The sequence below is a fragment of the Vibrio inusitatus genome (assembly GCA_024346935.1).
Taxonomy (GTDB): Bacteria; Pseudomonadota; Gammaproteobacteria; order Enterobacterales; family Vibrionaceae; genus Vibrio; species Vibrio inusitatus.
The window spans coordinates 2,479,556-2,537,226 of the sequence record AP024878.1 but is presented as its reverse complement, the minus strand read 5'-3'; the positions used below and the strand labels follow the sequence as shown (position 1 = coordinate 2,537,226).

The 57,671-nt window shown below is 42.9% G+C and carries 51 protein-coding genes and 1 tRNA gene (2 of these 52 running past the window's edge); 29 read left to right on the top strand and 23 right to left on the bottom strand.

Going from position 1 to position 57,671, the window contains the following annotated elements; translation table 11 throughout:
• The 5 genes from OCU48_RS11620 to ilvN form a co-directional block, all read left to right on the top strand.
• Positions 1-149, top strand: partial view of an MJ1255/VC2487 family glycosyltransferase gene (locus OCU48_RS11620; protein ID WP_141344870.1) — the final stretch only. It extends 910 nt beyond the left edge of the window; 149 of the gene's 1,059 nt are visible here — the last part of the coding sequence; the start codon falls outside the window, past its left edge; the stop codon is at positions 147-149.
• A 378-nt stretch (positions 150-527) separates the two neighbouring features.
• Entirely contained in the window at positions 528-1,496 is a 969-nt protein-coding gene (leuO, locus tag OCU48_RS11615; protein ID WP_141344871.1) for a transcriptional regulator LeuO, read from the top strand.
• A gap of 229 nt (positions 1,497-1,725) precedes the next feature.
• Positions 1,726-3,564: an AMP-dependent synthetase/ligase gene (locus OCU48_RS11610; RefSeq protein ID WP_141344872.1), complete on the top strand. Its 1,839-nt coding sequence runs from the start codon at positions 1,726-1,728 to the stop codon at positions 3,562-3,564.
• 353 nt (positions 3,565-3,917) lie between these two features.
• Positions 3,918-5,639, top strand: a complete 1,722-nt coding sequence (locus tag OCU48_RS11605; RefSeq protein WP_141344873.1) for an acetolactate synthase 3 large subunit — start codon at positions 3,918-3,920, stop codon at positions 5,637-5,639.
• A gap of 1 nt (position 5,640) precedes the next feature.
• Positions 5,641-6,135 (top strand): acetolactate synthase small subunit, encoded by a 495-nt coding sequence (gene ilvN, locus OCU48_RS11600; protein ID WP_141344874.1) that lies wholly within the window; start codon positions 5,641-5,643, stop codon positions 6,133-6,135.
• Between the two features lie 482 nt (positions 6,136-6,617).
• Here the strand turns inward: ilvN and pykF are convergent, their stop codons facing one another.
• A complete protein-coding gene (pykF, locus tag OCU48_RS11595) occupies positions 6,618-8,030 on the bottom strand; it encodes a pyruvate kinase PykF (RefSeq protein WP_141344875.1) in 1,413 nt (470 codons plus the stop codon).
• A 505-nt stretch (positions 8,031-8,535) separates the two neighbouring features.
• On the opposite strand from pykF, the gene OCU48_RS11590 reads away from it, so the two are divergent.
• The 5 genes from OCU48_RS11590 to OCU48_RS11570 all read left to right on the top strand — a co-directional run bounded on the left by OCU48_RS11590 (position 8,536) and on the right by OCU48_RS11570 (position 13,434).
• On the top strand, positions 8,536-9,510 hold the full coding sequence (locus OCU48_RS11590; RefSeq protein WP_141344876.1) for a Gfo/Idh/MocA family protein: 975 nt from the start codon (positions 8,536-8,538) through the stop codon (positions 9,508-9,510).
• 116 nt (positions 9,511-9,626) lie between these two features.
• Complete coding sequence (locus OCU48_RS11585) at positions 9,627-10,535, top strand: LysR family transcriptional regulator (protein ID WP_141344877.1); 909 nt, start codon at positions 9,627-9,629, stop codon at positions 10,533-10,535.
• 829 nt (positions 10,536-11,364) lie between these two features.
• A complete protein-coding gene (locus OCU48_RS11580) occupies positions 11,365-11,781 on the top strand; it encodes a glycine zipper domain-containing protein (protein WP_141344878.1) in 417 nt (138 codons plus the stop codon).
• A gap of 110 nt (positions 11,782-11,891) precedes the next feature.
• Positions 11,892-12,485, top strand: a complete 594-nt coding sequence (locus OCU48_RS11575; protein WP_141344879.1) for an alpha-ketoglutarate-dependent dioxygenase AlkB family protein — start codon at positions 11,892-11,894, stop codon at positions 12,483-12,485.
• 31 nt (positions 12,486-12,516) lie between these two features.
• On the top strand, positions 12,517-13,434 hold the full coding sequence (locus OCU48_RS11570; RefSeq protein WP_141344880.1) for a M14 family metallopeptidase: 918 nt from the start codon (positions 12,517-12,519) through the stop codon (positions 13,432-13,434).
• 173 nt (positions 13,435-13,607) lie between these two features.
• Here the strand turns inward: OCU48_RS11570 and OCU48_RS11565 are convergent, their stop codons facing one another.
• Positions 13,608-14,975, bottom strand: a complete 1,368-nt coding sequence (locus tag OCU48_RS11565; RefSeq protein ID WP_141344881.1) for an MATE family efflux transporter — start codon at positions 14,973-14,975, stop codon at positions 13,608-13,610.
• A gap of 94 nt (positions 14,976-15,069) precedes the next feature.
• Between OCU48_RS11565 and OCU48_RS11560 the strand changes: the two genes are divergently transcribed.
• Positions 15,070-15,960 carry a LysR family transcriptional regulator gene (locus tag OCU48_RS11560; RefSeq protein WP_141344882.1) on the top strand — a complete coding sequence of 297 codons (891 nt, stop codon included), beginning with the start codon at positions 15,070-15,072 and terminating at the stop codon, positions 15,958-15,960.
• Positions 15,961-15,983: 23 nt separating this feature from the next.
• Here the strand turns inward: OCU48_RS11560 and OCU48_RS11555 are convergent, their stop codons facing one another.
• A complete protein-coding gene (locus tag OCU48_RS11555; protein WP_141344883.1) occupies positions 15,984-16,364 on the bottom strand; it encodes a hypothetical protein in 381 nt (126 codons plus the stop codon).
• Between the two features lie 568 nt (positions 16,365-16,932).
• Between OCU48_RS11555 and focA the strand changes: the two genes are divergently transcribed.
• Complete coding sequence (gene focA, locus OCU48_RS11550) at positions 16,933-17,784, top strand: formate transporter FocA (RefSeq protein ID WP_141344884.1); 852 nt, start codon at positions 16,933-16,935, stop codon at positions 17,782-17,784.
• 115 nt (positions 17,785-17,899) lie between these two features.
• Entirely contained in the window at positions 17,900-18,907 is a 1,008-nt protein-coding gene (locus OCU48_RS11545; protein ID WP_141344885.1) for a LacI family DNA-binding transcriptional regulator, read from the top strand.
• Positions 18,908-18,968: 61 nt separating this feature from the next.
• Here the strand turns inward: OCU48_RS11545 and edd are convergent, their stop codons facing one another.
• The 3 genes from edd to OCU48_RS11530 all read right to left on the bottom strand — a co-directional run bounded on the left by edd (position 18,969) and on the right by OCU48_RS11530 (position 22,522).
• The gene (gene edd, locus OCU48_RS11540) at positions 18,969-20,765 is read right to left on the bottom strand and encodes a phosphogluconate dehydratase (protein WP_141344886.1); all 1,797 of its coding nucleotides are present in this window, start codon (positions 20,763-20,765) and stop codon (positions 18,969-18,971) included.
• Positions 20,762-21,283: a gluconokinase gene (locus OCU48_RS11535; RefSeq protein WP_141344887.1), complete on the bottom strand. Its 522-nt coding sequence runs from the start codon at positions 21,281-21,283 to the stop codon at positions 20,762-20,764. Before OCU48_RS11535 ends, edd begins: the two co-directional genes overlap by 4 nt.
• A 234-nt stretch (positions 21,284-21,517) precedes the next feature.
• Positions 21,518-22,522 (bottom strand): substrate-binding domain-containing protein, encoded by a 1,005-nt coding sequence (locus tag OCU48_RS11530; RefSeq protein ID WP_141344888.1) that lies wholly within the window; start codon positions 22,520-22,522, stop codon positions 21,518-21,520.
• A gap of 399 nt (positions 22,523-22,921) precedes the next feature.
• Here OCU48_RS11530 and OCU48_RS11525 point away from each other — a divergent pair, with 399 nt between their 5' ends.
• The 5 genes from OCU48_RS11525 to OCU48_RS11505 all read left to right on the top strand — a co-directional run bounded on the left by OCU48_RS11525 (position 22,922) and on the right by OCU48_RS11505 (position 27,013).
• On the top strand, positions 22,922-23,434 hold the full coding sequence (locus OCU48_RS11525) for a TRAP transporter small permease (RefSeq protein WP_244312252.1): 513 nt from the start codon (positions 22,922-22,924) through the stop codon (positions 23,432-23,434).
• A 63-nt stretch (positions 23,435-23,497) separates the two neighbouring features.
• Positions 23,498-24,799 (top strand): TRAP transporter large permease, encoded by a 1,302-nt coding sequence (locus OCU48_RS11520; RefSeq protein WP_244312254.1) that lies wholly within the window; start codon positions 23,498-23,500, stop codon positions 24,797-24,799.
• Between the two features lie 15 nt (positions 24,800-24,814).
• Positions 24,815-25,777 carry a TRAP transporter substrate-binding protein gene (locus tag OCU48_RS11515; RefSeq protein ID WP_141344890.1) on the top strand — a complete coding sequence of 321 codons (963 nt, stop codon included), beginning with the start codon at positions 24,815-24,817 and terminating at the stop codon, positions 25,775-25,777.
• Between the two features lie 12 nt (positions 25,778-25,789).
• Positions 25,790-26,554, top strand: a complete 765-nt coding sequence (locus OCU48_RS11510; protein ID WP_141344891.1) for an SDR family NAD(P)-dependent oxidoreductase — start codon at positions 25,790-25,792, stop codon at positions 26,552-26,554.
• A gap of 45 nt (positions 26,555-26,599) precedes the next feature.
• Positions 26,600-27,013, top strand: a complete 414-nt coding sequence (locus OCU48_RS11505) for an RbsD/FucU domain-containing protein (RefSeq protein ID WP_141344892.1) — start codon at positions 26,600-26,602, stop codon at positions 27,011-27,013.
• Between the two features lie 309 nt (positions 27,014-27,322).
• Here the strand turns inward: OCU48_RS11505 and OCU48_RS11500 are convergent, their stop codons facing one another.
• A complete protein-coding gene (locus tag OCU48_RS11500; protein ID WP_141344893.1) occupies positions 27,323-27,559 on the bottom strand; it encodes a hypothetical protein in 237 nt (78 codons plus the stop codon).
• A gap of 251 nt (positions 27,560-27,810) precedes the next feature.
• Positions 27,811-29,004, bottom strand: a complete 1,194-nt coding sequence (locus OCU48_RS11495; RefSeq protein ID WP_141344894.1) for an MFS transporter — start codon at positions 29,002-29,004, stop codon at positions 27,811-27,813.
• 112 nt (positions 29,005-29,116) lie between these two features.
• On the opposite strand from OCU48_RS11495, the gene OCU48_RS11490 reads away from it, so the two are divergent.
• Positions 29,117-30,040 carry a LysR family transcriptional regulator gene (locus OCU48_RS11490; RefSeq protein ID WP_141344895.1) on the top strand — a complete coding sequence of 308 codons (924 nt, stop codon included), beginning with the start codon at positions 29,117-29,119 and terminating at the stop codon, positions 30,038-30,040.
• Between the two features lie 44 nt (positions 30,041-30,084).
• Here OCU48_RS11490 and OCU48_RS11485 read toward each other — a convergent pair whose 3' ends face one another.
• The 9 genes from OCU48_RS11485 to rpsU form a co-directional block, all read right to left on the bottom strand.
• The gene (locus OCU48_RS11485) at positions 30,085-31,302 is read right to left on the bottom strand and encodes a quaternary amine ABC transporter ATP-binding protein (RefSeq protein WP_141344896.1); all 1,218 of its coding nucleotides are present in this window, start codon (positions 31,300-31,302) and stop codon (positions 30,085-30,087) included.
• Positions 31,295-32,194, bottom strand: a complete 900-nt coding sequence (locus OCU48_RS11480; protein ID WP_141344897.1) for an ABC transporter permease — start codon at positions 32,192-32,194, stop codon at positions 31,295-31,297. Before OCU48_RS11480 ends, OCU48_RS11485 begins: the two co-directional genes overlap by 8 nt.
• A gap of 66 nt (positions 32,195-32,260) precedes the next feature.
• Complete coding sequence (locus tag OCU48_RS11475; RefSeq protein WP_141344898.1) at positions 32,261-33,250, bottom strand: ABC transporter substrate-binding protein; 990 nt, start codon at positions 33,248-33,250, stop codon at positions 32,261-32,263.
• 451 nt (positions 33,251-33,701) lie between these two features.
• Positions 33,702-34,205, bottom strand: coding sequence for a tetratricopeptide repeat protein (locus OCU48_RS11470; RefSeq protein WP_141344899.1), 504 nt, complete (start codon positions 34,203-34,205; stop codon positions 33,702-33,704).
• Between the two features lie 180 nt (positions 34,206-34,385).
• Positions 34,386-34,462: transfer RNA gene (locus OCU48_RS11465), tRNA-Ile, on the bottom strand.
• Between the two features lie 151 nt (positions 34,463-34,613).
• Positions 34,614-36,458, bottom strand: coding sequence for an RNA polymerase sigma factor RpoD (rpoD, locus tag OCU48_RS11460; RefSeq protein ID WP_141344900.1), 1,845 nt, complete (start codon positions 36,456-36,458; stop codon positions 34,614-34,616).
• A gap of 96 nt (positions 36,459-36,554) precedes the next feature.
• Entirely contained in the window at positions 36,555-38,318 is a 1,764-nt protein-coding gene (gene dnaG / locus OCU48_RS11455) for a DNA primase (RefSeq protein WP_141344901.1), read from the bottom strand.
• 86 nt (positions 38,319-38,404) lie between these two features.
• On the bottom strand, positions 38,405-38,848 hold the full coding sequence (locus tag OCU48_RS11450; protein ID WP_141344902.1) for a GatB/YqeY domain-containing protein: 444 nt from the start codon (positions 38,846-38,848) through the stop codon (positions 38,405-38,407).
• 25 nt (positions 38,849-38,873) lie between these two features.
• A complete protein-coding gene (rpsU, locus tag OCU48_RS11445; RefSeq protein WP_001145625.1) occupies positions 38,874-39,089 on the bottom strand; it encodes a 30S ribosomal protein S21 in 216 nt (71 codons plus the stop codon).
• A 221-nt stretch (positions 39,090-39,310) separates the two neighbouring features.
• Between rpsU and tsaD the strand changes: the two genes are divergently transcribed.
• Together tsaD and OCU48_RS11435 are read left to right on the top strand one after the other, a co-directional pair.
• A complete protein-coding gene (gene tsaD, locus OCU48_RS11440) occupies positions 39,311-40,330 on the top strand; it encodes a tRNA (adenosine(37)-N6)-threonylcarbamoyltransferase complex transferase subunit TsaD (protein WP_141344903.1) in 1,020 nt (339 codons plus the stop codon).
• 172 nt (positions 40,331-40,502) lie between these two features.
• The gene (locus OCU48_RS11435; protein WP_141344904.1) at positions 40,503-41,138 is read left to right on the top strand and encodes an alternative oxidase; all 636 of its coding nucleotides are present in this window, start codon (positions 40,503-40,505) and stop codon (positions 41,136-41,138) included.
• 55 nt (positions 41,139-41,193) lie between these two features.
• On the opposite strand, the gene plsY is transcribed toward OCU48_RS11435, so the two are convergent.
• A complete protein-coding gene (gene plsY, locus OCU48_RS11430; protein WP_141344905.1) occupies positions 41,194-41,787 on the bottom strand; it encodes a glycerol-3-phosphate 1-O-acyltransferase PlsY in 594 nt (197 codons plus the stop codon).
• 173 nt (positions 41,788-41,960) lie between these two features.
• Between plsY and folB the strand changes: the two genes are divergently transcribed.
• Genes folB through OCU48_RS11415 form a run of 3 tightly spaced genes read left to right on the top strand, consistent with a single transcriptional unit; the run spans position 41,961 to position 43,626 of the window.
• Positions 41,961-42,320, top strand: a complete 360-nt coding sequence (folB, locus tag OCU48_RS11425) for a dihydroneopterin aldolase (RefSeq protein WP_141344906.1) — start codon at positions 41,961-41,963, stop codon at positions 42,318-42,320.
• Positions 42,317-42,826, top strand: a complete 510-nt coding sequence (gene folK, locus OCU48_RS11420) for a 2-amino-4-hydroxy-6-hydroxymethyldihydropteridine diphosphokinase (protein ID WP_141344907.1) — start codon at positions 42,317-42,319, stop codon at positions 42,824-42,826. Before folB ends, folK begins: the two co-directional genes overlap by 4 nt.
• Positions 42,823-43,626: an undecaprenyl-diphosphate phosphatase gene (locus OCU48_RS11415; protein ID WP_141344908.1), complete on the top strand. Its 804-nt coding sequence runs from the start codon at positions 42,823-42,825 to the stop codon at positions 43,624-43,626. Before folK ends, OCU48_RS11415 begins: the two co-directional genes overlap by 4 nt.
• 68 nt (positions 43,627-43,694) lie before the next feature.
• Here OCU48_RS11415 and OCU48_RS11410 read toward each other — a convergent pair whose 3' ends face one another.
• On the bottom strand, positions 43,695-44,927 hold the full coding sequence (locus OCU48_RS11410; RefSeq protein ID WP_141344909.1) for a multifunctional CCA addition/repair protein: 1,233 nt from the start codon (positions 44,925-44,927) through the stop codon (positions 43,695-43,697).
• Positions 44,928-45,090: 163 nt separating this feature from the next.
• On the opposite strand from OCU48_RS11410, the gene OCU48_RS11405 reads away from it, so the two are divergent.
• Both OCU48_RS11405 and OCU48_RS11400 read left to right on the top strand, forming a co-directional pair.
• On the top strand, positions 45,091-46,722 hold the full coding sequence (locus tag OCU48_RS11405) for an ExeA family protein (protein WP_141344910.1): 1,632 nt from the start codon (positions 45,091-45,093) through the stop codon (positions 46,720-46,722).
• Positions 46,722-47,543: a general secretion pathway protein GspB gene (locus OCU48_RS11400; protein WP_141344911.1), complete on the top strand. Its 822-nt coding sequence runs from the start codon at positions 46,722-46,724 to the stop codon at positions 47,541-47,543. The genes OCU48_RS11405 and OCU48_RS11400 overlap by 1 nt, the downstream gene beginning before the upstream one ends.
• A gap of 47 nt (positions 47,544-47,590) precedes the next feature.
• Here OCU48_RS11400 and OCU48_RS11395 read toward each other — a convergent pair whose 3' ends face one another.
• The 3 genes from OCU48_RS11395 to OCU48_RS11385 form a co-directional block, all read right to left on the bottom strand.
• Positions 47,591-48,202: a TIGR04211 family SH3 domain-containing protein gene (locus OCU48_RS11395; RefSeq protein WP_141344912.1), complete on the bottom strand. Its 612-nt coding sequence runs from the start codon at positions 48,200-48,202 to the stop codon at positions 47,591-47,593.
• A gap of 156 nt (positions 48,203-48,358) precedes the next feature.
• Positions 48,359-49,624, bottom strand: a complete 1,266-nt coding sequence (locus tag OCU48_RS11390; RefSeq protein ID WP_141344913.1) for an inorganic phosphate transporter — start codon at positions 49,622-49,624, stop codon at positions 48,359-48,361.
• A gap of 44 nt (positions 49,625-49,668) precedes the next feature.
• Complete coding sequence (locus OCU48_RS11385; RefSeq protein ID WP_141344914.1) at positions 49,669-50,349, bottom strand: TIGR00153 family protein; 681 nt, start codon at positions 50,347-50,349, stop codon at positions 49,669-49,671.
• Between the two features lie 187 nt (positions 50,350-50,536).
• On the opposite strand from OCU48_RS11385, the gene OCU48_RS11380 reads away from it, so the two are divergent.
• The 3 genes from OCU48_RS11380 to hldE all read left to right on the top strand — a co-directional run bounded on the left by OCU48_RS11380 (position 50,537) and on the right by hldE (position 56,543).
• Positions 50,537-52,054, top strand: coding sequence for a CYTH and CHAD domain-containing protein (locus OCU48_RS11380; protein WP_141344915.1), 1,518 nt, complete (start codon positions 50,537-50,539; stop codon positions 52,052-52,054).
• Between the two features lie 113 nt (positions 52,055-52,167).
• Positions 52,168-55,032 (top strand): bifunctional [glutamate--ammonia ligase]-adenylyl-L-tyrosine phosphorylase/[glutamate--ammonia-ligase] adenylyltransferase, encoded by a 2,865-nt coding sequence (gene glnE, locus OCU48_RS11375; protein ID WP_141344916.1) that lies wholly within the window; start codon positions 52,168-52,170, stop codon positions 55,030-55,032.
• A gap of 80 nt (positions 55,033-55,112) precedes the next feature.
• Complete coding sequence (gene hldE, locus OCU48_RS11370; RefSeq protein WP_141344917.1) at positions 55,113-56,543, top strand: bifunctional D-glycero-beta-D-manno-heptose-7-phosphate kinase/D-glycero-beta-D-manno-heptose 1-phosphate adenylyltransferase HldE; 1,431 nt, start codon at positions 55,113-55,115, stop codon at positions 56,541-56,543.
• A gap of 104 nt (positions 56,544-56,647) precedes the next feature.
• Here hldE and tolC read toward each other — a convergent pair whose 3' ends face one another.
• Positions 56,648-57,671, bottom strand: the 3' portion of a protein-coding gene (gene tolC, locus OCU48_RS11365; protein WP_141344918.1) for an outer membrane channel protein TolC. The gene runs 293 nt beyond the window's last position; the window shows 1,024 of its 1,317 coding nt (coding positions 294-1,317); its start codon lies off the right edge, out of view; its stop codon occupies positions 56,648-56,650.

The following is a 57,671-nucleotide window of genomic DNA, read 5'->3' as shown; positions in this document are numbered from 1 at the left end:
AAAAACCGGACCCAATTCGTTATCCTGATGTTGCAGGGGCTATTTCTGATTGGGTGATAGAAGGAGACTGGCATCAGCAGGAAGCATTGAGCCAAAAACTGTGGAAGCAAGTCGATTTCCCTAGTCATATAACACATCTATTGGATTGAATAATTCTCATCATCTGTTCTCACTTCTTTAATGGTAAATGGCCATTTTTTGATAGTCGCTTACCATTTTTATCGCATGCTGCTTTCACCAATGGCTGTTTTTTGTCTAATTATTCATCACAAAATCTGATTTAGATTTTTTTATGATTACATTAAGTTATTGTTATTTATGTTGAATTCGTTTTTGTTGATAAAATGTACTCATTCTTTATCAATTTACTTGTTCAGTGGTGATGATTTGAAACATATTAGCGCTATTGAATATTCACCCCGTTGATGATTCGCAGGTCAGTAAGTAGTTTAGTAATTGTTTTTTTGATACGAGCTATACAGTAAAACTGACTCGCGGTTGGCTAAATAGAATAAAGAGAAGAGTATATGTTAACTAGCAATTCACATGATTGGCAGCAAGGATTAGCTCACCAAGGAACAACCTTACGTGGAGTCGATTTAAATCTGCTGACAGTGTTTGATGCAGTTATGCGAGAGCAAAATATCACTCGTGCAGCGAAAAATCTGAACATGTCTCAACCTGCGGTAAGTAATGCAGTAGCGCGCTTAAAGGTAATGTTTAAAGACGATCTATTTATGCGTCAAGGCCGTGGTATTTCTCCAACTCTTCGTGCTCGTCAATTGTTTGTTCCTGTTCGTCAGGCACTACAGTTGGTTAAGAATGAATTGCCTGGTGCTGTATTTGATCCAGCAACATCGACAAATACATTCTCTATTGCAATCGGAACACCTAATGACGTTCGCTTTGCACCTCAACTTATTAAAAACACGACTGAGAAAGCACCTAACGTTAAGTTAAACCTAGACTCGCTGGGTGGTGTTTCGTTACACGAGAAGCTCAAGCAACAAGAGCTAGATTTTGTGATTGATTATACTTGTTTCGAACAACCTGGTTTTGTGAGTACAGAACTTTACAGCGATGAGCTTGTGGTCATTTGTGCAAAGGATCATCCTCGCCTAGGCAATAATCAGCAGATCTCTATAGAACAGCTTCAAGCTGAACAACATGCATGTTTGTCTCCAACTAGCGATGTGATGGGTTTGAGTAATCGAATCTATAAGAACTTAGAAGTGACCTCTTCATACCGAGGTGCGACATTAGGCAACTTGATCGCTGTCTCTGCGCAATCTGAACTTATTTGTGTTGTGCCGCGTTGGGTTAAAGACTTTTTTCCTACCAGTCTTGGTATTCATGCATTGCCATTCCCTAGTGAACTGGCTGAGATTAAGGCTTACCTGACATGGCATGAATCACGTGAAAATGATGAAGCACATGTGTGGATGAAAGAACAATTAATGACGGTTTGCACAGAAGTAGTTGCAAAAGATCGTTAGGGATCTTTAGCCAAAAATAGCGCATAAAATCATCAAGCATCAAAAAGTCGGTTTTTTGGTGCTTTTTTATTATCCATTTCCAAATACTGACTACTCTTACCAGTGAGTAAAAACCGGATTTATGTCCAAATTTGTATGATGAGAAAGCTATTAGAATTGCGTTTTATTTACCCGACTGTAAACTATGCGCTCACTCAGCTTACACTTGTAAGCCAAAAGGTAGAGGTTTATGACCAGTTCAGAGTTTCACATTGTAAAAAAGGTTCGCCAACAGGTTGTAGATGGAGGAGATCGCGCTGCACTCAAACATAAGGTTGATGGTGCTTGGTGCGATATTTCTTGGTCGCAATTTGGACAGCAAATGGACGCTGTTTCTATGGCACTTTTGGCTCAAGGATTGAGTGTTCAGGATAAGGTCGGTATCTATTCCAACAACATGCCAAAATGGACAATGGCAGATATAGGTGCATTACAAGCGCGTGTTGTAACCGTTCCTATTTATCCTACTAATACCGCAGAACAATCTGCTTACGTTATTCAAAATGCAGACGTTAAGGTGTTGTTCGTTGGTGAACAAGAACAATATGACGCATCTGTAGGTATCTTCGAGCAATGCGAACAGCTAGAGCTGATTGTTGCGATGTGCGACAACATCAAACTTGAAGATAATAGCTTCAGCCTTTCTTGGGATGACTTCCTTCAATGCTCAGAGCAGAAGAGCGATATTGATACGCTCAACAATGAATTTGAGCAGCGTCTTGCTGATGCAAATCTAGACGATCTTGTGACATTGATTTACACCTCAGGTACTACAGGTCAACCAAAGGGCGTGATGCTAGATTACGCAAACTTTGCCTCTCAATTAGAAGGGCATGTTGAGCGTTTGAATCTAACTAAAGATGATGTGTCTTTGTGCTTCTTACCTCTTTCGCATGTATTTGAGCGCGCCTGGACTATGTTTGTTCTTTATACGGGCGCAACCAATGCCTATTTGGTTGATACCATGCAGGTTAAAGATGCGTTGGGTGAGGTTAAGCCTACAGTGATGTGTGCTGTGCCTCGCTTCTATGAGAAGATTTTCTCTGCGATACATGAAAAAGTGTCTCGCTCTTCTTTTGTCAAAAAGGCGATGTTTACATGGGCTGTTAACATGGGTGCACGTATTGCGCTGTGTAAGCAGGAGGAACGTGAACCTTCTTATTTGCTTAAGCGTAGCCATGCTCTAGCGGATAAAATAGTACTGAGCAAGCTCAGAGCTCTACTAGGTGGCAACATTACGATGATGCCATGTGGCGGCGCAAAGCTTGATGAAACCATCGGTCGATTTTTCCATGCGCTAGGTTTGAACGTGAAGCTAGGCTACGGCATGACAGAAACAACGGCGACCGTTTCTTGTTGGGATGAGCCTGCATTTAACCCAGACTCTATCGGCACCTCAATGCCGGGAGCTCAAGTTAAGATCGGTGAAAACAACGAGATCTTAGTGCGTGGTCCTATGGTTATGCGTGGTTACTACAAGTTGCCAGAAGAGACAGCTAAAACCTTTGACGAACATGGCTTTTTGAAGACAGGAGATGCGGGTCATTTCGATGACAATGGAAACCTATTTATTACTGACCGAATCAAAGAGTTGATGAAGACCTCTGGTGGTAAGTACATCGCACCTCAAGTAGTAGAAGGTACTATTGGTAAAGACCACTTTATCGAACAAATTGCCGTTATCGCTGATACCCGTAAGTTTGTTTCGGCTTTGATCGTACCAAGCTTTGAAGCGCTAGAAGAACACGCCAAAGAGCTTAATATCAAATACCATGACAAGGTAGAACTACTAAAGCATAGCCAAATCGTTGAGATGCTTGAAGCTAGAGTCGCTGAACTACAGCAAAACTTAGCCAAATTTGAGCAAGTGAAAAAGTTCAAACTGCTACCTAAAGCTTTCTCTATGGAGAAGGGCGAACTGACTCCAACTCAGAAGCTTCGTCGCAAGGTTATCAATGATCGTTACCAAGACGAAATTGATGAAATGTACGATGAAAAGGGCAAGAGTAAATCAAAGCCTAAAAAGTAGTGAGTTAACTTGAGCAATTAGAGCCCGTCACTTTATTAAGTTGACGGGCTTTTTTTATTTAATGCGATTAAAAACAGTCAGTTAAGAATCATGAGTCATATCGATAAGCTTTTTTGTGATTTTTGTTAATGAAATGTGGTTTTTGCGTGGACAGCTACAGGTCAAAAACGGTATGGTGGGCAGGTTATCCCACGCCAGCTATGGCTGGTATGGGGACATAGTTGAGTTGTTGCTGAGAGCCTCAAACACTCAGCAATGATTAGGATACTTTTAGGCTACGAATAAGCCCTAGCTATGTAAAACCTAGCGGATAAGTGGACCAAACCTATTCGCAATTGGTAAGGAGAGATTTAATGGAAATGTTATCTGGCGCAGAAATGATCGTCCAATCATTGATCGAAGAAGAGGTAGAGCAGATCTTTGGCTACCCAGGCGGTTCGGTTCTCGATATCTACGACGCCCTTCATGCAAAGACTGACAAGATTAAGCATGTATTAGTACGCCATGAGCAAGCAGCAACTCACATGGCCGATGGCTATGCTCGCTCAACGGGTAAACCTGGCGTAGTGCTAGTGTGTTCTGGCCCTGGTGCAACGAATACCGTTACTGGTATAGCAACGGCTTATATGGACTCGATTCCAATGATTGTCATTTCAGGAAATGTGCCAAATAGCCTAATAGGTAATGATGCATTTCAAGAATGTGACATTGTAGGTGTATCGCGTCCTATCGTTAAACATAGCTTTTTAGTTAAGCGTGCAGAAGATATTGCCGAAACGGTTAAAAAAGCATTTTTCATCGCCTCTACAGGTCGTCCTGGACCTGTGGTTATTGATGTGCCAAAAGATGTCATGAATCCTCAAATAAAACTCCCTTACGAGTATCCTGAAACCATTAAAATGCGTTCTTATAATCCAACTACATCTGGACATAAAGGGCAGATCAAAAAGGCTTTGAAGGCCCTTTTAGCGGCGAAAAAGCCAGTGCTCTATGTTGGTGGTGGTGCAGTTATCTCAGAATCAGATAGATACCTAATTAGTTTGGCTGAGAAGCTGAACTTACCTGTGGTAAGCACCCTTATGGGCTTAGGGGCTTTCCCTGGGATGCATAGCAATTCTTTAGGTATGCTTGGCATGCACGGTACTTATGAAGCCAACATGGCGATGCACAATGCTGACCTTATCTTTGGTGTGGGGGTTCGGTTTGATGACCGTACCACCAATAATCTAGAAAAGTACTGTCCTAACGCCAAAGTTATTCATGTTGATATTGACCCTTCTTCTGTCTCTAAGAATGTTCGAGCAGACCTGCCGATCGTGGGCTCTGCGGACAAGGTTCTTGAGTGCATGGTGTCACTGCTGGAAAATCAAAATAGTGACAACGACAAAGAAGCCTTAGATCGCTGGTGGAGTGAGATTGCGACTTGGCGTGAACGTCAGTGCTTAGCTTACGAGACGTCGCCAGATAAAATTAAACCGCAACAGGTTATTGAAACACTACACAAACTGACTGATGGCGATGCATATGTTGCCTCTGATGTAGGTCAGCACCAGATGTTTGCAGCTCTCTACTATCCATTTAAACAGTCTCGTCGTTGGATTAACTCGGGCGGTCTTGGCACTATGGGCTTTGGCCTTCCTGCGGGAATGGGCGTTAAGTTTGCACACCCGGAAGAAGAGGTTGTTGTTGTGACTGGCGATGGCAGTATTCAAATGAATATCCAAGAGCTATCTACGGCGCTTCAATACGGCATTCCAGTAAAAATTATAAACCTAAATAACCGTTTCTTAGGAATGGTCAAGCAGTGGCAGGATATCATCTACGAAGGACGTCACTCAAATTCCTATATGACTTCAGTGCCTGATTTCGCGGCGATTGCCGAGGCCTATGGGCATGTGGGTATTCGTATTTCTTCCCCAGACGAACTCGAATCAGGTCTGCAAAAAGCATTGGACATGAAAGATCGCTTGGTATTTGTCGATATCAGCGTAGATGAAACAGAGCATGTGTATCCAATGCAGGTCAAAGGAGAAGGCATGGACAGTATGTGGTTAAGTAAAACGGAGAGAACCTAATATGAGACATATCATTTCCCTACTAATGGAAAACCAACCAGGTTCGCTGTCTCGAGTAGTGGGTCTGTTCTCACAACGTGGCTACAACATTGAATCCTTAACGGTATCACCGACAGATGATGAAACTCTTTCACGTTTAAATATCACAACAGAAACCAATGAACTGCAATTGGAGCAAATACAGAAACAACTGCATAAGTTGATTGACGTACTCAAAGTGCAAGAAGTTACCGAGTTTGAACATATTGAGCGCGAGCTTATGATGGTGAAGCTAAAGGCATCTGGATTTGCTCGAGCTGAAGTGAAGCGTACCGCTGATATCTTTCGTGGTCAGATTGTTGATGTCACAGCCTCTCAGTACACAGTACAACTGGCGGGTACTAGTGAGAAACTCGATGCCTTCATTAAAGCAGTATCTGAAATTACCGACGTCATAGAAGTTGCTCGAAGCGGAATCGTGGGTATTGCTCGTGGTGAAAGAGCATTGAAAGTATAGTTTTCATTTAAGAAGTGTTGAAAAGCGAGTACTTGCTAACTTAATGTATATCTAGCTTAACTTACTGAAAAATTAAACGTTTTATTTGTTTTTTAAGTCATCTCTATCACAGGGATGGCTTTTTTAATGCCTAGAACTTTGAGTTAGTGCAAGTAGTATGATTATTGTGATTGCATGGTGCTTTTTTGAACGATACACTGCGCTCAGTTTGAATGAACACAGTATCGCTGAGTGAGATAGGGATAGCGCAACTTTGTGATCATATCGAGGCGAAGTATGTTAAAAAATGCATTTGTAAGGTTAGTCGTTGGTGGGTTGTTGATGATGGCAGTAACGTTTAATGCTGTTTATTTTTTACCACTAGTGTTATTGATGAACACGCATCGAAGAGAGCTATTCTCTTACTAAGAACTGACTAACGATAGACATAAAAAAAAGAGAGCCAATTGGCTCTCTTTTTTGTATCTGTATCGAACTAAAAATTATAGTACGTGTACAGATGCAGTGTTAGTAGTACCTGAAGCAACTAGAGCGCCAGAAACCATAACTACGATGTCGCCTTTCTTACCAAAACCAGACTCAAGAGCGTACTCTTTACCGTTTTTGTAGAACTCATCAGTGCTGTCGATAGAATTAACAAGAACTGGACGAACACCCTTAGTAAGAACTAGCTGTGCAGCAGTCTTAGGGTTAGTAGTTAGAGCAACGATGCTTGCAGTTGGGAAGTACTTACGTACAGAACGTGCAGACTTGCCGCCTTCAGTAGCAACGATGATAAGTGGAGCAGCTAGTTTCTCAGCTGTGTCTACTGCACCTTTACATACTGCTTCAGTGATGCGTAGGCGTGGGCTGTCTAGACGAGAACCTAGTTCAGCTTTAAGCGCGCCGTCAGTACGGTTAGCGATTTGAGCCATGATAGCTACTGATTCAACTGGGTACTTACCTTTAGCAGTTTCACCAGAAAGCATTACTGCGTCAGTACCATCCATGATTGCGTTTGCAACGTCACCCGCTTCTGCGCGAGTTGGACGTGGGTTGCTGATCATAGAATCAAGCATTTGAGTTGCAGTGATAACAACTTTACGAGCGCGGTTACACTTCTCGATCATCATCTTCTGAGCGAAGATTACTTCTTCAGCTGGGATTTCAACACCTAGGTCGCCACGAGCAACCATGATGCCGTCAGAAGCTTCAAGGATAGCGTCAAAGTTATCAACACCTTCTTGGTTCTCGATCTTAGAAATGATGTGGATGTTTTCGCCACCGTTAGCGTTTAGAAGCTCGCGGATTTCTTTAACGTCTTCTTCTTTACGGATGAAAGAAGCAGCAACGAAATCAACGCCTTGCTCACAACCAAATTTAAGGTCAGCTTTGTCTTTTTCAGAAAGAGCAGGAAGCTGAACAGAAACGCCAGGAAGGTTAACACCTTTGTTTTCGCCTAGTGCGCCGTTGTTAAGAACTTTACACTTAACTTCAGTTTCAGAAGTAGAGATTACTTCCATTTCGATTAGACCGTCGTCTACTAGGATAGTGTTACCAGCAGTTAGGTCGTTTGCGAAACCAAGGTAAGTTACAGCAACGATGTCTTTGTTACCAACTACAGAAGCATCTGTAGTGAAAGTGAATTCTTGACCAGCTACTAGATCAACGTCATTGCCGTCTTCTAGTTTGATTGTACGGATTTCTGGACCTTTAGTGTCTAGAAGGATAGCTAGTTGCTTGCCTACGTTAGACATAACTTCGCGGTAGTTTTCGATACGCGCAGCGTGCTCTTCAAAGTTACCGTGAGAGAAGTTCAGGCGCATTACGTTCATGCCTGCATTTACTAGTTCAGTTAGCTTCTCTACAGATTCAGTTTTAGGGCCAATCGTACATACGATTTTGGTCTTTTTCATGGAAAATACTCTCCGGTAAGTATTACGTAAGTTTAAATAGGGTATTGGCGGCCATATTACTTCATTTGTAATTAAATTACAAAATTTACAGCGAGTCGTTATTTTGAGACTCAAAAAGTGTTTATTGGCAACCATGACGAAAAATTACGCATTATCGGTCGATTTCAGACCGACAATTGGATTTTTTTTCGTCTAATTCGCCATTAAAACCTGAATGAATTCTTTAGTCAGTCAGGCATTATCGGCAAAAATTCTGTAATAAAGTTTCTTTCTGGTGTCGGATTCTAACACCGAACTTAATGAAGTTCACGATTTAGAATTGTCTTAGGACAAGGTTTTAGCGCAAAATTATTATTTTTAACATTGAAATAAATCACAGGAGTTAAAACTAGGCCAGATCAGGGCTCAGCGGTCTTATCGTTATCCAAATTTGACCTTTGATAACGTGTTATATTCTACAAATGTCGATTGATAGATTATCTGAAACATTCAAAGAGGAATTGAAGTGTTGAAACTGGGTGTTATAGGTTCAAATTGGATTACAGAGCGTTTTATTGACGCTGTAAAGACAAGTGGCTCATTCATGTTGCAGGCTGTTTATTCAAGAAATATTGAAAACGCGAAGCGATTTGCCCAAAAACACCAAGCAAGTGATTATTTTGACTCATTGGAGGCTTTAGCCAGCAGTGATGTTGACGCAGTCTATATCGCTAGCCCAAATTCATTACACGCACCGCAAGCGATGCAAATAATGAAGGCGGGTAAACATGTTATTGTCGAGAAACCTATTGCTTCAAACTTCACACTGGCACAACAAATGTATCAGATAGCCGAAGAGCAAGGCGTGATCCTCTTTGAAGCCTATATGTCCAGTTACCTCCCCAACTTTGATATTGTTAGGCAGTCTATCCCTAAGCTAGGAAAACTTCGCAAGGCGAATATTAATTACTGTCAGTATTCTTCTCGCTACCAAAAATACCTGGATGGCGAAAACCCTAATACTTTCAATCCGATGTTCTCCAATGGTTCGATTATGGATATTGGCTTCTATTGTATTGCCGCCTGTGTCGAGTTGTTCGGTGAGCCTAAATCAATAAAAGCACATGCCGCTTTACTTAAATCGGGTGTTGATGGTCATGGCAGTGTCATTCTTAGCTATGGTGACTTTGATGCAGTCGTCACTCATTCAAAGGTAAACGATTCCTACCTACCGTGTGAAATACAAGGAGAGGATGCGGCGCTACGAATCGACATGATTTCTTTGTGCCAAAGTGTGGAATTGCATCAAAGGGGACACTCTCCTTTATCTATTGGAATAGAGCAGCATACTAATCCAATGTATTACGAAGCCAAAGCCTTTGCTAACGCCATAGAGACTGGTCAAATTCACTCTACAGATAAGCATAGAGCTTTGATAACCTCAAAAGTCATTACTGAAATTCGAGCACAAATTGGAGTCCACTTTCCTGTTGATACCTAAATTCAATAAGTTGATATATCAATAAATATCAGAGTTTTACACTTAGATGACTGCTGGAAACAGTATCTTGGTTTATTCTTAAACTTGAACAACCTCCCGTGGAGACAGCATCTTATATGCGAACCAAAAATAAACGCTTCGATCTCAATTTGTTAAGGGTTTTTGTCATTGCTTATCGAAGTCAATCGGTGACCAAGGCTGCGGATGAGCTGGATATGACTCAATCAGCAGTAAGTAATGCGTTGGCACGTTTAAAAGAGAATGCAGGGCAAGAGTTGTTCGCTAGAACGGGTAGGGGGATTAAGCCGACTCGATTCGCTCAGGATCTTTACGATAGGTTAGTTAATCCACTACTAGATATAGAGGCTTGCTTATCAGGCCTAGAGAGCTTTGAGCCCACACAAAGTCAGCGAACATTTGTGATTTATGTGCATGAAGGACTGATTTATACCTTACAGCGTGCACTAGTGAATTCCGCAATGCCACCAGGTATTGATGTGGTAACCAAAGAGTTGCCGGCAACAGAAGAAGAGATCTATGACGATCTTAGTAATGAAAAGGTCGATTTAGTTATCGATGTGGTGAAATCCACATCTAAAATATATGTCAGTCAAGCATTAACAGAAAGTAAACTGTGTTGTGTAGTGCGGAAAGGGCATCCAAGGTTTTCCAGTAATTCGATCAGTAAAGATCAATACCTTAATGAAAAACACGCCATACTCAATTTGCGAAGAAGAAGCTTAGCGTTCGTAGGGTGGTTTGTTGATGAAGTTTTGCCACAACGAAGAGTACACTCCCAGCACTCTTCTTTGATGGGGCTGATGAGTGCAGTGTCCTTCAGTGACGCGATCGCGACGGTTCCCTATCATCTTGCCTTGCAGTACCAAGATACTTTTGGCCTTGAAGTATTGGATTTTCCTTTTGATGTGGATACTTACCAGTCGTATTTAGTTTGGAACAGCCGAATGAATCAAAACAAAGCTAATCTATGGCTACGTGAGTGGTTATCTACTCTACTTGCATAAGGTGAGATGATAGTAAGTACTAACTGATTAATAAGCTCTTAGTATTACTGGTCAGATGTTGTTAATACCAGCATGGCGCATGCTTTGGTCATTGAGTCATGCAGAAGACAAAAGCATAACAATGGTTTGCAAGGGTAAGTCTATTGAACGCCAATTATTAAAGATATTATGCACTTCCGTGTGCCTGAGCTTATCATGATAAGCATGCCTCCTAGGACTTTAGCCAACGATTGTTGTTGTTATTTTATTTTCGATTAATTGGTGACTCAGTAATTGCTGAGCTACCTTTGCTGTATTTTAATTCTCTTGTGGTTCAATCACATTTCAACGCTATCAAGATAACCCGTTAATTCACCGAATGTACCGAGATTATTTACCATAGATTTTGGTCTATTTAGGCGAGTACTCATATAGTTTAGGCGTTTGCTTTTGGCATATTCTAAACCATTTAAATAGAGACTGTTTTGGTTGAGGCCTTTCGAATATACCTTAGCGAAGGTCATCAGGACCCCTTAAAAAGACGTTGGAAAAAGGAAGGACATTCGCTTTCACAATGCCTCTTATTTGCGGACTAGTGTCGATGTGGATAACCTTATAAGAACTTAGGATATCAATCATTATGGATAACCTGCGATCAGGTATTTTTCAAATAAATATCTATGCAGTAAATAGATTTAATCCTGAGAGTAATGCCTTAATACTATTGTGATTTTAAGATGCATAGATATTTTTTATGCAAATATCAGGTTTAGTGTTCCTGCTGTTTTTTGAATGCATTTTTTTAGTTAAATTATCAGTGTTCCAAACAATACTGACTATTGAGGCTGCCATGACAATGCGTACTAAATCGACTCTACTACTTCTAATTGCTTCTCTGTTTACTGTTACAGGTTGTGCATCAAATGAGGCAATGGATGCTGAAAACAAGAATGCTGGCCGCAACCGCGGTGCTATTGGTGGTGCATTAATTGGTGTCGCTGCTGGTGCATTAACTGGCGATGCTAGCATGGCGGCTAAAGGCGCGGCAGCGGGTGCTGTTGCAGGTGGTGTAGCGGGCTCAATGAAAGATGTCGATGATGCACGAGCAAAAGACAGACAAGAGATCCAAGCCGATGGTTTAAAGCAAGACAATCGTTCAGATGCAGAGAAGCGCCTTGCAGAGTTGGAAGCTGAAGTAAAAATCAAAGAACTAGAAGCTAAACTGGCAGAAATGGAAAAGGAAAAAGATGGCTCTAAACAGAGCTAATTGTTGAGGCAATTTTTGTTTCATATTAACGCCAAGCAATGCTTGGCGTTTTTGCGTCAGTAGAAGATTTATTGCTAATCTAAAATTATGTTTCTTGTGTGAGCAAATCCATGACGCTATTTTTAGAACCGCCGCAATGGTTGGAGGTTGAGCAGGGTCGGCTCTACTATGACCCACAATTTATGTTATCCGAAGAGACTAACGGACTATTTCTGCATCTACTAGATCAGCTCCCTTGGGAGCAGCGAGCAATTAAAATATACGGACGTTCGATTTTGCAACCAAGACAGCATGTATTGTGTGGCACTCATGCCTATCGATATTCGGGTATTACTCTTGAGCCATTGCCTTGGCCTGAACGGGTGCTTCCTATCAAGAAAAGAGTGGAAAGCATTGCTTCTCAAAGCTTTAATACTGCATTGATTAACCTTTATCGATATGGTCAGGATCATATGGGGTGGCATAGTGATAATGAAAAATCATTAGGAAATACCCCTGTGATTGCTTCCATAAGCTTGGGTGCCAGTCGACGTTTTGTTCTTAGACATAAACACACGAAGCAAAAACTAGAGTACATCCTTGAAGATGGCGCTTTACTGATTATGTCAGGGGATATGCAAGCACATTGGCAGCACTGTATTCCGAAAACTACAAAAGTCTTACAACCGCGTATTAATCTTACCTTTCGGAGTGTGATAGGCTAGCTCGCACACTCATCTAGAATGGAACACGAGTATGCAACAAATACACATTTATCCAATTGGGACACCCGGTCAAAAGTGGACTCAAAAAGAAGTTCAGCAATGGCATGAGAGTCGTAATATACAGCGCTCTTATAAAGATGAAGTGCTTTCTAAGATGGATGAAATCAATGATAGCTTTGAGCGTGTTCAATATGGAGAGTTAGATTACTCATCAGGGCCTTATCCGCTGTTTGGCTTTAAATCTAAGCAATGGAATAGCAAGAACCCCACTGTTCTTGTCACCGGTGGCGTACATGGCTACGAGACCAGTGGTGTGCAAGGCGCGTTATTATTTTTGAAAGAGACGGCTTCTCAATATCAGAGTGACTTCAATTTCATCATTGCACCGTGTGTTTCTCCATGGGGTTATGAGATTATTAATCGCTGGAATCCAAAGGCGATAGACCCAAATCGCTCATTTGTTGAGAATAGTCCTGCTCCTGAATCTGCATTGGTGATGCAGTTTGTAAAAGATCTAGGCGTTGAAATCTTTGCTCATATTGATCTGCATGAAACGACAGATAGTGATGAGGAAGAATTCAGACCAGCCTTAGCTGCACGTGACGGACTAGAGTGCTTTGAGGGCTCAATTCCTGATGGTTTCTACACTGTGGGTGATACTGAAAATCCATGTGAAGAGATGCAGACTGCCATTATTGCTTCAGTGGAAAAAGTCACTCATATCGCACCTGCAGACCCCGATGGCACCATTATTGGTTCTAAAGTGGTGCAGCACGGCGTAATTAATTATCCGCTAGAAAAGCTTGGCCTATGTGCTGGTTTTAGCAAGGCTAAATACACCACAACAACCGAAGTGTATCCAGACAGCGCCAAAGCAACAGTAGAAGAGTGTAACCGCGCCCAAGTAGCTGCAATTACCGGAATGTTGGATTACTTGAAAGAGCTTTAATCTATAAATACCAATCGTACTAAATAACTGGTCATCCTAGCTTGTTAAAATGCTCTATGGTTGCGTTAGATTTTTTGATTGTAGAATAACTACTTATCGAAAAATTCTGCCTTGTCCTAGAGCATTTTTCCTACGCTAATTCTGAACACTTACTTAGTGTGATTGGTATAACGTTAAGAGGTGGCGACGACCGCATCGGAAATAACTATCTCTTTATTGGTTAGGGCTTGGATATCTTTCCACAGCATAGGGGCGACTATCACTGTCAAAGCAAGGTTTGACAATGGTACTGCCACCCAGACTCCTTCTACACCAAACCATTGTGGAACAAAGAAAAGAAACGGCAATTGTACTAGCATGTTGCCTACCGAAACGAACATCGCCTTTCCTGCTTTCCCTACTGCCATAAAGTACACTGAAGCTAAGAATAAGAACCCATCTAGAAATAGAGCCGCTAGGTGTAGTCGCATCCCCGCAACTGTAGTTGCTATCAATTCTGCATTTGAATCCGAGAACCAAGATATAAAGAACTCCGGAAATAGGTTCAAAAATACAACCGTTGTGACACCTGATATCAATACAACTTTAAGCGCTAAAGCAACCGTCCCTTTGATGCGGCTATAACGTTTTTCGCCAAAGTCGTAGCTCACAGGAGGCTGCATACCAGATGCGATCCCCTCCGCAAACAAATAATACATAGTGGCGATATAGCCAATAATGGCAAAGGCACCGACATGTATTTCAGTGCCGTATTGCATTAACAAGCGGTTATGCAGTGCAATGACAAACGAGAAATAAGCAAACATCAACATGCTAGATGCCCCCAACTGACAAATACGAAATGCGTTTTGCAGGTTAAAGGCAAGGCTTGTTAAGCGAATCTCTGCTTTATTAGAGATGAAATACACAAGCCCAAGTGCAGTAACTGTCATTTGTGATAATGCTGTAGCAATAGCCGCCCCTTGTAGTCCTTGATTAAGGACGCCTATGTATAAGTAATCCAAGACAATATTGAGAACAGCACCAATTATGGTTAGTACTGTAGCCACTTTTGGGCTGTTATCGTTGCGGACAAGCATAGGAATAACGGTGGCTGAAATTGCCATAGGCGCGCTGTACACAAAGATACTGATGTAATTGAAACCGTGAGTGAGCGATTCGCCTGCAGCACCTTGCAGTATCAATAAGTCCCGTCCCCAAACGCCAATAATTGGCATGGAGATGAAAGAAAATAAGATAGTTAGGCCAATAGCGGTTTGTAAAACACTGGTCGCTTGTTGAGGCTGTTTCTCGCCGCGATACATTGAAACAAGGCTTCCAGCCCCCATACCCACGAGGATGCCAAACCCCATGATGGTGGCGATGATAGGCCACGCCATATTGATACCAGCAAGACCTGAATAGCCGATATAGTGGCCGACAAAAATACCGTCGATGATTTGATATAAGCCACTGATCAGCATTGCCGCTACAGAGGGTATGGCAAAGCGCCAGAATACTTGGCTTACAGATTCATCTTGTTTTATTGTTTCGGTGGTCATGCTTTTTTATCAGGCTTAACAATTTGGCCCTATTATCTAGTAAAATATGATATATAAAAGTTAGTTACTATCCGTTTAGCGTATAGGTGAGACCGTGAACTGGACACTAGATCAACTGCAGTCATTTGTATATTCCGCTCAATTGGGTTCATTCTCGGCAGCGGCCCGTAAGTTAGGCAAAGCGCAATCTCGAGTCAGTACGGCCGTAGCAAATTTAGAGGCGGATCTAGGGTTTGATCTATTTGATCGTTCTCGAAAATTACCGCAGCTTACTCCTCTAGGCAAAGAAATGCTGGTGGAGGCGAAAGGTGTGCTTGAGCAAGCACAGCGACTGCAGTCACGTGCGTTAAGCGCGTCTAAAAAAGAAGAGATTGAGCTGGTTTTAGCTGTGGATGAGGCTATTCAGGTCATGGCATTTGCTCCGATATTTGTTGAACTAGGCGATGCTTTTCCAAACCTAAAGCTCACTATTATCAATGGATCTAGAGAAGATATTGCTCTGTATATAGAACAAGGGAAAGCGGATCTTGGGGTATTATTTAAGTCCCGTCAGATTGATGAAGAGTTAGAGTTTACTTCTATTGGCCAATATCGATTGCGACTCATTGCAGGGCAAAATCATCCTCTTACCCATTTAAAATCACCGACCATAGTGGATCTTCAACAATATCGGCAATTTGTTATATGCGATCGTAACGGAGAAGGTCGTGATGAACCCTTAGTCGCTCACCATTGGTATATAGACAGCTATTTTGTTATCGGTGATTTAGTGGGAAATGGAATGGGTTGGGCCCTTATTCCTGATCATATTGCTTCTGCCCAGTGGTATCGTGACAGTTTAGTGCAACTATCCGCAGACAACCTCCCTGTTAGCCTTACTGCTGAAGTTGGGTTGATTCGCCGACGAGAAAATGGAATCGGTGTGGTGAGTGAATGGCTACATCACTCACTAAAAAATATATTTATTCAACCATTTAGCAGTTAGACCACTCAAAGTGGCAGTCAAACTTACTGCTTCTCCGGCATACCTTGCACGGTAATGCAGTCGTCATGGGTATAATAAGCCACAGTGATAGCCATAAGCGCAAGTATTCCTGTCGGTATCAAATAGAATGGGGTTTGATAGTTGTAAAAATAAAAGCTCATGCCCGCAAAGATAACGTTCATACCCACCGCAGACATAGAGGCGACATTCTTTTTAAGAATCCCTACTGCCATGGACATTTCCAGTACTGCAATAAAGTAACCATACCAAGTGGATAGACACATTTCTTTAAATGGTAGATGGAGCAATTCCATTCCTGAAAACTTGGCGATACTCGAAATGCCAAAAACGAGAGACAATGTGATGCTGAATATCCTTGTCAGCACTTTTTCTTTATGGTCCATAAATTTCCCTAGATAGCTTTCACATTTAACGACCACAGGACTCAACCTTAGGGAGCAGAAAAAGACATATACAACTGAGTGCGTAGTGATTATTTTGAATTGAAACAAATTGTGAGCGGGAATTATACCGTATGGCTCACAGAATAGTAACGTTATGATCTAAAAAGAGTTTGTATATTGCTTGTGTCAAACATTGCCTGTTTATTGTTACCTTCTATTGGTTGATTGGTTGATTGGTTGATTGGATCTTGTTCGTGAATAGGAGCGCTTGGTACTCTCACAGTAAATTAAAACTTTGCAAGCAATGCCCTTACACAATGAAGAAGCTCTGGAATGGGCCTGCAATATGGGATGAAAGAGGTGAATTGCACCACTATTTTTTAGGGTATTTTACCTATGGTGATCAAATAGATCATCATAGGTAAAATACCCTTTAAGCTGTACGAAGATTAAATTGCTGCTTGTCATAAAATCAATATAAAGTTGCATAAACACACCTATGCAATTGTGGTGATGAGGAGTAGATTCTGCGTACTCTTTAACCCTTACTTATGTGTGAAATTGCGCAATGGCCGATACAACCCCCACTCCTTTTGAATCTCTTCTTCCACCAGAAATGGCAGTACGTGCCGCTGATGTAGGAGAAAGCAAAGCCACCAAGAAGCCAATAAAATCATTCATGTTAGCGATTGCTGCCGGCATGCATATTGGGATTGCATTTGTTTTTTATACTGTGGTGACGACAGGTGCTGCGGAAATGCCTTATGGTATGGCGAAGTTGATGGGCGGGTTGGCGTTCAGCCTAGGATTGATACTTGTCGTTATCACCGGTGGTGAACTATTTACCAGTACAGTACTGACTCTTGTAGCTAAAGTGAGTGGTCGTATAACCTGGAGTCAGCTGGCTAAAAACTGGTGTGTGGTTTACTTCGGAAATTTTGTCGGGGCTATGATGCTTGTAGGCATCATGATGGTCACCAAAGAATATATGAGCGATGGCGGGCTGATGGGGCTCAATGCTATGGCGATTTCACAGCACAAGCTTCACCATACTTTCTGGCAAGCCGTTGCGTTAGGTTTAATGTGTAACCTGTTGGTTTGTCTCGCTATCTGGATGACATACAGTGCGCGCTCTCTTACTGATAAGGTTGTTATCTTGATCTTACCTGTGGCGATGTTTGTGGCATCAGGTTTTGAGCACAGCATTGCAAACATGTTCCAAGTGCCTATGGCGATTGCTATTAAAAATTTCGCACCGGCAGAGTTTTGGCAAATGACAGGCGCAAACATTGTTAACTATGCCGATCTCAACGTAGCGGATTTTGTGATTAATAACCTAATACCCGTGACAATTGGCAATATTATTGGTGGTGGCTTGTTTGTGGGTATTTACTTTTGGATGATTTATCTAAAAGACTAAGCAGCTATTTTCCTTCTAATACTGTGTCAGTTGCCTTTCCGTAGGCGCAATATGTTGTATGCATTAAAGTGATTGGTCATAATGATGAGAGCATTATTAGGACCCATCGCTTTTTATGACGCAAACCTCAAAAAAGAACAGACCGACGCTACAGGACGTAGCCGATCTGGTTGGCATAACCAAGATGACGGTATCTCGTTATTTACGTAATCCAGATTCAGTCGCCGAAAAAACACGCCACAAGATATCTGCTGTATTAGAAGAGGTCGGTTATATTGAAAACCGAGCTCCTGCGATGCTTTCAAAATCGTCCAGTAAGGCAATCGGGGTGTTGCTTCCATCATTATCCAACCAAATCTTTGCCTCATTTGTTCAAGGAATAGAAGCGATCACTAAGGCGCAAGGTTATGAAATCTTGATAGCCCACTTTAGCTATGATGAAGAGGAAGAAGAGCGCAAGATTGCGTCTTTACTTGCCTATCAAGTTGACGGTTTAATTCTAACCGAAAGCCATCACACCAAGCGTACTTTGCAGATGATAAAGAACGCTAACGTGCCAGTCGTTGAAACTATGGAGCTTCCCGAGAACCCAATTGATATTGCCGTTGGCCTAGATCATGTTGAGGCTTCTTACGTTGCAGTTAAAAAACTGATCGCAGCGGGTAAAACCTCTATTGCCTATTTTGGTGCTCGTCTTGATACACGTACTAAATTGCGCATGCAGGGCTATGATAAGGCGCTGTTAGAAGCTGGATTGGAACCTAAACACATACTGACGTCGGAGCATTCAAGCTCGTCGCTAGGGCATGCTTTGTTAGACAAGGCTTTGCAAATCTATCCTGACTTAGACGGTGTGTTTTGCACCAATGATGATATCGCAATAGGTACCGTATTATGTGCTCAGCAGCGCGGTATAGAAGTGCCGAAGCAGATTTCGGTAATTGGCTATAATGCCTTGGAAATGGGACAAACGATCCGCCCAATACTGACTAGTATTGATACTCCAAGATATGAAATTGGCGCTAAAAGTGCAGAGCTTCTTATTGGGCGTCTGCAAGGTAAGCTGACTACTAGTCCACAAGTCGACATGGGTTATAGCTTTACTCAAGGCGAGAGTGTATAGCGATAAAAAAGGTCAACGAATATTCGTTGACCTTACGATCACTACACCAATTTATTCAACGTTAGATGATAAAGCTAGCGCCTTCTTCTGCGCTGGTTACCGTTTGTCGGATTGTCTTAAATAAGTTACGTCCCCAGGTTATTTGATCCGCTTCTGTATCTATATCTAACATTGCACGACCGCTAGTGTCAGTAAGGTTGTTGAGCTCTGATGTCTGACAGTCCAGACGAATTATATCGCCGTCTTTTATCAAACCAATTGCGCCACCTCGAATTGCTTCAGGAGAAATATGGATCGCTGATGGGATCTTGCCTGATGCACCAGATAGGCGACCATCAGTGACCAATGCAATCTTATGACCCGCCTTTTGAATATTGCCAAGAATTGGCATTAGCTTGTGAAGCTCAGGCATGCCGTTTGCTGCCGGACCATTATGAGTGACTACAACAACACAGTCCTTGTTCAGTTCACCACGTTGGTAAGCCACTTCAACATCATGTTGAGACTGAAAGACGATAGCCGGAGCTTCAATCACGCGTTGATCTTCTTTTACTGCAGATACCTTCACTACTGAACGGCCTAAGTTGCCATTCAGCACGCGAGTGCCACCAGTAGCTTGGAATACTTCATCTGTTGCAGAGATAACACTAGCATCGGCACTGCCTTGGCAGTGACTCCATACTAAGTCTCCATCGCTCAAACTCGGCAGTGTCATCTGCTCTTCGAAGCTACCAAAGGTTGGGGTTACATCGCGATGCAGTAGGTTAGCTTGATCCAATCTATGCAGAAGGGCCGGAACGCCTCCCGCTTCTTGGAATGCATTCATGTCTGCAGGGCCGTTTGGATAGACTCGAGCTAGCAACGGAACGGTATTAGAAAGATCGCTGATGTCTTGCCATGTTAGTTGTATACCTGCCGCGCGAGCCACAGCCAACATATGGATAGTGTGGTTAGTACTGCCACCAGAAGCCAGCAGAGCAATCACACCGTTGATAAGACTCTTCTCAGTGATGACATCAGAAAGAGGGCGGAAATGGCTTGAGCCAGCGGTCATTGACGCAATCTTCTTGGAAGCAAAGTCTGTCAGTGCATAGCGAAGATCAGAGTTTGGCTGGATAAATGCAGAGCCTGGTAGCATTAAGCCCATTGCTTCAAACACCAGTTGATTGGTGTTTGCTGTGCCATAGAAAGTACAAGTACCGGGTGAATGGTATGCCTGACATTCCATTTCCAGAAGGGCATCTTTGCCTACTTCACCTGCGGCGTATTGCTGACGAACACTGACTTTCTCTTCATTGCTGATACCCGTTGGCATAAGGCCTGCTGGTACGAATGCTGTTGGCAGGTGCGCATAAGCGAGCGCACCCATAAGCTGGCCTGGAGCAATTTTGTCACAGATACCCAACAATAAAGTGGCATCAAACATATTGTGACTTAAAGATAGTGCTGTCGATTGCGCGATTAAATCACGAGAAAACAACGACATATCCATGCCAGCCTGACCTTGAGTCACACCATCACACATTGCTGGCACGCCACCCGCTACTTGAGCGGTATGGCCAAGCTCAGCAAGAGACTTCTTAATTTGCTCAGGATAATGTTGATAAGGCTGATGGGCACTTAGCATGTCATTGTAAGAGGTAATTAGCGCCACATTTGAGCGAGTAAAATCTAGAATTTGGCTTTTTTCAGATGAGCATGACGCGGCTACAGCATGAGCGAGATTGCCACAAGATAAGTGAGCTCGCACCTTGCCTTGTTCGGCTTGTTTCTGTGTTTGAGCAACAAAAGCAGTACGAGTTTCATGGCTACGTTCAATCAAGCGTTCTGTTACAGCTTGGACAGTTGGATGAATCATGCAAGGCTCTCACTTTTCTCAGAGATGGCAATGGCTGAACGCTCAACAACTTCTGCGATAGAGCAATCAATGTCGATGACGATGGTCTTTGGTTCAGCGTCTGGTCTTTCTAAGGCATCAAATTGACTAGTGACCATATTCAGTTTCATAAAGTGGCCTTTACGTTGCTTCATACGCTCCATGATTAGGTCTATGCTTCCGTCCAAGAATAAGAAGGTAACGTTGCTATTGCCTTCACGAATTTGCTCGCGATATTTCTTTTTTAGAGCAGAGCAGACGATAACACCATGTTCATTTTTTTTCTCTAGGCTATAAGCTGCATCACGAATTCGTTCTAGCCAAGGCATTCGGTCGTTGTCATTTAGGGGGACACCAGAAGCCATCTTATCGATATTAGCTTTAGGGTGAAGATCATCCCCATCGATGAATTTTCGATTGAGTCTTTTTGCAATGAGCTCGCCAATGGTGCTTTTACCACTTCCACTTACTCCCATCACAATGACACTACTACCAGCCATATACTGCTCCTTTTGCGTACAAATTTGATGCTTGAAGTCTATTTTTGAGTTCAAACTGAAATTATCTTCACCTTAATCATGTTACGCATAACATGTTACCAGTAACTGTGAGTAATGCGAATACAATCACAAAATTTAATGCTAATTGAAAGGATTATTTGATGTAAGTATGAGAACTAGGGCCGAACTAGCAGCCCTGAGGTGATGATATTACTAGGAAAAAATAGCTAGCAACTATTTGATAAAACTCTCACCTGTAGTGATAGTGTAGCCGAGGTCGTAGATATTTTTTCTATTTGATTTTCCCTCAATCTTGTCGAGTAAGATTGAAGCGCTTTTTTCTCCGATCTCATACCTTGGAGTGTAAACACTTGAGAGTTTTGGTGTAATTGCTTGGCCAATATCTAGAGCATTGTAACCAATAATAGCAATGTCTTCTGGCACTCGAATCCCTCGTTCTCCACACGCGAGAATAGTACCTATAGCGATATCATCATTGGTGCAAAATATACCATCAAGTTCTGGACACTCAAGCAAAGCTCTATCAAGTAACTCCCTACCTAAAGTGAAACAAGAGCGCTTGTGGGTCAAAAAATGATATTTGTGCTCTCCAGCACTTATCATGGCACGATCATACCCTTGCATACGTAACTTGGTGCGATTATCTAGCCTAGCCCCAAAATACCCAATATTATTTCGACCGCTATCTAGCATTGCTTTTACCGCAGTGTAAGATGCCAGTTCATGATCTAGGCCCACCACCATATCAATTGGGTCATCAGTGAGTTCCATAGCTTCAACAACAGGGATATTTGCTGTCTTCAGCATTTGAAGTGTTTTAGAAGTATGTGAAGTTCCCGTAAGAATGATCCCATCAACGTGATATGAGAGTAATGAAGCGACTTTCTTTTCTTCGATTTCATCACTATAGCCATAGTGTGCAATTAGCACCTCATAACCCCGATCGTTAGTTACATATTCAATTCCTTGGGTAAAGTTGGCAAAGACTTGATTTGATAATGAAGGAAGTAAGATACCAATAGACTTGCTTGAAGACTTTGACAGCATGGCTGGTGCTCTATTGTGAATATATCCAATCTCTTCAATTGATTTTGATATTTTTGAACGTGTTTGCTCAGAAACAAGTTCGGGGTTACGCAAAAAACGGCTAACCGTCATTTTAGTAACACCGACTCGGTCTGCAACGTCTTTAAGTGAAGGGCGGCTCTTTTTGTCCATTAGCGTACTCAAACTTACATGTAACAGTAAATGATACTGTTACAGTAACATGGAGATGGTATGGCGTAAATGCCCTAAAGAGGCCAAAACTCACGCATAGTCGGATAAATATCAATGTTACATATTTGTAGTACAAATTACATTCATCAATGTGCATAAGTATGATAGCTTGAATAAATCGACTGTAGAATCAGATATTAAGAAGATGATTGGTACGTTTACACTTCACACTTTCGAGGTCATATGCGACTGTCATCACAAATCAAGTCTATGGACTAATGATCTAACACGCACTTTTAAATCTATCCATTTGTGTTGTTAGGAGAACTGGATAGACTCCTAAATCAAGAGTTACTGGTAATATTTTACTGGTAACATATTCGAAGAGGAGCTGTTCTTGTGAATGTGTTTTTTAAGGGCGTGGAGCTAACCACAAAGTTACTTGAAAAATTACTCGTGTTTATCATGTGGGCTATGGTTTTTACCGTTGTTTGGCAGGTATTCACTAGATTTGTCATTAACTCCCCATCAACTTTTACCGATGAACTGTCGCGTTACCTATTGATATGGATAGGCATATTGGGCGGAGCGTATGTTTTTGCTCTAAAGAAGCATCTAGCCATTGAAATCTTATCTGCCAAGTTGAACCAGAAGCAGCAAAGAGGCATGTCTGTATTCATCAATATTTTAGTTATTGCGTTCTCTAGCATTGTTTTTATTTATGGTGGCTGGAACGTAGTAACTACAACACTTAGCTTCAATCAGATATCCCCAAGTTTATCGCTTTTCGGAAATAACCTACCTATGGGATACGTCTACATGGTCGCACCAATATCGGGAATATTGATAGTAGTGTGTGCAATTGCAGACATCATCCAGACGATTCAATTAAAGGCCAGTGTGAGCGAGTAACATAAGATGACTTTATTAGATTTACTGTTTACCGATAATTATTTGGCAACTATGCCTGATCTCATGTACGACATGATCCCTGTAATCATGTTGTTCGGATGCTTGTTTATTTTCCTAATGCTTGGCGTGCCTATCGCATTCTCTATTGGTTTTTCTGCATTGATGACAATCTTCATCAGTTTTCCAATAGATAAAGCCGCAATCCTGAGCACGCAACATATGCTTCGAGGGCTCGATAACTTTGGCTTGCTTGCGTTGCCATTCTTTATATTCGCAGGAAACCTGATGAACTCGGGTGGCATTGCTAAGCGTTTGATTAACTTTGCCATGGTTATCGGTGGCAAATTACCTGGCTCTCTGTGCCATGTAAACGTTATTGCAAATATGCTGTTTGGATCTTTATCTGGTTCGGCGACCGCCTCAGCGGCTGCAGTTGGCGGGCTCATGGGGCCTTTGCAGGAAGAGAAAAAATATCCACGTTCATTCTCAAGCGCTGTAAATATTGCTTCGTGTCCAGCGGGTGTTCTTATTCCACCATCAAATGTACTGATTCTATACGCGTTGGTGAGCACAAGTTCGGTGCAGTACTTATTCCTAGCAGGTTATGTACCGGGCATCATTTTCGGCTTGGCTGTTATGGCTGGTGTGCTGATCTTTGGACGTAAATTTGGTGTACCAAGAGAAACTATCAAGTTAGAGCAATCTGTCGGCAAAACTATTTTAGATGCAGTCCCAAGCCTATTCATGATTGTAATCATTATGGGGGGCATTGTTGGTGGTGTATTCACTGCTACTGAAGCATCAGCTATTGCGGTTGTATACAGCTTAATTCTAGGCTTTGCTTATCGTGAAATTCGAGTTAAGGACCTTTCTGGTATTGTCTCCAATAGTGTGGTGATTACTGCCATTGTTCTATTCATGATTGCTGCGTCAAGTGTGATGTCGTGGGCTATGGCTTATGCTGATATTCCAACTCATATAGCGAACTTTGTGCTGGGTTTCTCTGATAACCCAATTGCAATTCTTATTTTGATTAACGTCATCTTCTTAATTGTTGGCACCTTTATGGATATGTCACCAGCAATTTTGATCTTTACACCGATTATGTTGCCTATCGCGGTTCTGATGGGAATGGACCCAATTCACTTCGGTGTAATGATGGTGTTCAATCTATCGATTGGTATCTGTACCCCTCCAGTAGGCACAGCCCTATTTGTAGGTTGCAGCGTTTCAGGCACTAAGCTCGGTGAAGTAGTACCAAAACTACTACCTCTGTATGCCCTAATTATAGTTGGACTGGCGATAGTCGTTGCCTTTCCTGAGTTAACAATGTGGTTGCCAAAATTGGCTGGTTATAACGGATAAAAAGAGAATATTATTATGAAAAAAAGTTTCTTAGTTGCATCAATAGCCCTACTATCTACATCACTTGCTTTTAGTGCACATGCTCGTAACTTAAAGTTGGCACATGCAATGCCACTAGATCATCCGGTACACAAGTCAATGACTTGGTTTGCAGATGAAATCACAGACCGAACTAAACTTCGAGTGCGCGTTTACCCAAATGCAACCTTAGGCAGTGAAGAAGCGAGCTTGCAAATGCTTCAAAACGGTACTCTAGCCTTCACTAAGGTCGGTGGTGGCTTAGTGTCATCGTTCTCTGAGCAATACAATGTTCTTTCTCTTCCATTTTTGTACAAAGATGAAGATGATTCAAAACGTATTCTACGTAGTGAAATAGGCCAAGGCATCCTTGAATCATCAGAGAATGATGGTTTCATCGGTCTAGCATTCTTAGCTAGCGGCTCTCGAGGCTTTTATTCAAACACTAAGATCCAAACTCCTGATGATCTAAAGGGCTTGAAGATCCGTGTGCAAAACTCACCAATTGATATCGATACAATGAAAAGCTTAGGAGCAAGTCCTGTTCCTATTTCCTCTACAGAGGTTTATTCAGCTCTACAGCAAGGGGTTGTAGATGGTGCGGAGAATAACATTCCTACTTACTTTGCTAACCGTCACTATGAGGTAGCGAGATATTACTCTGAAGATCACCACTCAATGATCCCAGATATCTTGGCTGTTTCTACTGAAGTGTGGAACCGTCTATCTGTTGAAGACCAAGCAACTATCAAGCAAATCTCCGTAGAGGTTTTGGATGTTCAGGATAAGTACTGGGATGAGTATGTAGCTCAATCTCGCGCTGACATTATCACCGCTGGCGGCGAAATCGTAGAGGCTGATGTTCAGGCATTCCAAGACAGGGTACAGCCCGTTTACCAAAAATTTGTTCAAAACAACCCACAACTTGCAAATCTGCTAGAAAGCATGCAGAACTACTAAGGAGTAAAATCAATGGGAAAGTTAACAGGAAAAAAAGTATTTATTACTGGCGCTGAGCAAGGTATTGGCTATTACTCAGCCAAAAATCTCATTGAGTCAGGTTGTGATGTTTATATTCACTACTTCAGTGGTAGTGAAGGTCCAGAGAAGCTAGTAGCATTAGCTGAATCTCTGGGTCAAAGAGCTTCGTTTGGTTATGCAAACCTGACAGATAAAGATGAGACTCAAAAGTGCATCGAAAATGCAGTCGAATTTTTAGGTGGTATAGATATTTTAGTTAACAATGTTGGCGGTATTATTGCTCGTAAGTGGTTAGGTGAAATTGATTCTGATTATTGGAAAACAGTTATCGATGTAAATATGACCACTATGATGCACGTAACTCAGTCTGCACTGCCATTCCTTAAGAATGCTAATGAGGGGGCTAGTATAGTTAATCTAGCGTCGTTAGCTGGTCGTTCAGGTGGTCATTCAGGATCTCTAACTTATTCTATGACAAAGGGAGCAGTATTAACTTGGACTCGTTCCTTGGCGGCTGAATTAGGTGAGTACGGTATTCGTGTTAATGCTGTAGCTCCAGGTTTAATTCTTGGTACTCGCTTCCATAATCAGCATACGACTAAAGAATCTGCTGAAGATACGGTTAAAGGTATACCTTTAGGTAGGGCTGGCACTTCGGAAGATATTGCACGCACAATAACTTTCCTTGCTTCGGAGTATGATGGTTTTATCTCTGGTGCAACTATAGATGTTAATGGTGGCGTCTACCGTATGTAATAAATATCGGCGCTGTGTAAGCAGTGCCGCTTTAGAGAGTTATTTATGATAAAAAGTAAAATCATTCATCCCGAATTATTGGGACTATTGGCTAATTGTGGTCACAAAACTAAAATCTTAATTGCAGACTCCAACTACTCATTTGTCACTAATTCCGGCAGTAACGCTCACGTAGTATATTTAAACTTCATGCCTGGAATGCTTCCTGCTACGACTGTTTTAGACGGTATACTTGAAATGATTAACATTGAAAGTACTGAAATGATGGCATGGCCTGATGACTTTGAAAACACGATTCATTCGGAATATTTAGTACAGTTAGGTAATACTCCGATGGTACTCAAAGAGCGCCAGGATTTTTATGACTCTGTAAAGGGAGATGAAACTCTGGTAGTTATAGCAACGGGTGAGCAACGACGGTTTGCTAATTTACTACTAACTGTTGGGGCTGTATTTTAAGCAACCACAATTATACAATGTCCCGAATTAATCTTTGAACGGAGATATTCTTAATCTTCAAGCAGCCGGCATCATTGCGTTTAAAATGGCAGCAGGCTGTTTGAACCCTAAACACTTTTCCGGGCGGTAATTGCTCCATTGTTGAGCTCTTTTAATACCAATCTTCGCTGACCGTCCTTAAGTCCGTTCCCAATAGTCATAAGGGTGAGCGAAGTACACCTACGCTTCTAAGACTTAAGCTATTTCTTTACGACTTCCAAACTCGCGATCAAATCATATGAGCGAATTTTTTGTGAGGCAGTAGCGTGTCTATGGTCGCTTTTGTGGAAGCTTTAGCTGACTTTGAGGATACTCTTGTGTCAGGTGAAAATGCGTTTTACGTTCCAAAATAGTGATGATTGCTACCGTCTCATGCTTACCTAAAACTGTATCAATTTCCCAATTATTAAAACGCTGACGATTATCGACAATCTCAGGTCTTTCATCTATCGATACAGCATACTTAATTGCTGGTGCTTTTTCTTTCTTGCCTCGTAAGTTCAACACTCGATAAATGGTTGATCGGTAGCATTTTACTGTCTTGGTAATTTCATATACTGAAATGTCTAGTTCTAAAAAGAGAGAACGGATATTTTGTTCCTTTCGGTCAGTTGTTGATGACTCATGGTAGTACTGCTTCTTTTTTGCGACAAGAGCGAACTACTTGCCATGAATGCTGCAGTTTTTATCTGGAATCTGGCCAAAATTAATGAAAAGCCGATAGGAAAAATCTATCGGCTTTATTGTGTATAAAGTGCTTAGTTGGTTGTTATTTGTAGAGTCTCATAGGGTGTTTTACTTTCTTCACCTTTGTTGGCTTTGATGATTAATAGTAAGCCAATCAGTGGAACAATGGCGGCCATGTAAGGGATCATATTTGCACCAAGATGCCCGTCTAACACTATTCCCCCAAGGAAACCACCAAACGCATTAGCTAAATTAAACGCTGATATGTTGGCTGTAGCCGCTAGCTCTTGGCCTTCACCACCGTGATTCATTACTCGTAATTGCATTGCGGGTACGTTAGCAAATGAAGCTATGCCAAAGAGGAATAATGAGCCGACAAACAGCACTTTGCTACCAGTAAAACTACCCACTAATAACAATGATGCGATAAGAGCGATAGCCCAAAAAATCGAAGCTTTGGCTAAGCTTTTATCCGAAGAACGACCACCCAATGTGTTACCAATAATTAAACCAACACCCACCAACACCAGAATCCAAGTAACGGAGTCTTGTGTAAAGCCAGTTACATGCATTGCGATAGGTGCGATGTAACCGTAAAGGGTCATAAATCCTGACCAAGCAAAGGCTGTTATCGCCAAGCTTATCAATAGCATAGGGTTCTTGAAGGCTTGTAGTTGGGTTTTAATATCTTTTGCCTCACTGTGTCCTGAAGAGTGGATAGCTAGCATGATAAAAACAAGTGAAACAGCGCCAAATGCAGCAACAGTTAAAAAGGTATTGCTCCAACCAAAGGTTAGACTTATCCAAGTACCCGCAGGCACACCTAGTACGTTTGCTAGGGTAAGCCCAGCAAACATTTGTCCTACCGCTCTACCAGCCATTTTCTCAGAAACTAGATTGGTCGCAACCACCGCACCAATACCATAGAAAGGGCCTTGCACTAGGCCGGTAATTACACGACTAGCGAGTAATAAAGTGTAATTGGGTGCGAGTGCTGAGAGTATGTTGCCTAATATAAACAGACCCATTAGGCCAATAAGTACGTTTTTCTTATTAAACTTGGCAAGATAAATAGTCAGGATTGGTCCGCCTACAACGATAGCCAGTGCATATGCGCTAATTAAGTATCCTGCTTGCCCTTCCGTGATGAAGAGTGATGTGGCGATCTGTGGGAGGATACCTGCGATAACAAACTCTGCAGTACCTATGGCAAACGCGGCTAGCGTTAATATCCAAATCTGCATTGGCATTTTTTGTTCAGTCATAATGTGCTCCAGTGATTCGTTTTAATGGCGTTATTATTACTCCCTGTACATATTTTGATAATTGATTAAAAATTGAATACATTATTTACATGAAGTTAATAGTGAGGCAGTGATGGACAAACTTTCTGATATGGCGATGCTTGTTTCGATAGTAAAGAACAAAAGTATGGCAGGCACAGCGCGAGAGCTTGGGGTGTCTGCAGCCTCTATAACCACTCGATTGCAAGCCTTAGAGGATCGTTATGGCGTTAAGCTATTAAATCGTACCACACGGCACCTTTCACTCACTGAGGCTGGGGAACTGTATTATCGCTCTTGCTTGGATATTCTTGATAGTGTGCACGAAACAGAAAACTTGATTAAACAAGGCACTCGGCTCACCCAAGGGCCAATAAAAGTAGTCGCGCCCAAAGACATTAGTAAGCAGATACTCCTGCCGATCATCTCAGAGTTTACAGAGCATCATCCCGAAATTACGCTGTACCTTTACCTCAATGACCATGTACATAATATCGCAAACAGTGGCGTCGACTTAGTGATTCGCTATGGGGAGCTGCATGACAGTAATATCATATCTAGAAGGCTTGGTAGGAGTGAGCGTGTACTGTGTGCCTCGCCTGAATACTTAAAAGATCATGGTGTTCCAAAAGTTCCAAGTGATCTTATTGAGCATCATGCTTTGGTGATGCTCAGCGCGGAACAAGAACTGAAAACTTGGTATTTCAGAAAAAATTCAAAACTAGAATCGGTCACTGTAAAACCAAAGATGTTATCCGATGATGGGGAGATAATTAAACAACTAGCAATAAATGGACAGGGAATTGCTATGAAATCGGGTTTGGATATTCAACCTGAGATTAACAGCGGAAAGTTGGTGACAGTACTGAATGACTACACGATAAACTTCAATTCAGCTACTGCCGACACGAGTACAGACTTAAAGGTGTATTACCTAGATAAGAAGTATCAGCCCAAGCGTATTCGGCTTTTTCTGGATTTTCTGTATGAGAGGTTTGCTGACATCCAAGAAAAATAGGCCTGATATGCAGAGCTATCAGGCCTAAGAGTGTCAATAAGAAGTTAGCTGGCCTTTTCTTCTTCTTTCACATTCTTATCTTCTTTATCTGAGAAGATATCCGCAACTTTCTCTTTTTCTAAGGTCCCTTCTAGCTCTCCGTCTTCATTGATTACAGGTAAAGAGTAATCGGAAGAAATGGCTTCAGTAAGCACCTCTTCAATTGCAGACTCCGATGAGATGGTGGGCACGTCTTCATACAAGCTAGGCTCTATGTTATCGATAGCATCATCTTCAGAGGCCTCTTGCAAAGCTTCCTCGGTGATCAAACCTTGGTAGCCATCTTCGGTAACGTGATAGCCGTAGTCATGTTCGGACTTTCTCATCTGCCTTAGTGCGCCTTCGATAGTACTGGTGGTAATACGCAGGGCGGGCTTTTGCATTACTGTTTCGACAGTTAAAGCGCGGGCGCGGTTTACGTCTTTAACGAAAGCTTCAACGTAATCAGTCGCTGGGTGCAACAGAATTTCGTCTGGTGTGCCTTGCTGTACTAGTTCACCATCTTTCAAAATAGCGATTTTGTCACCAATGCGTAGTGCTTCATCTAAATCGTGGGTGATGAAGATGATGGTCTTGTGCAGTTTCTCTTGAAGCTCAATTAATTGATCCTGCATTTCACTTCGGATCAGTGGATCGAGTGCAGAAAAGGCTTCATCCATTAATAGAATTTCGGCATCAGTACATAAAGCACGAGCCAAGCCAACACGTTGTTGCTGTCCACCAGAAAGTTGTGAAGGGTATTGGTCTTCGTAGCCTTTAAGGCCTACGGTTTCGACCCATTCAGTGGCCTTTGCAATACGTTCGGCTTTATCAAGACCTTGGATCTCTAAGCCATAAGCAACGTTGTCGATCACCTTGCGATGAGGGAGTAGGCCGAAGCGTTGGAATACCATCGACATCTTATGTCGGCGGAATTCTTCGAGCTCTTTTGCTGAGAACTGCATAACATCGGTGCCTTCGACATCAATTTGACCTTCTGTTGGGTCAATAAGGCGATTGAAGTGACGAATCAAGGTGGATTTTCCTGAGCCAGATAAGCCCATGATAACGAAAATCTCACCGTTATTAATCTCTAAATTGATATCCTTTAAGCCTACAGTGTGGCCAGTTTTAGCAAGCACTTCGTCCTTACTTAACCCTTCTTTTACCATAGGTAAAACCGACTGTGGCTTAGGGCCAAATATTTTATACAGGCCAGAGATTTTGATCAGAGGTTTAGTCATGTCTTAAATCTCCTAGGTGAGCCTGGGTTCGTTTAGCATAAGCTTGTGTTGAACGGTCGATAAGAATAGCCAATACCACAATCGCCAAGCCATTGAGCAAACCCAGTGTGAAGTATTGGTTAGTGATGGATTTTAGTACCGGTTGACCAAGGCCTTTTACGCCGATCATAGAGGCAATAACGACCATAGAGAGTGCCATCATGACTGTTTGGTTGATACCTGCCATGATAGTTGGCATTGCTAAAGGTAACTGTACACCAAACAAGCGCTGCTTGCGGCTTGCTCCAAAGGCTGTAGCTGCTTCCATCACTTCTTTATCAACTAATCTAATCCCCAGGTTAGTCAGACGAATCACCGGTGGGATCGCGTAAATAACAACGGCGATTAGCCCTGGGATCTTTCCGATACCTAAAAGCATTACTACAGGTATCAGATAGACGAAAGCGGGCATGGTTTGCATGATATCGAGAATGGGAGTTACGACACTTTGAACCCGATTAGAACGCGCCATAGCGATACCAATAGGAATGCCGACAACGATGGCGAGTAGGGTACATACGGTAATGATACTGAGCGTTCGCATCGTATCTTCCCACATACCTAAATATCCAATAAAAATAAGTGCAATGAGTCCACCAATAGTCAGTTTAATTGAGCGACTGGCTAGGTAAATAAGGGTAGTAATAACCGCTAAAACAATAAACCAAGGCGTGGCGAGTAGTAATTTTTCAAACCACACTAAGAATGAGAGTAGTGGGTCAAATAGAGATTCGATTAAGTCGCCATATTCTCTCGAAAAATCTTTATAAGCACCGTCTAACGATTTACGAATATTTCGCATAGAAGAGCGGTCTATTTCGGGAAAACTGGACAACCAACTGCTATCGAACATATATATTCCTTTATATAGTCGAAAGGGCAACTGGCTAGCTGCCCTTAATTAATGGTTTAGATGGGATTAAAGGTTGGCAGTAATTTTTTCTGCTACTTCAGATGATACCCACTGCTTCCAAATTTCTGGTGAGGTTTCAAAGAAATGGTACATAGTGTCCTCAGAGCTTGCTTGCTCATCTTCCATCCATGCTAGCAATTTGTTCATATCGCTGTTTTTGAAACCACGCTTAGCTAGATATTCCATAGCCATTGGATTTTTGTCAGCAAAGGTTGCGGCAACCACAGTGTTGACTGGCGATGGTGGGTACATAGATACCGTTGGATTTTCACAGCTCTCTAGAGCGATACAATTAACGAACTCTTCTTCGTTAACGCCACTACCAAAGTCAACCTTCACCATCTCGTATTTGCCAAGAACAGCGGTTGGTGCCCAGTAGTAACCGAACCAACCTTCTTTGCGCTCGTAAGCTTTTGCAATAGAACCGGAAAGCCCTGCGCTCGAACCTGGATCAATAAGCTCGAATCCAGCTTCTTCTAGCCCAAGAGCTTCAAATAGGTTACCACCTGAAATTTGACAGCCCCAACCCGCAGGACAGCCGTAGAAGCCTGCTAAACCTGGATCTTCAGGGTGTTTGAATAGTTTTGCATGTTTCTTAACGCCTTCGATTGTGGCGAGCTCAGGGTATTCTTCAACAAGGTAGGATGGCACCCAGAAACCCTCTTCACCGCCATCTACAAGGGCTTTACCTGCGTAGGCTAGTCGTCCTTCTTCAACACCTTTTTCAACGGCATCTTTAACGGAGTTTGTCCAAAGCTCTGGAGCGATATCGGGTTGGCCTTTTTCAATCATTGAAGTTGCGGTTGGCATGGTATCGCCTGGGGTAAGTTCTGCTTCACAACCGTAGCCATGTTCTAGTATGAAGCGGTCAATATTGGCGATGACACTGGCTGAATTCCAGTTCATATCTGCGATGGTAACAGTGCCACATTCTTCTGCCTGAACGTGAGTAGAAACACTAGCGATGATCGCTAATGAGGCTAGTTTCCATTTCATCATAAGTCCTTTTATATGGTTTAGTCTCCATTTAAGGTTACAATATATCGGTTAGTTATTGTACCTCCATCTCTTTAGAACTAAAAATAACCAATTGAAAATTAACTTATTTCTCTATTTTTTAGCAAAATAGCGCCTAATTATAAAAATTAAACAGCACACTAAATTCCAGTGCATATTCAGTTCTAAATGCTTATATATCAGTAACTAAGAGTCTATAGAACTCACTGAAATTAATAGGCTCTTATTTTATTTTGTTATTTATATCTAGTTCATTCTACGATTTTGCTATAAGCGTTAAAGGAAAGAGAATAAGAGGGGTCTTAGGCTGAAATAAAGTATTGAGATTTTTATACCAGTAAAAATAAGGATACGATTTGATATGTTATTTGCTCAATCAAAAAATACCCAAATTTCTGTTTTTCGATGCCGATAAACTAGTTAATAAACGCTAGAATTTGTTGGAAACCCCAAAGAATTGCTCGGGTGTTTTCTCGCGACCATTTTTGATCACGTATTCAAGTTCTGCAGCCAAAGGTGACCTCATATCTACAAGCGTTTGATGATCCTCTAGTGCGCGCTGTTCATCTCCGATTTGTACGTATAATACACCTCTGTACATATAAGGTTCGGGTAATTTAGGATCGAGATAAATAGCCTTGTTGTAGTGAGTAAGTGCTGCTTTATAGTTTTGAGAGCCTTGCTTTCTCAAGGTATAGGCGAGGTTATTGTGTGCCTCTGCCAACTTTGTATCATTCTTAATAGCGCTGCGGAACTTTTTCTCTGCTTTAACAAATTCTTTGTCCATCATCAAGATGACACCTTGGTTGTAGAGATTTTTGGCACTACTTGAAGAGTTAGAGTGATATGAACCTGATCCTGCAGCGTGCGCAGACGCCGCTATTAATGAAGCACTAGCTAGTAATATGCAGATAAAAGACAAGATCTGTGACATAACGAAATCCTACTCTCAAACCATTGTGGTGTGTCAGATACGTACGTCTAGAAGAGGTATAAGGTTCATTGAGTTGAAGGGGGCAAACAAATAAGGCTGTATAGACTTAGCTGTTGCTAGGTTTTTTTACGGGGCTAGAAACAGCAAAGGCTCGTAGATTTCTCTACGAGCCTTTCAATATGGTGGCCCCTCACAGACTTGAACTGTGGACCTAACGATTATGAGTCGTGCGCTCTAACCAACTGAGCTAAGGGGCCGTGTAGGGTGAGATTATATGAGATGGATAGGGGAGTGTCTATACGTGAATACAGGGAATATTACTGATTTACGTATAGTTTTTATGCGATCAAACCACTAGATACAAAAAAGGTGAGCTAGTGCTCACCTTTTAAACGTAATTGCTGTCGATTACTCGTCTAGGAAGCTGCGCAGAGTTTCTGAGCGGCTTGGGTGACGTAGCTTACGCAGTGCTTTTGCTTCGATCTGACGGATACGTTCACGAGTAACGTCGAACTGCTTACCTACCTCTTCTAGAGTGTGGTCAGTGTTCATATCGATACCAAAGCGCATACGCAGTACTTTAGCTTCACGAGGTGTTAAACCCGCTAGAACGTCTTTAGTTGCAAACTTAAGGCTAGTCGCCGTTGCAGAGTCTAAAGGCAGTTCTAGAGTCGTATCCTCAATGAAATCACCTAGATGCGAATCTTCGTCGTCACCGATTGGTGTCTCCATAGAGATTGGCTCTTTAGCGATTTTAAGTACTTTACGAATCTTATCTTCAGGCATTTGCATGCGCTCTGCCAATTCTTCTGGAAGAGGCTCACGACCCATCTCCTGAAGCATCTGACGAGAGATACGGTTCAGTTTGTTGATGGTCTCGATCATATGAACAGGGATACGGATCGTACGTGCCTGGTCAGCGATAGAACGAGTAATTGCCTGACGAATCCACCAAGTTGCATAAGTTGAGAACTTATAACCACGACGGTATTCGAACTTATCAACCGCCTTCATCAGGCCAATATTACCTTCTTGAATAAGATCCAAGAATTGTAGGCCACGGTTGGTGTATTTCTTCGCGATAGAGATAACAAGACGTAAGTTCGCCTCTACCATCTCTTTCTTAGCACGACGAGCTTTCGCTTCACCAATAGACATACGACGGCTGATGTCTTTAATAGACTGAACCGTTAAAGAGGTCTCTTTCTCGATGCTTTTCAGCTTTTGGATAGAGCGACGAATGTCTTCTTCGTTACGACGGATCTTTTCTTTATAAGGTGCGTCTGAAGATAGAGTTTGGTCTACCCATGCATCGTTTGATTCATTGCCAGTAAAAATCTTAACGAATTCTTTCTTTGGCATGCCACCGTATTCTACGGTTTGGCGCATGATTAAACGTTCTTGTGTACGAACTCGCTCCATTGAGGTGCGAAGTTGGGTCACAAGATGGTCAAACTGCTTTGGAGTAAGACGGAATTCACGGAATACGTCATTTACTTTAGCTGTTGCAACCTTGAAGGCAGCGCTATCACGGCCTTCCGTGTTAGAAACTAATTGCAGATCTTGGTACGTTTTACGAAGTTCAGTAAATCTTTCTAGAGCAAGCTCTGGATCGATACCTGTATCTTCTTCTTCGTCTTCATCATCGTCATCAGCATCATTTGCGTCTGCTTCTTTAAGATCAGTTTCAGCTAGCTCAGAACCAACGTGAGTTGCGGTTGGTGCTGTTGTACCGTCATCATCAGGGTCAACAAAGCCAGAGATGATGTCTGTTAGGCGAAGTTCTTCAGCTTGAACTTTATCGAACTGCTCTAAAACATACGGGATTGTGCCGGGAAACTCAGCAACTGATGCTTGAACTTGATTGATGCCATCTTCGATACGCTTAGCGATATCGATCTCGCCTTCACGAGTCAGAAGTTCAACAGTACCCATTTCACGCATGTACATGCGGACGGGGTCTGTAGTACGACCAATTTCACTTTCAACGGTACTTAAAGCGGCAACAGCTGCTTCCGCAGCATCTTCGTCAACTTCAGTGCTTTCGTCATTGATCGTGTCGTCATCAATTTCAGTGGCGTTTTCTACCACTTTGATGCCCATATCGTTGATCATCTGAATGATATCTTCGACCTGTTCTGAGTCGACGATTTCTGGCGGTAGATGGTCATTAACTTCGGCATAAGTTAGATAGCCTTGCTCTTTGCCTTTAAGAACAAGCGCTTTAAGCTGTGACTGCCTATTTTGATCCATAGATGGTATCCAAATTCTGGTCTGGTGAAGGAACTAGTTTGCGAAATGCAGACCGCTAATTATAGCAAAGTTTTTACAATACAAGCGTTCAGGGTCTCATGCTTTTAATTCTAGCATTAAAGCCAGCAGCTCCCTTTTCTCATCGACTGATAAGCCGATACTTCTTTCTTTCGCTTGTAGGGTTTCAATTTGCCTTTCGATACACTGATAAATCACCTTATCTAGTGAATCGCAAAAAATATCGTCATGATTGTCTTCTTCTTTATAAGTGGGAAGATCCCAGCTCGCGAGAAGTGACAAAATTCGTTCGTCTTTCTGATCTCGCCAGTGCTCTAACAACTGGCCAGTGGTGATATGGGGATGATTTATACACTTATCAACCACATCGAGTAATAAACTTAGTCCAGGCAGGTTAGTTTGCCTAATTGAATCTAAATTTGGCATTAACTCTACGTAATGTGGGTTTTGTAACAGTAACGCTATAACCACACGCATTGGGGTTCGCTCAATCTTCTTATGTGGTGTGGGGCGTGTTGCTTTCTCATCCGATTTTGCTATCAGTTGTTGAAGTTGCCTTTCATCAACCAAGCCTAATTTTCGGCCTAGCAATTCACGTAAATACATACGAAGCGTACCGCCAGGGACCTTACTGATCAGAGGAATTGCTAGGGTGCTTAGCTTAGCCATACCTTCTTTGCTGCTGGTATCAACCTGCTGCATCAAGGTTTGAAACATGAATTCAGATAAGGTTGTAGCGCTGGCAACTTGTTCTTCAAAGCCCTGTTTACCGTGTTGACGAATATAAGTATCAGGATCTTCACCGTCAGGTAAGAACATAAACTTAAGCTGGCGGCCATCATTGAGATATGGAAGTGCATTTTCCATCGCTCTCCATGCAGCATCCCGACCAGCTCGGTCACCATCATAACAGCAGATGATACTGCTGGTTTGGCGGAACAACATTTGTAAATGATCGCCAGTGGTGGAGGTGCCAAGGGATGCAACAGCATAATCTACGCCAAATTGAGCGAGTGCTACCACGTCCATATACCCTTCGACTACCAGAATTTGTTCTGGAGAGCGATGGGTTTGCAGTACCTCATATAAACCATAAAGTTCTTTGCCTTTATGGAAGATAGGGGTTTCTGGTGAGTTAAGGTACTTAGGGGTACCGTCACCTAAGACGCGGCCACCAAAGCCAATAACTCGGCCTCGCCGATCTCGTATTGGGAACATGACACGACCACGGAAGCGATCATATCGATTACCTTTATCGTTTTCGATAAGCATGCCAGCACTGACTAGCGCATCTTGTGCAGGCTTTTGTTGTCCAAATTGCTTTCGTACAGAATCCCATTCATCCGGTACGAAACCAATCTCAAATTTCTGTGCTATTTCGCCACTAAGACCACGGTTCTTCAGGTACTCAATAGCCGTTTTTCCTGCACTTGTTTTTAATTGTGAGCGATAGAAATTGGCAACACTACCTAGTAGGTCGTAGAGGCTACGTTTTTGCTCTGTATTCGCTGTTGGCCCTTTGCTAAATCCACCCTGACGTTGTTCTCTCGGTACCTCAATACCAAGGTGTGAGGCCAGCTCCTCGATGGCTTCAACAAACTCAAGTCGTTCATACTCCATCATAAAATCGATGGCATTACCGTGTACACCACAGCCAAAGCAATGATAGAACTGTTTTTCTTGGCTAACGCTGAAAGAGGGGGTTTTTTCGTTGTGGAATGGGCAGCAAGCGCCGTAATTCTTGCCTTGTTTCTTTAGTTTTACTCGTGCGTCAACGATATCGACAATATCGAGTCGAGCAAGTAGATCATCAATGAAGGTACGTGGGATATGTCCAGCCATAGATCCTAAAGAAAGTGCAAGTTGCGAGATACAAACAAGCCGTGCATTCGAAGAATAGCACGGCTTGCTTTAATTTTTATTGGGGATTAAGCCAGTTTAGAGCGAACTAAACCACTTACTTTACCCATATCTGCGCGCCCTTGAATTTGCGGCTTAAGAACGCCCATTACTTTACCCATGTCTTGCATGCCCGCAGCTTCAGATTCAGTAATTGCATTATCAACTAACGCAGTGACTTCTTCTTCGCTAAGCGGCTGAGGCATAAAATCCTCAAGTACAGTAATTTCAAGTTTCTCAGCATCAGCAAGGTCTTGACGACCAGCAGATTCAAATTGAGCGACAGAATCGCGACGTTGTTTAACCATCTTAGTCAGCACAGCAATGATGTCGTCGTCAGTGAGAGTAATTCTCTCATCAACTTCACGTTGCTTAATTGCTGCTAGAGCTAAACGGATAGTGCCAAGGCGCGCTTTGTCCTTGGCTCTCATCGCAGATTTTTGCTCTTCTTTGAGATTATCAATAAGAGCCATTACTAATTCCTAATTAAATCGGGGATTAGTAAAGACGAACGCGACGTGCGTTTTCGCGAGCTAGCTTCTTAGCGTGACGCTTTTGAGCCGCTGCTTTAGCGCGTTTACGAACTGTAGTTGGTTTCTCATAGTGCTCACGACGACGCACTTCAGAAAGAATACCTGCTTTTTCGCAAGAGCGCTTAAAGCGACGTAGAGCTACGTCGAACGGTTCGTTTTCACGTACTTTAACTACTGGCATATGCCTTTCACCTCAGGGGTTATTCGTTAATACTGGATTCCACTTTCCGGGCAAATAAACTTGCAGGGGGAAATACCAGTTTGATCAAAAATGGTGCGGAATTTTAATCCGAAGTGACTGTGTTTGTAAAGCACTTTATTGCGGAGAAAACGATCAATTATTTGTTTGAACAAATAGGACAAGGTAAACTTGCCGCACATTGAAGAAGTCGCGAGAAATTTATGCGTATTTTAGGTATTGAAACCTCCTGTGATGAGACGGGAGTTGCTATTTATGATGATGAGAAAGGTCTATTGTCACATCAACTTTATAGCCAAGTGAAGCTGCACGCCGATTATGGTGGCGTCGTTCCAGAATTAGCTTCTCGCGATCATGTTAAGAAAACCATTCCTTTGATTAAAGAAGCATTGAAAGAGGCTGATTTAACCTCAGATGATATCGATGGGATTGCTTATACTGCAGGGCCCGGACTGGTCGGCGCTCTTTTGGTTGGCGCTACTATAGGTCGCAGTATCGCTTACGCTTGGGATGTACCCGCTGTGCCTGTTCATCATATGGAAGGTCACTTACTAGCACCAATGTTAGAGGACAACCCACCGCCGTTTCCGTTTGTCGCACTGTTAGTTTCTGGTGGTCACACCATGATAGTGGAAGTTAAAGGGATTGGTGAGTATCAGATTCTAGGTGAATCTGTTGATGATGCAGCCGGTGAGGCCTTTGATAAGACTGCCAAGCTAATGGGTTTAGACTATCCAGGTGGTCCATTGCTCTCTCGTTTAGCTGAGAAGGGGACTCAGGGTCGATTTAAGTTCCCGCGTCCAATGACAGATAGACCTGGACTGGATATGAGCTTTTCAGGGTTGAAGACCTTTGCTGCAAATACGATTTCTGCCAATGACAACGATGACCAGACTCGTGCTGATATTGCTTATGCTTTTCAAGAAGCTGTTTGTGCTACCTTGGCGATAAAATGTAAGCGAGCACTTCAGCAAACGGGAATGAAGCGTATTGTAATTGCCGGTGGTGTAAGTGCAAATAAGCAACTACGTCTTGAGTTAGAAGCGTTGGCGAAGAAAATGGGCGGTGAGGTTTACTATCCGCGTACAGAGTTCTGCACTGACAATGGTGCCATGATTGCTTATGCTGGAATGCAACGTCTTAAAAATGGTGAAACTTCTGATCTAGGTGTCAAGGCTCAGCCTCGCTGGCCGATCGATCAGTTGAAACCTATCGCTGAATAATTATCGGTTGTGCTAAGAAACTAAGCGCCCTCACAGTAGGGCGTTTTTTTATGCCTGAATCCTTAAGTTAAAATATTTTTTAAATATTAAAATTAATTTTAATTAACACTTGATCTAGATCAATAAAGTTGTATATTGAATGCATCTTATTTATGAGCAAAGCGAACATTACATGACCGGATTCAAGATCACTCATCGAAATGCAACAAAAGCCAGTGATTACATTGCTTACAAGATCACTCAAGTCTTAAAGTTCACGCTGAACATTTTTTATGGGAATAAATACGCTAAACGTGCGGTTATCCTAGAGACAATTGCGGCAGTGCCGGGAATGGTTGCGGGTATGTTTAATCATCTAAAAGCGCTGCGTCGTATGAAAGATGATGAAGGATGGATTCGAGAGCTCTTGGATGAGGCTGAAAATGAACGTATGCATTTAATGATCTTTCTTGATATTGCCAAGCCAAGCTGGATTGAGCGTTTGCTTGTGTTGCTTGGGCAAGGAGCATTCATTGTGGTGTATGGTGTGCTTTACCTTTTATCGTCAAAAATCGCTCATCGTATAGTAGGTTATTTTGAAGAAGAAGCATGTAAAAGCTACACCGAGTATCTAGAAAAAATTGATACAGGGGTTGTTGAAAACGTTGCCGCTCCTGAGATTGCCATCAAATACTACAACCTGCCTGCAGATGCTCGATTAAGAGATGTAATTTTGTTGATTCGTGAAGATGAAGCAAAACATAGAGATAGAAATCATGAATTTGCAGACTCATATCAAGCGAAAGAATTACCAGCCCATCAAAGCTAACAAGCATTAGCTCATTTAAAACCAGCCTAAAGAGGCTGGTTTTTTGTTTCAATGGTTACTTTTTTTTTGAGCCAACCTTAGGTTCATTCCCCGCCATTAAACGCTTAATATTTTCCTGATGACGCCAAATGATAAGGCAGCACAGCATCGCTACAGGCAAAGTGTACTGCGGTTTGATAAGCCACGTATAAAACGGTGCGACCAGTGCAGTTACAAGTGCGGCTAACGAAGAATATCGAGAGATAACAGCAGTGACTAGCCAAGTCCCCATTAACATGCCTGTTAAATCCAGACCAATAGGCGCAATCGCGCCAACAGCAGTTGCTACGCCTTTCCCGCCTTTGAAGTGAAAAAAGAGAGGATAGATATGGCCAATGCAGGCAGATATACCGATTAATCCGAGCATTACGGGTTCAATATTCAAGTAATAAGCTGACCAGACCGGTATGGTTCCCTTTGCCATGTCACAGACTAGCACTAGTGCGGCAGGTAGCCTTCCGCCAATTCGTAGTACATTGGTCGCGCCGGGGTTGTTGGAACCGGCAGTGCGGGGATCAGGAAGCTTAAACACACGGCAAATCAAGACGGCACTCGACACCGAACCTAATAAATAGGCCAAGATGATCATGAGTAGAACCGTTGCAGACATAGAGATCCTTTACACTTTGTAGCGATTACCGCTTTATTCAGGATGATAGTTGGGTATTTGATGTAGTATATTACGTTTTTTTATACTTTTTGCTTATCCGACCTCAATCTTTGTAATTGTGCTTATTTTATGTGTATAAGTTGCAAAAATGAGGCATTAAAGGAATCGACATCATGAATCAGGACAGAGTCTTCATTGAACAGCTTGAGGTTATTACTACCATCGGTGTGTATGACTGGGAACAAGAGATTAAGCAAAAGCTAGTGCTTGATATAGAGATGGCCCATAACAATCAGCCCGCTGGAAACAGTGATAATGTTGACGATGCATTGGATTACTTCTCGGTAAGCCAAGCGGTACTCGCTCATATTCAAAATGGTCGTTTTCTTTTAGTCGAGAGAGTTGCCGAAGAAGTTGCTGCGTTGATCATGAATCAATTTAATGTGCCTTGGCTGAGAATTAAGCTGCGTAAGCCTGGTGCTGTTCCACAGGCGAGTAGCGTTGGTGTGGTTATTGAGCGAGGCACGCTGTGACCCAAACCTACTTAGGTATTGGGACAAACATAGAGCGTGATAAACACGCTCGTGCTGCGATCATAGAGCTGCAACGTTTGGGTGTTAATCTCCAAGTCTCTACGATTTACCGGTGCCCAGCTGCCGGTTTTGATGGTGCGGAATTTTATAATTTCGTGGTTGGCATAGATACTGATTGGGCGCTGCCTGAATTATCTCGTCGATTGCGGGCCATAGAAGTGGCTTACGGTAGGCCCGAAAATGCAATGAAGAAACAAGATCGTACACTTGATATCGATATTCTTCTGTTTGGTGAGGAGATATCAAAGCAATCTCTTCAGCTACCAAGATGCGATATCTTCAAGTTCAACTTTGTACTTCAGCCCTTATATGAACTTTGCCCTGACCTAGTCATACCTGGCGATGGACGCTCTGTAAGGCAAGTTTGGGAACAAGAATTTAACTCTATAGGCGGTATGTCTAATCTTACTGCTATAACTTTAAACCTAAGTGATGATTATCAATGAGCTATTTTGAAGCCTTTGCGTTGGCCTTAATTCAGGGCCTGACTGAATTTTTACCAATTTCGAGCTCTGCTCATCTAATTTTACCTTCAGCCGTTTTAGGCTGGGAAGATCAAGGGCTAGCCTTTGACGTCGCGGTGCACGTAGGAACCTTATTGGCAGTGATTCTTTACTTTAGAAATGAAGTAGTCACCCTTTTACGTGCATTCTTTGGCTCTGTGTTTAAACAGCAACATAACAAGGAATCTAAGCTCGCATGGATGATCATCCTTGCAACTATCCCTGCAGGTCTTGCCGGACTTTTCCTAAACGATCTAATAGAGCTTTATCTGCGTAGTGCTTGGGTTATTGCTTGTACTACTATTATTTTCGGTCTTTTACTGTGGCATGCTGATAAATCATCAAGCTTTGAGATCGATGAATATCAAGCAACATGGAAGAAAACGCTAATAATAGGCATAGCGCAGGCGATGGCTATGATCCCTGGTACTTCACGTTCTGGTGCGACTATTACAGCGGCTCTATACCTAGGCTTTACTCGTGAAGCGGCTGCTCGATTCTCTTTCTTGATGTCGATTCCTATCATCACTTTGGCGGGCGGATACCTTGGAACTAAATTGGCGTTTAGTCCAGAGCCAATGCACTTAGGTGTGCTGGGCACTGGTATTCTAGTGTCGTTTATTAGTGCTTACATCTGTATTCACTACTTCTTGAAGCTGATTTCTCGCATGGGCATGACACCATTTGTGATTTACCGATTGCTTCTAGGTGCAGGCCTGTTTGCATTCCTATTAAGTCAGTAAGTTCTAATTTCATTGAAAAATCCCCGCTCAAGCGGGGATTTTTTTATCTATGTATTAAGCAGTGAGATCTAATCCCAAACCCAACTCTGTTTTACTTCATCAATAGCTTCCACTCTGCGCCTGTTTAGTTCCTCACGAATCTCTTTTCCTGCAAAACCTGCTTGAATCACTTGCTGCACGTTAACTGAAACCGCAGATTGATGGACGGCCTCCATGTAATCTCGTTGTGGGTATGGCGTAGATTCATGTCCAAGTCGCCCTTGTGAATCTGCTTGGCAGGTAATCAGTACTTGTTTGAGGACTGCAGGTTTACGCCACACATCAAAGCTATCGAGCACCCGTAGCAGGGTCGAAGCCTTGAGCTCTTGAGCTCTATGGATATTGGAGTGTTGCTTACAAACATGCAGTGCCAGTTCTTTATATTGATTAGGTACTCTAAGGCGCTTACAGAGTTTATCGATGATCTTTAACCCTGTATGGCAGTGCATTTTGTGGCTTGGCCATTCTTGCTCTGGTGTTACGCCTTTGCCCAAGTCATGCATTTGAGCTGCAAAGCGGATCTCTGGCTCAATGGTTAGCCCAGAGGCGCGCTTAGCAACCATGATGGTATGAATACCCGTATCAATCTCAGGGTGCCACTTTTCAGTTTGTGGAACTCCAAACAGTCGGCTTAACTCGGGAATGACAACTTGTAAGGCACCGCACTCTTGCAGAACCTGAATAAATACTTGAGGATCTTGCGTCAGTAAGGACTTTTGCCACTCTTGCCATACACGTTCAGCGGTAAGGGTTTCCAGCTCTCCAGACTTTACAATCTCGCGCATTAACGTCTGAGTTTCCTGAGCTACGCTAAATCCAAGGTGGTGCAGTTTTGCTGCAAAACGCGCTACTCGAAGTACGCGCAGAGGATCTTCTACAAAGGCATTGGAGACATGGCGGAGTAACTTATTCTGTATATCTTGTTGCCCGCCATAAGGGTCATAGAGTTCGCCTTTGCTATCTTGCGCCATGGCATTGATTGTGAGATCACGACGTATTAGATCCTCTTCAAGGGTAACGTCCTTCGAAAAATAGCAATCAAAACCTGTGTAACCGGCACCTGACTTCCGTTCGGTTCTAGCGAGTGCATATTCTTCATGTGTCTCTGGGTGCAAGAAAACGGGAAAGTCTTTACCCACAGCTTGATAGCCAAGGTTCAAGAGCATTTGTGGCGTAGCTCCAACCACAACCCAGTCTTGGTCATAGTTATCGATATTCAGCAGCTGATCTCGAACTGCGCCACCCACTAGATAGGTTTGCAATGGTTTTCCCTCTTTATGGCATATTGGAACAAATGATATGAGTAGTATACTGGTACCAATAGCTGTGTATTGGTATCACTTGCCTACAAAGGTTTACTTTACTTTCTTTGTTTCAATGGTAGCTTGGCCGTAGTAGAAAAAGAAGTGTCGATAGAAGTTCTGAATGTATAAGGATTATTTTGGCTTTGTAGAAGAGCCGTTTTCAATTGTTCCTAGCTCAAAGTATCTATTTTTGAGTGCACGTCACCGTGAGGCTTTGTCTCATCTGCAGATCGGCCTCAATAGTGGAGGCGGTTTTGCTATGCTCACGGGAGAGGTTGGAACCGGTAAAACTACCGTATCAAAAGCGATGTTGGCTAATCTTGAGGGTAACTGGGTCGCGGGCCTCATTCTTAATCCTACCTTCTCTGAAATAGAACTCCTTGAAGCTATTTGTGATGAGTTTTCGCTTTCTTATGAACAACCCACAAGTCTCAAGCAACTTTCTCAAATCATCAATAATTACCTTTTAGATAATCATCAGAAAGGCTTACAGACATTGGTGTTGATTGATGAAGCTCAGCATTTGTCTCGGCAAGTATTAGAACAATTGCGTCTGCTGACGAATCTAGAAACGGACAGCCATAAGTTACTCAAGGTGTTGCTTGTAGGACAGCCGGAATTGCAACACAAGCTACAAACAATAGAACTAAGGCAGTTAGCGCAGCGCATTACTGGACGCTATCATTTGCTGCCATTAGTTGAGAAAGAAATTGCGGACTACATAGGGTTTCGTTTACGTATTTCAGGAGTGAATGACGCACTATTTTCCGATAAGGCAATTAGAGTCATTGCTTCGCACTCACAAGGCATTCCGCGCCTCATCAATTTAATCTGTGATAAAGCGCTGCATTACGCAGTGTTGACTCAACAGCGCTCTGTTGACCATAAGGTGGCGACAAAAGCGTGTGAGGATGTGTTGGCTTATCAGGCTCCTGCTCTTCATCAATCACAGCCTATAAAATCTCCAACTAACCACTGGCTATCGCCAACTCTGCTTGCTCTAGTTGTAGCCGTTAGTTCTTATGTTGGCTTAACGGCTTGGCAACAGTGGCAGAATTTGCAAACTGAGCATCAGATGCAGCAGCAACAGACTTTGCAATTGCAAAGTGAGATGAACGAATTAAATCAATTGGCCAATGAAAAACAGCGACGCTTTGTTCAACTGATTGAACAAAGCCGTTCTCCAATGAGTGCTATGCAGTCTCTGTATCGCTTGTGGGGATACAACGCTTCAATTGTCGATGCGGACTGCGAATATGGCACACAACCTCCCTTTCATTGTTTTCAAGGCGCAGCAGACCTCCCTGAAATTGTCGCTTCCAACAGACCTGTTGTGCTGACCTTGTACGAACAGCAGAAACCTTATTTTGCGGTCTTGAGAAGTATTCATAATGACAGTGTAGAGCTACTGCTTGCAGGAGAGCGTGTCCAGTTACCGATTACATGGCTGAATGAGCACTGGAAAGGACAATTTAGATATTTGTGGTATAGCGAAATTCTGCAAACCCTAAAATTGAATAATTCTGGCGAGCAAGTTCTGATACTTGATGAGCTTCTGGCAAAGGTGTTGAATGCTAAACCTTTAAACACCGCAACCTATAACGATGCTTTACAAAAGAGAGTGTCAGCATTTCAATCCTGGCAGGGACTTGATGCAGATGGGGTCGCGGGAAATCGAACCTTGCGTCAGCTCGATAGATTGACCAGTGAAAATGCGCCAAGATTATTGGGTGACACTAGGGAGGGGTTGTGATGTCGCAAGTACTTAAAGCGCTAGAGCAATCTCAAAAGCAATTTCAACAGACTTCTACATCGATGAATATGCCTAACTTTACCCAGAAAACTCAATCGGGTATTGGCAAGGCAAGATTGGTGATTGCGATAGTTGCTGGATTAGGTTTGGGTGTAGCAGGTCATGCTATATTAGCAAACTCTTCACTGACTCAAGCACTGGCAGAGAGTCTAACACCACCTATTAGTCGTTTGCTTGTTGATGAGAGTTCTTCATACAGTGAGGTAACACGGGTTATTGAACCTAGCTTGAATGTAACCTTTCTTCCAGATAAACAGCCTATTGCGCTTCTCCCTTTACCTAGGATAGAACAACAAAAGCAGGTTGTTACAGCCGCACCTCGCTCTAGGCCACAGCCTGCAATGACCATAGATACTAAGCCTCTACCCGAGCCGGTGAGGACGGAAGGGGAGTGGAGTCTGCCAGAATTGGATCTTTCTGGTCTATCTCCTGAGCTTGCTAGTAGTGTTGCCAATGTGCTTGATAATCCATCCAATTATCAAGTGGATGAAATTGATGAAAATCAGCTGAATGTTCAAATAGTAGAACTAGACAAAGACAGCGAGCGCTTTAGAGGTCGCTTACCAGCATTGAATTTACAAACTCATATGTACGCTAGCAATCCAAAACACCGTTGGGTGAAAGTTAACGGTACTGAGTTGCAAGAAGGGGATTCAATTGATGGTGACATCAAAGTAGTGGAGATAGCACCACGTTATATTGTGGTTGAATTCTCCGGTGAGAAGATTGAAATTCCCGCCTTGTACGATTGGCAAGGATAAGTAAAAACAAAAAAAGCTGCCAATGGCAGCTTTTTTTATGATTAGGTTTATGCCCAGCCGTTAGGGGATTTTTTGCGGCGAGGAATAACGTGTGGAAGTAATAGACCAAACAGTAAACCTAGACCGGCTACACCACCTCCGTACATGAAGTACTTCAATAGAAGGTCTTCTTTTTGAGTATCTAAGCGAGCGCGAAGTTCACGAACCTCTGTTTGTGCGGAAAGTAACTGGTCACTCACTTTCTTGTAGTTCACTTCCATCTCGGCAATCTGCGTATTACGGCTTTCCAGAGAGCGAACCAAGCCTTCTTGCTCTTGCTCTGCTTGTTCATTAAAACCAGCTAATTCAGCTTTCACTTGCGCTAGTTCTTTTTCTAGACGAGGCATACGTGTTGCCATACCTTCGGTATTGGTTACGTACTTTGACTCAACCCAACCTTTGCGACCGCGCTGATCAACTACTTCAGTGTAACCACTGTTCTTGTTAGTTTGGACTAGAGAGACAGCTGCGCCTGCATCTACGCTACCAATGATTCGATATTGAGCATTTGGGCCCGAGTGCATGTAGGTAAATAGGTTATCAGAAATATAGCGAGTCTGAGCCCACGCTGCTGGTGCTGTCATCACAGCAGCAAGAGCGATTAAAAAAAGTTTTTTCACTGTGCGTCCTTCAGAAAATCAAATTCAGGTGAGGAATGGCATTCCGTCAATGCCTAAATAGTAAGTAGATTCGAGGTTGCCTGCAACTAAAAGAGGGAGCAATGCCCCCTCTCTAACGTAAGTTTGTCAAAATATGACAGACCCTTGACATTTTTCCTAGACGAAAATCATCAACATGATCTCGTAGAACAGGATTGCTAGTAAAGCACCAGCAGGAAGCGTTACAACCCAAGACACTACAATGTTACGTACAACACCAAGATTAAGAGCTGCGATACCACGCGCAAAGCCAACACCCAATACCGCACCTACTAAGGTTTGTGTGGTGGAAATAGGCAAGCCCGTACCAGAAGCCAGTACTACAGTACTTGCGGTTGCAAGCTGGGCTGCAAAGCCGCGGCTTGGTGTTAGCTCAGTGATACCTGTACCTACTGTCGACATCACTTTATGGCCCATAGTCGCAAGACCGACTACGATACCTACACCACCAAGAGGCAGAATCCACCAAGCAATCTTAGTTTTTTCTTCAATTTCCCCCATGTTTTGAATGGTAGAAACGATAGCAGATAGTGGACCAATCGCATTTGCAACGTCGTTTGAGCCGTGAGCAAATGCCATAGCACATGCTGTGATTACCATTAGTGTGCTAAATATCTTTTCAACACCAGTAAAACTGTGTTCATGATTGTCATGATCAAGCTTGAAGCGTTTTTGGATGTATAGGTAACCGATTAACATAACCAGTAAAGACACAGCTACAGCCCAGAACCATGCTTCACCGTTTGATAGGTGCAAGCCTACGTGTTTTAGGCCTTTTTTGATGGTGACTAGCGCAATAACAATCGTGGTTAAAAACATGTACACAGGTACATATTTTTTCGCGTTTTGTAGCGGTTTGTCGGTATTGAATATGAATTTCTGCGCACTTATGAAGATAAAGTAGGCAAACAAACCAGAGATAAATGGCGTAACAACCCAGCTACCAACGATACCTTGAACTGATCCCCAGTCTATGGCTTCAGAACCAACTGAAACCATGGCGAAACCGATGATGGCACCAATGATCGAGTGAGTGGTTGATACAGGCCAACCCATGTAAGAGGCAAGGAGTAGCCAAGTACCGGCTGCCAGCAGCGCTGACATCATACCAAATACAAGTAAATCAGGAGTATTGATGAAGAGAGTGGTATCAATAACCCCCTTTCGAATGGTGTCAGTTACTTCACCACCGGCAAGGTAAGCACCGGCAAATTCGAAGATCATTGCGATAATGATCGCTTGTTTTACGGTTAACGCCTTAGAACCTACTGAGGTCCCCATAGCGTTGGCGACGTCGTTGGCACCGATACCGATAGCCATCAAAAAACCGAATACGGCAGCAGCAATCAAAAGTGTTGTGCCGTAGTTAGCTAGAATATCCATTAAATATCCTTTGATATTAATTAGTTAAATGGGGTGGAGAATGATTAGCTACGTGCAATCATCAATTCTAGACGGGCACAAACACGTTGTGCTTGGTCCGCTATTCCACCAACCCACTCGAGGATTTTGTACAAGAACATCACATCAATTGGATTGTATTGATCTTCAATATCTCTGAGGCTTCGGCGCAAATCTATCTGCATTTGATCAGTATCGTCTTCAATACGATCGAGTTCATCGATCATAGACTCTACCAGATCCACTTCACGTCCTTTGAAGCCTGTCTCTAGCAATTCATCTAACTCATTGATTACCTTGTGCATCTGCCCTACAGCATCTAAGCAACGTTTTACGTACACTAAGAATTCTTCATGCAAATCTTCAGGAATAAGTAGATTTCGGCCTAGAACACGGCCGCAGATGTCTTTAGCAATGTTAGCTACTTTGTCTTGTTGGGTTAACAACTCTAACAGATCACCCCTATCAAATGCCATGAATAGGCCAGTAGGTAGGTGCAAACGAATCTGACGTTTGAGGGTGTCAGCTTCTTTTTCTAATGTAGAGATTTGTTGGCGGTAATCGGCCGCCTTTTCCCAATTATCGGCATTAGAGGCAGCAAAGAACGCAGGCAAAAGTGAAGCACACTCGTAAACCTTCGCTCCGTGTTGTTGCAACGGCTTTATTGGCGATTTTGCGAATAAACCCATGATGGTATTGACTGGCATATTTGTATTGTCATGTGATTGTCATGCTGGGGTGTAACTATAATAGGTTTTTTTCGTATTAAAAGGGTTTCTGTGACTTAAAATTGCACAAATGTGCTTTTTTTCGTGATTTAGATCAGGGGAATGTCACTTGCTGATAAACTCTTTTCGACTTAATCTGCATTAGACAGTCGATTATGAGTGAATTATGGAAACTGAAATAGAGCTGAAATTTTTTGTTTCACCACAATTCTCAGAAGTTCTGAGAGAGAAAATTCCGCACAACAAAATCCTTCAACATAGTAGCCGAGAACTCGGAAATATCTATTTTGATACTCCAGATAACTGGTTGCGTGAACACGATATAGGGATGCGTATTCGCCGCTTTGATGATGTTTATGTGCAAACAGTAAAAACCTCTGGTCGAGTAGTGGCCGGTTTACATCAACGCCCTGAGTATAACGCAGAACATACCAGTGATGACCCAGACTTATCTTTGCATCCAGAAGATATTTGGCCGGAAGGTCGTAGCATCAAGGAGCTTGGTGGGCAGTTACAGCCTTTGTTTGCCACTAATTTTACCCGTGAGTTATGGCTGGTGGGTATGGCCGATGGAAGTCAGGTTGAGGTTGCATTTGACCAAGGTCTTGTTGTTGCTGGAGACAAGAGTTCACCGATCTGCGAAGTAGAGCTAGAGCTTAAGTCGGGGCAAACGGACGCTTTGTTTACTCTAGCAAGGCAGCTGTGTGAAGATGGTGGCATGCGTCTTGGTAACCTTAGCAAGGCCGCCCGCGGCTATCGTCTCGCGCAAGGGTTTACTGGTAGTGAAGCCAAAGCCTTGGAATTGGTAGAGGTGACTCAGCAAGACAATGTAGAAAGCTGCTTCATTAAATCGCTGGAATATGCTTTGGCGCATTGGCTCTACCATGAGCAAGCCTATGTAGAATCGCCTTCGATGGATTGCCTACATGAGATTTGCTCTTCATTGAGCTTTGTTAGACAAACGCTTGCGGTCTTTGGCGGTATAGTTCCAAGACGCGCGAGTGCCATATTGAGACAAGAATTAAAGTGGTTAGAGCAAGAGTTAGGCTGGATAAAGTCAGCAGACTACCTAGATGACCTAACAGAGGACAGAGGACACGCCTTGCGTAAACTGGATGCTCAGAAGGCACTGGTTAAGCAACTTCATGTCATGCGCAGTGATTTGCCGTCAGAGAATGAAGTTTTGCAGTTGCTAGAATCGGCCCGCTATACAGGTATTATCCTCGATTTAAGCCGCTGGGTATTAACCAAAGGCTGGCAGCCATTCTTGGATGACAAAGCAAGCAATGCGATGTCTGGCAATTTAGTGAGTTTTTCTCAAAATCAACTTGATCGCACTTGGGCTGAACTAGTGAGCGCTTTCCCTGTTGAGCAAACACTAATGCCAGAAGATTATATCGATGAGCATTACCATCTAAATAGGAGCCTGTTTTCGGGTATCTGCTTTGCTGCGCTCTTTGATCAGGAATCTCGTCAAGCATTTCGTTTGCCGTGGGCGGATCTATCACAAGGCATAGATGAGCTTCTAACTTTAGCACCAGTGCGTGAATTAGTAGGGCAACTTGAAGGTGAAGAACAAGAGCAGTTGCAGCGTTGGTTAGAGCGACAGCAAGCTTCTATATTGCATGCGATGGAGCAAACTAGAGCAATGTGTATGGAAGTTCAGCCTTATTGGAAGTCATAGATTCCATAGTTTCCTATGTATTGAAACACATTTCAGTGTTACAGCGCTTGCTCTCGAGTAAGCGCTTTTTTATGCTCTAGTTAATATTGCTTGGACGCAACAATGGAGCCCTCATGCATTCCCACCCTGAACAAGTCGAAATAAATAGATATCAACAGCTTAGCGAGAAGTATCCCTCCGTTATCGAACAATGGCCATCGCAACGGCTAGAAGAGCTACAAAGGGTGATTGAGTTCAGCTCGTTTATCTATGATCGACTGCTGTGTGATGAGTCCATGCTGCTGCAACTTCCTGAAATGCTCGACAGTCACGAGCGCTGTGATCACTATCGAGATGATCTGCAGGAACGTTTGGCTGAATGCCATGATGAAAATGCAGTAATGAAGGTGCTCCGATTTTTTCGTAATCATGAACTTATCACTATTGCTTGGCGAGATATTGTCGCGAGTTGGTCTGTTGAACAAAGCCTTTCACATGTATCCATGCTGGCAGAAGCGATGATCTTTGAGAGCTATGCTTGGCACTATGCTGACTGCGTTAAGCTATGGGGCACGCCTAAAAACTCAGAGGGTATCGAGCAGCCTATGTTGATCATTGGTATGGGTAAGCTTGGTGGAGGGGAGTTGAATTTCTCTTCCGATATCGATCTGATCTTTACCTATCCTGAAAATGGAGAAACTGAAGGTACGAGGCGCTCTATCGCCAATGCGCAATTTTTTACTCGCCTAGGACAACGCCTGATCAAATCGCTGGATCAAGCGACTATTGATGGTTTCTGTTATCGAGTAGATATGCGACTTCGTCCCTTTGGTGAGAGTGGACCCTTGGTGATGAGCTTTGCCGCTTTAGAAGACTACTATCAAGAGCAAGGGCGAGACTGGGAGCGTTACGCCATGGTCAAAGCGAGAGTAATGGGTCGAGAGATGTACCCTCAGTACCAAGAGTTAAGACAGATGCTACGCCCATTTGTGTTTCGCAGATACATTGATTTTAGCGCTATACAATCATTGCGACGAATGAAGGCGATGATTCGTAGCGAGGTTCGCAGACGCGGACTAACCAACAATATCAAGTTAGGCCCTGGTGGAATTCGTGAAATTGAGTTTATTGCTCAGGTCTTCCAGTTAATTCGCGGAGGTCGAGAGCCAAGCCTGCGTGGTAGAGGCTTACTTGAAACCCTAGAAGCAATAAAAATACAGCATCTTCTTGAGCCAAGTGATGTTGATGGAATGATGGCTGCCTACAAGTTTTTGCGTCGCCTTGAGAACCTCATCCAGGCTATGGAAGACAAGCAAACGCAAACCCTCCCTGATGATGAAGAGAGCCAAAGAAAATTAGCAGTAGTGATGGGTTTTAGTCGCTATCTCGAAATGCAGACTCAATTGAATACACATATGGCGAATGTGCACCAAGTATTTGAATCATTAATTGGGGATGAAGAAGAGCAGGGACAGGAAATAGACTCTGTTTACATGGAAATGTGGAGTTTAGCGAAAGAGCCAGATCAAGTGATTAATCTCTTGCAGGAACTGTCTATCAACGTAAAAGAAAAGCAACTTTCAGAGCTTTCTATTAGCTTGTGTAATTTTAAAACCGATCTAGGTAAAAAGACCTTAGGGCCTAGGGGACGAGAAGTGGTTGGGCGCCTAATGCCTAAGTTACTGCATGCGGTGTTGAATCATCCAGAAGGAGAGTTTGGTCTAGAGCGTGTATTGGCTGTATTGTCTAAGATTGTTACTCGAACGACTTACCTAGAGCTATTAGATGAGCACTCCGCAGCACTTGATCAACTAGTACGACTTTGTACCGCTAGCCCAATGATTACCGAGCTATTAGGCCGTTACCCTATATTGCTGGATGAATTATTAGACCCACAGCAACTGTATAAGCCTGTTGATCTCAGCAGTTATAAATCAGAACTAAGAGATTATCTTGCTCGCATTCCTGAAGAGGATATGGAGCAACAAATGGAGGCGTTGCGACAGTTCAAGCAAACTTGCATTTTACGCATTGCAGCAGCAGATATTGCGGGCGTGTTGCCAGTTATGCAGGTAAGTGATCACTTGACCTACTTAGCTGAGGCTATTGTTGAGCAAGTCGTTAATCAAGCCTGGCATCAGATGTCGGCAAAATATGGTGAACCAAACCATTTACAAAACCGTGATGGACGTGGATTTGCCGTACTTGGCTATGGAAAAGTGGGCGGATGGGAGTTAGGGTACAATTCGGATCTTGATATTGTGTTTGTTCATGATTGCCCAATGTCTGCTTATACTGATGGAGAGAAGTCTATTGATGGTAGGCAGTTTTATCTTCGTCTTGCCCAGCGCATTACTCACCTGTTCTCGACACGAACAGCTTCTGGGATACTTTATGAAGTAGATACTCGATTAAGACCTTCAGGAGCCTCTGGTTTAATGGTAAGCCCAATTGAGTCTTACGAAGAATATCAACTTAAGGAAGCGTGGACGTGGGAACATCAAGCCATTGTTCGTGCTCGTCCTATTTATGGTGATGCGACATTAGTTGACGCCTTTGCAAAGGTCAGACATAAAGTACTTTGTTTGGTACGTGAGCAGAATCAGTTGCGAGATGAAGTGGTCAAAATGCGCGAGAAAATGCGCGATCACTTAGGCGGCAAGAAGAACGATAGATTTATGCTAAAACAAGACCCTGGCGGGATCACTGACATCGAATTCTTAACGCAATACTGGGTTCTCAATTACTCTCATCAACACCCAAGCCTTGTGAAATGGTCTGATAATGTGCGAATCCTTGAGAGTTTGGTTGATGTCGAGATACTTTCTTTTGAGCAAGCCAAGAACTTAACTGCGGCATATACGACGATGCGTAATGAAACTCATCGACGTAATCTATTGAATCTTGATACCGATGTTGCCTTAGATAAGTTTGTGGAACAACGTCATCTAGTGATTGATATGTGGTGTGAATGGATGAAAGAAGCACAACAAAGTTAAATTGCTCAAATGGTTAGCGCCACTTTGATATATCCCTAGCTATGCTAGAATTGTAAACAAAAATTCTTAACGGAACTTATATGAAGCCTATTCTTCCCGACTACAGTACTTCGGGCGTTCTAATTGTCGGTGATGTCATGCTCGATCGCTATTGGTATGGCCCCACTGGACGTATTTCTCCAGAAGCACCGGTACCTGTAGTCAAAGTCGAAAACAATGAAGAGCGACCAGGTGGTGCTGCTAACGTTGCAATGAATATTGCCGCGCTGGGTGGAAGCACTCACCTTGTAGGTTTAACAGGTATTGATGAGCCTGCAAGAGTTCTGACTGAGAAGTTAAATGCGCTTAAAGTACAATGTGACTTTGTGTCTTTTCCGGATTATCCAACTATCACCAAGCTTCGTGTGATGAGTCGTGGGCAGCAAATGATACGCCTAGATTTTGAAGATAAATTTGAGCAGATTGATTCGCAGCCGATACTGTCTCGCATGGATTTATCTCTAAACTCTGTGAAAGCCGTAATCTTGTCTGACTATGCCAAGGGTGCGCTAGAGCATTCAAGAGCGATGATAGACAGAGCAAATAAAGTCGGTGTGCCTGTATTTGTTGATCCTAAAGGCGCAGATTTTGAGCGCTACCGTGGCGCGACACTATTAACGCCTAATATGTCTGAGTTTGAACACGTCGTAGGCTTGGTTAAAGACGACGAAGAATTGGCTGAAAAAGGGTTGGCGTTGATCGACCAATTTGACCTTCAAGCATTATTGGTTACTCGCAGTGAGCATGGCATGACGCTACTGCGTCGAGGACAAAAGCCATTTCACCTCCCAACACAAGCACAAGAGGTGTATGACGTCACCGGTGCGGGAGATACAGTGATTTCAGTATTGGCGGCATCTGTAGCTGCTGGTAAGCCGTTAGATGAAGCTTGCGCACTAGCGAACGCTGCAGCGGGAGTAGTTGTTGGCAAGCTAGGCACTTCAACTTTGTCTACTATTGAGCTTGCAGAAGCTGTACATGGCTCACAGGATACGGATTACGGAGTAATTGGTGAAGCTGCACTGATTAAGGCTGTGAAAAAAGCACAAGCTAAAGGCGAGAAGGTTGTCATGACTAATGGCTGCTTTGATATCTTGCACGCGGGTCACGTTTCATATCTTAACCATGCCGCCGAGCTTGGTGAACGCCTTATTGTAGCGGTAAACACTGACGATTCAGTGAAACGCTTAAAAGGCCCAGCTAGACCAGTGAACCCAACGGATCGTCGTATGGCGGTACTTGCAGGTCTAGGTGCGGTAGATTGGGTGGTGCCATTTTCTGAAGATACGCCACAACGTATAATATCTGAAATCCTACCTGATTTATTGGTTAAGGGAGGCGACTACAAGCCTGAAGAGATTGCGGGTGGTAAAGAAGTGATTGAAGCGGGTGGTCGAGTAGAGGTATTGAACTTTGAAGATGGCTGTTCGACAACAGAAATCATTGAAGCTATTAAGGGTGGAAAAGAGTAATACCAATTACCGTTATTTACTACGATAGGTGTCATTCTTCCTCGAAATAAAAAAGGCTGGTCATTGACCAGCCTTTTTTATTTTTAACACTTATTCGCGCTAGATTACGACGCTAGTGGATCGGTTGTAGATACTTTTAGACCGGTATTAATATCAAGAATATCTTGTTCGCTCAGAGTGCCTACCGCTTCTTTTAATTGTAGGACACTGATGATGTAGTTATAGCGAGCATCTGAAAGGTTGCGCTTCGCTTCAAACACACGGCGAGTGAAGTCTAGTACATCAACGATAGTACGAGAACCTACTTCGTAACCGGTTTCCACTGCGGCCAGTGCCGATTCAGCAGAAATTAAAGATTGCTCAAAAGCTCGAATAGAGCCAATCGTTGCGTCGATGTTGTTGTTCGATGCACGTACAGTTTTCACAACAGAACGATAAGAGGCTTCTAGGTCTTCGCTTACGGCTACATAATTGTACTCAGCTTGTTTAACCTGCGACGTAACACTACCACCAGTATAAAGAGGTACAGAAAGGTTGATACCTAGGTTGTAGTTAGTATCGTCTACATCTTGGTCGCTAAGAGTGCCGTTAGCGTAACCTGCACTAGCATCAAAAGTCAGTGATGGTAAATGGCCTGAACTTGCCAAGCGAATATTGTCACGAGCGATATCTTGATTAATACGTGCAGCAAGTAGACTTAGGTTTTGTTGTTGGGCTTGATCAACAAGTGCATCTGAAGATTTTTCCGATTCAGCTGCTGAGAAGCGTTCAATATCTAGAATATCTAGGTTTTGATGGCCAACACCAGTAATCTCACGCAGTGTTTCATAGCTATTTACTAAATTGTTTCGGGCAACAACTTCTTCGGCTAGAACGCTATCGTACTCTGCTTGTGCTTCGTGCACGTTAGTGATTGCAGATAGTCCTACTTCAAAACGTTGTTTCTCTTGATCAAGTTGTCGTTCAACAGCACTTTTCTCTGCTCGAACAAACTCTAGACTGTCTTGAGCTCGCAATACTTCAAAGTATGCGGTTGCGACTCGAAGGATAAGGTCTTGTTGCTGCGCTGCATAGGCTGAGTCTGCTTGACGTGCATTTTTCTCTGCGGTTTCTAGGGTTACCCAGCTT

What these genes read in the sequence shown, in the direction of transcription:
- OCU48_RS11405 (WP_141344910.1), top strand. Translation starts at nt 45,091, where the DNA reads ATGTATAAGGATTATTTTGGCTTTGTAGAAGAGCCGTTTTCAATTGTT.
- OCU48_RS11470 (WP_141344899.1), bottom strand. Translation starts at nt 34,205, where the DNA reads ATGTCACAGATCTTGTCTTTTATCTGCATATTACTAGCTAGTGCTTCA.
- OCU48_RS11545 (WP_141344885.1), top strand. Translation starts at nt 17,900, where the DNA reads ATGACGCAAACCTCAAAAAAGAACAGACCGACGCTACAGGACGTAGCC.
- OCU48_RS11575 (WP_141344879.1), top strand. Translation starts at nt 11,892, where the DNA reads ATGACGCTATTTTTAGAACCGCCGCAATGGTTGGAGGTTGAGCAGGGT.
- OCU48_RS11480 (WP_141344897.1), bottom strand. Translation starts at nt 32,194, where the DNA reads ATGTTCGATAGCAGTTGGTTGTCCAGTTTTCCCGAAATAGACCGCTCT.
- rpsU (WP_001145625.1), bottom strand. Translation starts at nt 39,089, where the DNA reads ATGCCAGTAGTTAAAGTACGTGAAAACGAACCGTTCGACGTAGCTCTA.
- leuO (WP_141344871.1), top strand. Translation starts at nt 528, where the DNA reads ATGTTAACTAGCAATTCACATGATTGGCAGCAAGGATTAGCTCACCAA.
- hldE (WP_141344917.1), top strand. Translation starts at nt 55,113, where the DNA reads ATGAAGCCTATTCTTCCCGACTACAGTACTTCGGGCGTTCTAATTGTC.
- OCU48_RS11475 (WP_141344898.1), bottom strand. Translation starts at nt 33,250, where the DNA reads ATGAAATGGAAACTAGCCTCATTAGCGATCATCGCTAGTGTTTCTACT.
- OCU48_RS11390 (WP_141344913.1), bottom strand. Translation starts at nt 49,624, where the DNA reads ATGGATATTCTAGCTAACTACGGCACAACACTTTTGATTGCTGCTGCC.
- OCU48_RS11580 (WP_141344878.1), top strand. Translation starts at nt 11,365, where the DNA reads ATGACAATGCGTACTAAATCGACTCTACTACTTCTAATTGCTTCTCTG.
- edd (WP_141344886.1), bottom strand. Translation starts at nt 20,765, where the DNA reads ATGATTCATCCAACTGTCCAAGCTGTAACAGAACGCTTGATTGAACGT.
- OCU48_RS11565 (WP_141344881.1), bottom strand. Translation starts at nt 14,975, where the DNA reads ATGACCACCGAAACAATAAAACAAGATGAATCTGTAAGCCAAGTATTC.
- OCU48_RS11530 (WP_141344888.1), bottom strand. Translation starts at nt 22,522, where the DNA reads ATGGACAAAAAGAGCCGCCCTTCACTTAAAGACGTTGCAGACCGAGTC.
- OCU48_RS11435 (WP_141344904.1), top strand. Translation starts at nt 40,503, where the DNA reads ATGACCGGATTCAAGATCACTCATCGAAATGCAACAAAAGCCAGTGAT.
- dnaG (WP_141344901.1), bottom strand. Translation starts at nt 38,318, where the DNA reads ATGGCTGGACATATCCCACGTACCTTCATTGATGATCTACTTGCTCGA.
- OCU48_RS11450 (WP_141344902.1), bottom strand. Translation starts at nt 38,848, where the DNA reads ATGGCTCTTATTGATAATCTCAAAGAAGAGCAAAAATCTGCGATGAGA.
- OCU48_RS11495 (WP_141344894.1), bottom strand. Translation starts at nt 29,004, where the DNA reads ATGACTGAACAAAAAATGCCAATGCAGATTTGGATATTAACGCTAGCC.
- OCU48_RS11380 (WP_141344915.1), top strand. Translation starts at nt 50,537, where the DNA reads ATGGAAACTGAAATAGAGCTGAAATTTTTTGTTTCACCACAATTCTCA.
- rpoD (WP_141344900.1), bottom strand. Translation starts at nt 36,458, where the DNA reads ATGGATCAAAATAGGCAGTCACAGCTTAAAGCGCTTGTTCTTAAAGGC.
- OCU48_RS11610 (WP_141344872.1), top strand. Translation starts at nt 1,726, where the DNA reads ATGACCAGTTCAGAGTTTCACATTGTAAAAAAGGTTCGCCAACAGGTT.
- OCU48_RS11485 (WP_141344896.1), bottom strand. Translation starts at nt 31,302, where the DNA reads ATGACTAAACCTCTGATCAAAATCTCTGGCCTGTATAAAATATTTGGC.
- pykF (WP_141344875.1), bottom strand. Translation starts at nt 8,030, where the DNA reads ATGAAAAAGACCAAAATCGTATGTACGATTGGCCCTAAAACTGAATCT.
- OCU48_RS11520 (WP_244312254.1), top strand. Translation starts at nt 23,498, where the DNA reads ATGTACGACATGATCCCTGTAATCATGTTGTTCGGATGCTTGTTTATT.
- OCU48_RS11570 (WP_141344880.1), top strand. Translation starts at nt 12,517, where the DNA reads ATGCAACAAATACACATTTATCCAATTGGGACACCCGGTCAAAAGTGG.
- OCU48_RS11555 (WP_141344883.1), bottom strand. Translation starts at nt 16,364, where the DNA reads ATGGACCATAAAGAAAAAGTGCTGACAAGGATATTCAGCATCACATTG.
- ilvN (WP_141344874.1), top strand. Translation starts at nt 5,641, where the DNA reads ATGAGACATATCATTTCCCTACTAATGGAAAACCAACCAGGTTCGCTG.
- OCU48_RS11510 (WP_141344891.1), top strand. Translation starts at nt 25,790, where the DNA reads ATGGGAAAGTTAACAGGAAAAAAAGTATTTATTACTGGCGCTGAGCAA.
- OCU48_RS11385 (WP_141344914.1), bottom strand. Translation starts at nt 50,349, where the DNA reads ATGCCAGTCAATACCATCATGGGTTTATTCGCAAAATCGCCAATAAAG.
- OCU48_RS11605 (WP_141344873.1), top strand. Translation starts at nt 3,918, where the DNA reads ATGGAAATGTTATCTGGCGCAGAAATGATCGTCCAATCATTGATCGAA.
- tsaD (WP_141344903.1), top strand. Translation starts at nt 39,311, where the DNA reads ATGCGTATTTTAGGTATTGAAACCTCCTGTGATGAGACGGGAGTTGCT.
- folB (WP_141344906.1), top strand. Translation starts at nt 41,961, where the DNA reads ATGAATCAGGACAGAGTCTTCATTGAACAGCTTGAGGTTATTACTACC.
- OCU48_RS11490 (WP_141344895.1), top strand. Translation starts at nt 29,117, where the DNA reads ATGGACAAACTTTCTGATATGGCGATGCTTGTTTCGATAGTAAAGAAC.
- glnE (WP_141344916.1), top strand. Translation starts at nt 52,168, where the DNA reads ATGCATTCCCACCCTGAACAAGTCGAAATAAATAGATATCAACAGCTT.
- OCU48_RS11415 (WP_141344908.1), top strand. Translation starts at nt 42,823, where the DNA reads ATGAGCTATTTTGAAGCCTTTGCGTTGGCCTTAATTCAGGGCCTGACT.
- OCU48_RS11505 (WP_141344892.1), top strand. Translation starts at nt 26,600, where the DNA reads ATGATAAAAAGTAAAATCATTCATCCCGAATTATTGGGACTATTGGCT.
- OCU48_RS11585 (WP_141344877.1), top strand. Translation starts at nt 9,627, where the DNA reads ATGCGAACCAAAAATAAACGCTTCGATCTCAATTTGTTAAGGGTTTTT.
- OCU48_RS11400 (WP_141344911.1), top strand. Translation starts at nt 46,722, where the DNA reads ATGTCGCAAGTACTTAAAGCGCTAGAGCAATCTCAAAAGCAATTTCAA.
- OCU48_RS11535 (WP_141344887.1), bottom strand. Translation starts at nt 21,283, where the DNA reads ATGGCTGGTAGTAGTGTCATTGTGATGGGAGTAAGTGGAAGTGGTAAA.
- OCU48_RS11515 (WP_141344890.1), top strand. Translation starts at nt 24,815, where the DNA reads ATGAAAAAAAGTTTCTTAGTTGCATCAATAGCCCTACTATCTACATCA.
- plsY (WP_141344905.1), bottom strand. Translation starts at nt 41,787, where the DNA reads ATGTCTGCAACGGTTCTACTCATGATCATCTTGGCCTATTTATTAGGT.
- focA (WP_141344884.1), top strand. Translation starts at nt 16,933, where the DNA reads ATGGCCGATACAACCCCCACTCCTTTTGAATCTCTTCTTCCACCAGAA.